Below are 57671 nucleotides of genomic sequence, written 5' to 3'. Positions count from 1 at the left end.
CTCAATAGTGAACTCAACTTTTTGGCCTTCATCAAGAGTACGGAAGTTGTCGCTCTGGATTGCAGAGAAATGGACGAATACGTCTTTGCTGCCATCTGTAGGAGAGATAAAACCGAAACCTTTATCAGAGTTAAACCATTTTACTAAACCAGTCATTTTGTTAGACATAGATATTACCTTCTAAATTTATTTTTTTTAAGCCACAATATGTGGCGAACAGTATCTGTTCAAGAGCGGGACTTACTTAGGCACTAGGAGGAGGCTCATGAAGAAGAGTAATCAGAAGATAACACTGCGTAACTGAGGCTGCTTTACTAAAACTGCTTTCATAAGGTCTGTCTTGCAAACCGATGACGCTATTAACTCATGCCATCGAAATTTACGCAACTATTATTTTAGCCATCTGGCGTTCTAGTACATGGATATCATTCAATTTTCTCTGTGAAATACGCAGCTCAGTGAATGGATGTGTTGGGTGTTTTTTTCTTTATAATCATGCGAGTATGCTAATTTACTTTAAGGTTTATCCTTATTCTAAATAAGGGCATAAAATAACAAAAAAAATTTATAAAATAGGCAAATTATTTCATAACGCGCTTTCTTTTCAGTAGGAATACGGTATTGAATTGATTATGGTGCTATCATCGAGACTTAATTTTTGCTCCGAAGTAAGCAGGTTGTTTGGGTCGATTCATCAAAATTTAACCGTCATATTTTTTCAATCTGTGGCGGCATGAGCTAAAATTATGTAATCGAGATCACAAGAAAACATAAAAGTTGATGAGAAAACGAATGCATAATCCCTGCTCTGTCGTATTATTTGGTTAGGTGAATCAATTCAGCAATAAGCTTCGAGGGTGATTTGAGCTTAGAAAGTGTATTGAAATCGGTTTTCTCATAGATTTGCAATTTATGTTCATTAATCAGAGGTCATCATGGTCAAGCAGATTAAAAGAATTGGGGTTTTAACGAGTGGTGGAGATGCACCCGGTATGAACGCTGCGATCCGCGGCGTAGTGCGTGCAGCTCTAGCTGAAGGCTTAGAAGTCATGGGTATTTTTGACGGATATCTAGGTCTGTATGAAAACCGCATGAAGCAATTAGACCGATATAGCGTATCGGATATGATTAACCGTGGCGGCACATTCTTAGGTTCTGCACGTTTTCCTCAATTCCGTGATGAGAAAGTCCGTGCTGTCGCGGTCGAAAATCTGAAGAAAAACCATATTGATGCTTTAGTCGTGATCGGCGGTGACGGTTCCTATTTAGGTGCTAAGTGCCTGACTGAATTAGGCTTCCCATGTATCGGTCTACCAGGCACAATCGATAACGATGTGGCGGGTACCGACTACACGATTGGTTACTTTACGGCATTAGAAACCGTCGTTGAGGCCATTGATCGCCTGCGCGATACCTCCACTTCCCATAAGCGAATTTCCATTGTTGAAGTCATGGGGCGCTATTGCGGTGACTTAACTCTGTCTGCGGCAATTGCGGGCGGCTGTGAATTTATTGTTCTGCCAGAACAAGAAACACCGTTTAATCGTGAAGAACTACTGGCTGAAATTAAGCGCGGTATCGAAAAAGGCAAGCGCCATGCGATTGTAGCGATTACTGAGCATGTTTGCGATGTGGATGAATTGGCTAAGTATATTGAAGCAGAAACTCACCATGAAACCCGTGCCACAGTTTTAGGACATATTCAACGTGGCGGTTCGCCAGTGGCTTATGACCGTATTTTGGCTTCTCGTATGGGTGCTTATTCTATCCAACTGCTGCTGGAAGGTTATGGTGGACGTTGTGTTGGTATCCAAAATGAAAAATTAGTGCACCACGATATCGTTGATGCGGTCATGAACATGAAACGTGTCTTTAAGAAAGATTGGTTGGAAACAGCGAAAAAACTGTACTAATTGACTCTCTGTTATTGCAAATCTCACTGGTATGGTAGGCTGCGCGCCTATCATATCAGCGATGATTCTCTTTCGTATTATTCAGTATATTCCTCTTCTGTATAAGTTTTGCCTTTTCGGTATTTCCCGTCATGAATGCTATCTGTCAGCCTGATCCGGTGATCAATCAACGGAGAAATAGGCGATGATAAGTTTTTGGCAAGTATCAAAATACCAACTTATGGGGCTCTCTTTATTACTACTCACCGCAGGGGCAGGGGCGAAAGATATCCAAATTTTGAATGTCTCCTATGACCCGACGCGAGAATTTTATCGGCAATATAATCAAGAGTTCAGCAATTACTGGAAAGCCAAAACTGGGGATACGGTGACAGTTCGCCAGTCCCATGGAGGCTCAGGTAAGCAGGCGACTTCGGTGATCAATGGGTTAGAAGCTGACGTTGTGACGCTAGCGCTGGCTTATGATGTTGATGCTATTGCCCAAAGCGGCAAAATCAATTCGGGATGGCTCACTAAACTGCCGGACAACTCCGCGCCTTACACGTCGACGATTGTTTTTTTAGTACGTAAAGATAACCCCAAAAATATTCGTGATTGGGATGATTTAATTCGCAAAGATGTTTCGGTAGTTACGCCAAATCCAAAAACATCGGGAGGAGCACGTTGGAATTATTTAGCCGCTTGGGGTTATGGGTTAGATAAAAACCAGCAAGATCCAGAAAAGGCGAAGCAATTTGTTAAGCAGCTTTATCAGAATGTGGAAGTGCTTGATTCGGGAGCGCGGGGAGCGACAAACAGTTTTGTCGAGCGGGGTATCGGTGATGTGCTGATCGCGTGGGAAAATGAAGCATTATTAGCGATTAATGAGCTAGGAGAGAATGGTCAGTTTGAAATTATTACGCCGAGTATTTCAATTCTAGCAGAGCCCACAGTGGCAGTCGTTGATAAAACTGTCGATAAACGGGATCATCGCGAAGTCGCACAAGCGTATTTAGAATTTTTATATTCCCCTACGGGGCAAGAAATCGCGGCTAAAAATTATTATCGCCCGCGTGATCCCCAAGTCGCTAAACAATATGAGAAGCAATTCCCTCAGCTGACATTATTAACCGTGGATAAAGATTTTGGTGGATGGACAAATGCCCAAGCAACCCATTTTGCAAATGGTGGGGTCTTTGATGAAATTATCCGTCGTTAGAAAACACGATCAAAAAATCTATTTATAAAAATCCTTACCGCCCGCGAATGTGGCGGGACGGTGAGGATGATTAGTTTATGGCACTCATTGAATGGGAATATGTTTTTTTAACAGAAAATTACCAACTGTATTTTACGCCTAACTGGCCGAGATACATTGTTTGGTTGTTGCTTGCTCCCGAGGTTTTCTCCCCCCCTTTGGGATATTTCCATTTGGTTGGTTCGTAAGCGATGCCTCCCCACAGGGTGAGTTTGGGTGTGATTTTGTAATCCACTTTAGTTCCAATCCGATAACCATTGCGTAATTGTTGGATGGATTTTCCGTGCTGATTATATTCGCTATCGGTGAGTAGATAGCGGAAATAAGGGGAAATACTCCAATCTTGGTTAATTGTCACGGGCAAGCCAATACGGATTTGACGTTGCATTGTTTGGGTTTCAAATTCGTGATTCCACGATTTGTCATTGTAATAACTGAGTTTTGCTTTGATATCGTCAGTAATTTTATAACTTACACCGACTTCAGATTCGAATTCGTAAGTATTGTCGTCATAAAAATTACTGTAGTAATAAAACGCTCCCCAAAAATTAAAATCCCATTTGTCATCTAAGTGGATTGTTCCCGATGGCATAACCCAATATAAGCTGTTAGCTGAGCGGGCAGGCGTTTCGGGGGTACCATCGTTCGATTCTTTACGGTAGCTGAGATTAATATCGAGGTTGGATATTTTATCTTTGATCATCTGCCGCGTGACGCCGATTTGGGTACGGTTACGAATATAGGAGTCACGGGAGTAGGAAAAGTTTTTTCCGTGATTTCTCAGGGATTCTCGGTGTTCTAAATCAAACTGCCATTTTGATGCTGGGTTAGTGAGTGACAATTTGCCGATCATGCTGGCTTTGTCATAGACCTTATTATTGAACTTATCTTTCTGACCTTGATACTCTTCTAATTCCACATAGACATCAGTTTCAACTTGCCAGTGGTCATCTTTGACTTGAGAATAACTGATAATAGGGAATAGTATTGCAGTACTAAGAATTAAACCGTTTATAGATCTCATGTTCATCCTTTATAGAATGATTTAATAATCTAAATCACATAATTTATAAAAATAATATTCAAAGACAAATAATTAACTTTCTTCACATATAAGGACGTGCTGTAAGGCGATAAGCTGAAATAGTGATAATTTCAACTCAAGGAATCTAATGTGAATGGCGAGGCTTTGTCCACTGTTGTTTTTTGTCAAATACACTATATTTATTAGTTGGTTATGTAATTTTATCGGTGCTGGGTTATTGTTTTTATTCGTATTTTTTTATTTATTAGAACACTTTTGTAGATTGTCTGATATTTATTTTTAATTATTATTTCGGTATTTCATTAAATAAGATTTCTCCATTTATATTTTCAATTAATAGTTATTTTTATTATTTTATATAGTGTTTTATTCAGCATCTTTTTATTATTATTTAATAAATTGTTTATTTTAAAATGATAATAAAAAAGCCGTCTAGATAGACGGCTAAGATAAATAATTAAATAGAAAACTTAATTATTTTGCTTTTTTCGCTTCAGCTGCGGCTTTAACGATTACGGCAAATGCATCCGCTTTTAATGATGCGCCGCCCACTAATGCGCCATCGATATCTGGCTGAGTGAACAGTTCTGCTGCGTTGCTATCATTAACTGAGCCGCCGTATTGGATAATGACTTGTTCAGCAATGGCGGCATCTTTCTTCGCAATATGGCCACGGATAAATTTATGAACCGCTTGTGCTTGCGCTGGAGTTGCAGATTTACCTGTACCGATAGCCCAAATTGGTTCGTAAGCGATGACGGCACCTTGGAATGCTTCTGCGCCTAATGTATTCAGCACTGCGTCGATTTGACGTGCGCAAACTTCTTCTGTTTTACCCGCTTCGTTTTCTGCATCACTTTCACCGATACACAGAACTGGGATCAGACCTTGTTCTTTCAGTACAGCGAATTTCTTAGCGATAAACTCATCGCTTTCTTTGTGGTAAGTACGGCGCTCAGAGTGACCGATAATGATATATTTAGCACCAATATCTTTCAGCATTGCCGCTGAAGTTTCACCTGTAAATGCTCCAGACAGATTGACGTCAACATTTTGCGCGCCTAATGCAATACGGCTACCAGAAACCGCGTGTTTAGCTTGATTCAGGTAGATAGTAGGTGGTGCAATCGCTACATCACAGCCATCAACGCTGCTCAGTTCATGACGTAGAGCGGCGATCAGGTCATTGACCATTTGGGTGCTGCCGTTCAGTTTCCAGTTACCCATTACCAATGGATGTCGCATGTTATTTCCTCCAACCAAAAAGTTTGCATTATTAACCAATTTATTTTCACCGCACGATCAAGATGTTATATGCAGTGAGACGTTTTCTGTCGCTGTTCTTCATTATAAGAACAATGAATGAGAATAGCTTTGCTTTTCATCATGCTTCTTTTCAGAGCGTGATCATCATCCATTTAGTGCGTTTATTGCCTTAGAAATCTTATCGCTTTCGATCACTTATTGCCCTAGCTTAATCGGTTCAACAGCAAAAGTAAGCACATTATTATCACTTTTTACCAAAATATATCGTAGCGCACCTAATCTGGCTTCTTCTGCCCGCGTTGGGTTCTTATTGGCCATAAATCGATTTAATGCTGCGGTAAGTTCCGGCGCTTTATCTAATGAAACTTCCGGATCAAATTGATGAATAATGGCAATAATGTAGTGCTCAATAAGCTGGCGATTGGCTTTGGCATCTGCGTCATTATCGGTAGGTAATAATGTGATTTGCAGACTTTTGATTTTTTCACTTCCCCGTTCTAATACCGCGGAAGAGTATATTTGTTGGTTAATTCGGGATGCTGCACGAATATAAGGCAAGGTGATATCTTGGCTGGCAATCACTTTGTATTCATGTAAATACAGGTCTTTATATTTTTGATTAAATTGGCTGCGCAGCTCAGGAATGGTCAGATTGAACGTTGGGGCATCGGGCGCTAAATAATCCACACTCAAGTTGGTATCAGGAAGCGTGGGCACTTTTTGGGCGAATGCCAAAGGTGGCAAATTTAGCACTAAAGCGGTTATGATGATGGATATGGAACGGAATATTGGTTGAGCCATTTTTTCTGCCACTCATTCTTCAGTTATTAATATTGTATCAGGATTGCACATAATGACATTACAACAATGGGCTTTTTCCTTCAAAGGCCGCATCGGTCGTCGGCCGTTTTGGGCGGGTATTGCTGCGTGTTTTATTTTGATGACACTGGCGGTATTGCTGCAAAACGGGTTGTCATTGCCTGACTGGGTGGTTATGGGGCTCTTTATTTTATTACTTTACCCATTGGCTGCCATTTTTACTAAGCGCTTGCATGATAGGGGTAAACCTGGAGGTTGGTTTGCTTTAATCATTTTAGCATTTGCCCTTTATTCCATAGATGTTAGCCAATTCGAGCCAATTTGGCAGTGGGGAATTGGTCGTTTCCTTCCTTCATTTATTACTATGATTATGTTGATGGATTGCGGTGTATTTGTGGGTATGGAAGCTGAAAATCAGTATGGTGAAAAGACAGATACCGTAAACTACCTGTCTTAATCACCCATAAAATTACCAATATTGCTCGCTGGTAATATGCCCCGGTTTACGGCGTAGATGTTTGATTAGCCCGTGGGTGTTTTTTAACATATCACGGGTATCTCGTACCATTTCAGGGTTGCCGCAGAGCATAATGTGGCAATTCTCTGCATCGATAGGCAGCCCTACAAATTCCTCTAGCTGGTGATTTTCGATTAATGCAGGGACTCGACCATACAGCGAACCTTCCGCCAGCTCGCGGCTGACCACCGTCACTATTCGTAATTTTCCCGCTAAACTTTTTTCTAGTTGTTTCATTAACGGCAGATAACTCAAATCTTTTTGGTAGCGAACCGCATGCAGTAGAACGATATTATCGAAGCGTTCTAATCCCTTATTTTCTTGTAAGATAGATAAAAAAGGACCGATAGCGGTTCCGGTGGAAAGCATCCACAAATTTTTGCATTCAGGGATCTCATCCAGCACAAAGAAACCTGCGGCTTCATCGGTAATTTGCAAAGTATCTCCCACTTGCAAATTAGCGAGTTTAGGGCTGAGTTTGCCGTTCGGTACAATCACAAAATAAAATTCGAGTTGGTTATCGCTGGGGGCGTTTACATATGAGTAAGCGCGAGCGATGCGTACACCATCAACCTCAAGGGCTAATTTAGCATATTGTCCCGCTGTAAAGGGTCGGATGGGGGCATCGACGATTAAACTAAATAAGGTATCAGTCCAATATTTTGCTTCGGTAACTCGACCAGTAACCCAGTTCGCCATATATTTTGACCTCTCATTGTGGCTATCCCAAGAATAACGCATTCCATAGTGTGAATTGTTTGACGGATACATTGCTAAAATTTATAGGATTTCATACTAGATCAGTTCATTGTTTATGCTTATCGATAAAGTGTTTTAGTGAATTATTCTGCAAATGAAGAGTTTGATAACTTTAATGTACAGTTATGTTGACAGTGATGGCGAATATTACTGCCAACGTGTTGTAAATTAAAATGGTGTCCTGTCTCGAAAAAATTATAATTTTTGCTATCTTAATCACATTAGAACAACATCAATTGTTTGCTAGTTATATAATTTTGGTTTAACAGGCAATACAACAAATAAAAATCTATTATTTTCTTCTGACGCCATGATTCGTGTTATTAAACTTTAATAATGCGGAGTTATCGTGTGCTCAGATATTGTCGACTTCGAGAGCAAAATGAGAAAGCTAGAAAACTTTAATTTATTGTTGATGTTAATTGCCCTCGCTGCGGTTGGGCAAATGACACAGACTATCTACGTACCTGTTATTGCGGAGATCGCCGTCTATTTTGGCGAGCCATCCGGTTCAGTACAGCGCGTGATGGCGGCGTATTTGTTTTCTTACGGTTTTTCACAATTAGTTTATGGCCCATTGTCAGATCAAATCGGCCGTCGTCCGGTTATTTTAGCGGGATTGACCATTTTCCTGATCTCGACCATTGTCGCAATTTTTGCCCCATCACTGACCGTACTCACTATCGCGAGTGGCTTACAAGGGCTAGGAACAGGGGTCGCTGGTGTGATGGTCAGAACCATGCCCCGAGACCTGTATAAAGGGACATCATTACGTTTTGCCAACAGTTTGCTCAACATGGGTGTATTAGTCAGCCCACTGTTAGCGCCAATGTTTGGTGGTATTTTGGCCCACTTTTTTGGTTGGCATGCCTGCTATATTTTCTTGTTCCTGCTCGGTGGCTCGGTATTTTTTAGTATGTATCGTTGGTTACCCGAAACGCGCCCAGTTTCGCCAGAAAAACATAAAATGTTAGCGTCATTTCGTGAACTGTTGTCGAATGGACCGTTTGTGTCTTACTTGATTATGCTAATCGGAGCCTTGGCTGGGATTGCAGTCTTTGAATCCAGTAGCGGTGTGCTGATGGGGGGCGTATTGGGGCTGAGCAGCATTACGGTCAGTATTCTGTTTATTCTGCCTATTCCTGCGGCATTTTTTGGTGCTTGGTATGCTGGACGCGAAGGTAAAAACTTTGCTTCTCTGATGTGGCAATCGGTGATGATTTGCTTAGCCGCTGGGTTGATGATGTGGATACCAAGCTGGTTCGGTATGATGAATATTTGGACATTATTAGTCCCTGCTGCCATATTTTTCTTTGGGGCAGGAATGCTGTTCCCACTGGCAACCACGGGGGCTATGGAGCCATTTCCTTATTTGGCAGGTGCCGCTGGAGCGCTAGTCGGTGGTATGCAAAATGTCGGCTCTGGGGTTGCAACATGGGTTTCTGCATTGATGCCTCAAAATGGGCAATTTAGCCTCGGTTTATTGATGTTCTTGATGTCGGCATTGGTGGTTTTATGTTGGTTACCATTAGCTCGTCGTATGAGCCATACGGAACGTACTGTTTAATCGTCTAATTGTCAGGCGGCGTATATGCCGCCTGATTTTTAAGTTGCTAATTAAGCAACTAATGGCATCGACAGCACGGTCGACGTTATTGGAATCGGTTCTGCCTGCAAACTGTTTTTTGCCTTATCTTCTGATATTCCCGCCATTTGCGATATTAACGCGTTAAATTCGACGGGACGGTCATAGTTTAATAAATCGCTATTTTCCGCTAATGTTCCTTGGTCATTTTGATAGATCAATATCGAGCTTGCTTCAATCTCATCACTGAGATGTTGGTCGATATACACTTTAATCCCCGCAATATTTAAATTTGGCGTACTGTCGAGCGCCCCTCGAATAGTTAACATGCCGTTGTCCTCTTCAAGATACCAAGATTCTAATGGCATGGTTTCGTGGTGTTTTCCTTGACTGTCCAATATAACCAGCGTGACCCAATAGGTTAAATTTTCATGGTTTAAACGGAGTGAGCGTATATCGACAGTTTGATGAATATTTACATCAGAAAGTAGCCGAATTTCAGATTGCACATCAAGATGCGTTGAATCGGGTTGCGACTCATCCGCCAAGAGTTCTAGGTGGTTAAGGGGAATGAAGGTCGCTTGGGTATCTACCGGCTGCCCACCAAATGGCTTTTGCAAAGAAAAAAACTGCTGGTGATGTTGCCCATCGGTGACCCATTTAGCTCTGAGCACGCTATTATCTTGGCTTGCCGACCAAAAGAGCGGGCTACCTTGCCAGTAATCATCCATCTGTAATTGTTCTGGCGGTGTGTTGTCATCGCTATGAATAAACACGCGGTTAGCGAGAGATTCTGGGTTTCTATACTGGAAAATCGGGATGTCTATTTGATCTTCAGTTTTAATGATATCTAGGCGAACTAATTCCCCTTTATTGGGGATGTTTAGGTTGAGTTCATTATCACTCAAGGAGAGGCTAATGGTTTCGCTAAGTAACCCAGACTGGGTGGCATAAATAACGACTAAATGGCAATTCGCATCACGGTACGTTTTTGGAATGAGCTGACCGAGAGTCTCCGTAATGGCTAGGCGACTATAAGGATGCAGTGTTCCATCTTCTAAGGTTAGAAAGGTGCCATTGAGTTGATAAACGGGCAAATATTCACGAGGTGTTTTACGCTCATCAATGCTGGCTAAAAAGCTCTGGGCTTGGTAAGTCAAATAGTCACAGTGTGCTAAAAAGGCGTCATATTGCTCGGTATAGTGAGGGTAATCTGCGGGGTACATCGCTGGAATAATTTCACTGTGTTGATCGTCTTTTCGGTAGGTTGTGTATTGTTGGCGTTGTTGGTCATAAGCGATGCTACCACCATGACTTTCAGACGAGTAGGGGTAGCCTGCTTTCGTGGTATGCCCCAGACTTAAACCATGACCAAAAACTTCATGCCATAAAATACTCGGTTTAGTGATCCCACCACCAAAATTATGGGTAGCAAGCCCAATCACTTGCGAGACTCCGCGGCGCATTGGTAAGTGCTCAATTGAAGAATAAAAAAATTCAGAGTAAAGCTGGGTTCGTCGAGCCGCCTTCTGGCTATCAAAGTAAGCCCATCCAATTTGTGATCTTAATGGTTCCGTGACCTTATTTGGGCTGTCATAGGTCGGATGAATTAACGTTGATTTATCAACATAGCCTTTTTCATCTTTGACAACATAGGGGTATAGCATGGGTTTTAGCGAAGTTGAAGGATAGCTAAATAGGGTAAATTGGTGAGTCGGTAATTTGGCACTTGCTTCTAAGCCCCAGCTAAGTGGCGAATAGGCATAAGTACCGTGGCCCTGACGATAAAGACTGGTATTTGTGACATGGGATGTCATTGGTGTCACGTTTTTTACTGTCGGTAAAAACACGCCATTACTATCGGTATATGGCTGAGTGACTGGCGTGTTACCTGCCATGATTTGTATTTGCATATCAGGTTGTATCCACATTCCTTTGATGGGTGCGGTGTAGCTGTTGCGATGCAAATTTTGGGCGTCAATACTGGGTGTCTGAGGGATAGCATCAAGTTCTGAAGGTAATACTGATGGCCCTATCAATGTGATTTTTTCCAGCTCATTCCCCGCTTTATTTCGAATAATGGCAACCAAATCGGGGGCATTACCTGATGATGGACTCGTTATATCGACTTTTAGCAATGCCCAGCGGTTAGCGGTTAAGCTAAAGTAGGGGGCATCAGGGGCAAGTAAATGAGTTTGTGCCAGTTGAATACCGTGTACTTGCATATCATGAGGGACGGGTTGATAGCGATGTTTGGGCTGGCTATAAATCGGGTCTTGTAGCGTAAATATTCTTTTACCCGGTTTAGAGACCAATGGGGCATCTTCAGTATTCAGGTGAATTGACATGGGTGCAGAGAGAGAACCATCTTTCATCACTGCGGTAATATCGAATTGGTCGTGGCGTTTCATGGATTGATGACTGTCAGGGAGATAGTGCCATTCGCCCGTTTGGGGGTCTAAGTCCACGCGACCAAAAAGAGGGCTTTCAAGTATTTGAAAATGATGAATCTCTTCGTGAATGGGTAGCTGCCCGGAAATAGTACCAATAACCAGTTTATCAGCAGTTTTAGATGAATTCTCTACAACTAAAATGGGTAAAATTTGTTGGTTTTTCAATTGGAATTGGGAAATAGTCATGCCATCACATTGGATAATCATCCGACTATCTGCGTAGTGTAAGGTAATTGATGGCAACTCATTTTGGCTCAACTGCTGGTTAATTTTATCTTCGATTTCGTGGGTTAAATCCTCCCATGACCCCTGCTCAGTGACAGCAACATCATCGAGTTTTAGTATGATATTTTGTTGAGAGCTATGAAGGGAGATAGAGAAATAGTGGCTGTTTTGGAGTGTTTCCTGATCTAAAACGAGGCGATTTATTGCTGATGGCGGTAAAGAAATGACTTGATTGAAGCGATGGGAGAGAAACGTTTGTTTAGGTACCGGCGCTATTTTGGGTTTTTGGGGCAATGAATTATCTATAGAAATAGCAGAGTGACGAATCGCCGAGTTAGGAATAAATTCAACCGATTCTTTGTCTGCGAATCCCCACCCTAAGCGAATATCCGGCGGCTGGCCATTCGTGGTTGTGGTAATTTTAAAATCTATTTGTTTTCCTTGTGGCACATGGTGCAGAACAATCTCCCCTGATTCATCTGCTCCTCGGATTTGCTGAGTTTGCTGAGCGACTTCGAATGTGAGGTCTTCCGTAACATAGAGGGTATCGAGATAAACATGAATACGTTGGGATTTTGGCGCAGTTAGTACCCCCTCATAGACCCAAGTCGTTGAGGTCGGTTGCTTAGGAAGCCCGCTCGCATAGTGGGTTAAATTGGCGAGAGAATAGGTACTTTTTTCGATATTTTTTTCATTTTCAATCGCCGGATAAGCCGTGACTAATATACCTGATGGAGAATCAATCGTTGGCGTCTTTGGCTGAGGAAGTAAACTAGGCGGCTCTATGGGGATGGAATCAAGCTCCTCAAGCAGTTTCTGAATAGGCGGGGAGGCTGGATTTTGTTGGTTATCGAGAATAATCAGGCTGCCTCCCGTCAATTCCAGCCAATGGCGAACTAATGCAACTTGTTGGTCATTGGCATTTATGGAGAGCACGACCACACCATAATGGCGATGCCATTCCCCACTTGGCAGCAATAAATCCACGAGTTGAGCTTGGGAACGAGGTTCGCCATCATGCCATTGATGAGGGGAATGAAAACTATCAACCCACAAATTTTGCTGTGAATTAAATTCAAAACCTGAAAATTCAGGCTGGTTGAGAGCGCTCAGAAGATAACTCAGTTTCTTTTCTCCAGGTAAGCGGGGTTTATCGAGCAACCAGCTCATTATCCCAAAGGCGGTTTCTCCAGATTCTGATTTTTGAGGGTGACTTTTTAATCCCGCTATAAAAAAGTTATCGGTATACACTTTGGCAATGCGTCCGCGATTTCTATAGTAGCCAAGCTGTAGGCTACCATCCTGTATGGCTTGGGAGACGAGAGGAAATGAGCGGAGGCTCATTAAATTGTGGGGATCTTTTCTTCGGTTATCCATAACCAACTCTCCTGAAATAAATGATGAAAACAGTTATTGCAGGAAAGAATTCTAAATAAACCAGTAAACCCTTTCTAATTTATTATTAGTCTGATAATTGCAATTCTATTTATTTGCTAATTACCAGTTATGGCAGGCAATAAAAAAGCAGTGCCAGAGCACTGCTTCAAGATTAAAAAAGTGAAAATTAAGCGCGATCTTCCCACTCTTGGGCACGAGCGACGGCTTTTTTCCAACCTTCATATTTGTAGTTACGTTCTGTGGTTTCAATGCCCGGCTTGAAGACGCGTTCTATGCTAGCTTTACTCTGTAGCTCATCGAGACTTTCCCAGAACCCAACAGCAATACCGGCGAGATATGCCGCACCTAATGCCGTGCTTTCACGTACCGCAGGACGCTCTACAGACGTGCCTAGAATGTCCGATTGGAATTGCATCAGGAAGTTGTTGGCAACCGCACCACCATCCACACGTAACGCTTTTAGACGCTCGCCGGAGTCAGCTTGCATCGCATCCAAGACATCGCGAGTTTGATAAGCGATAGATTCTAATGTTGCTCGGATAATATGGTTACGGTTTGCTCCACGGGTTAGACCGAAGATGGCGCCACGCGCATACGGATCCCAATACGGTGCACCTAAACCGGTAAATGCAGGCACAACATACACACCGTTGCTGTCTTTTACTTTGGTTGCGAAGTATTCAGAGTCTTCAGATTCATCAATTAATTTCAATTCATCACGTAGCCATTGAATAGATGCGCCGCCAACAAACACAGCACCTTCAAGAGCATAATTCACTTCACCTCTTGGACCACAAGCAATAGTCGTTAGCAGACCATGGTTAGAGCGCACGGCGGTGTCGCCGGTATTCATCAGTAAGAAGCAGCCTGTTCCATAGGTATTTTTGGCCATTCCGGATTTGACGCACAGCTGGCCATACAGCGCCGCTTGTTGGTCACCAGCGATACCGGAAATTGGAATACGTGTTCCGCCTTTACCACCAATGTTGGTTTGACCATATACTTCCGAAGATGAACGCACTTCCGGTAGCATACTGCGTGGAATATTGAGAGCCTTGAGGATTTTGTCATCCCATTCCAGATTGCGAATATTAAACAGCATGGTACGGGAGGCATTGGTATAATCGGTTACATGGACACGACCTTGGGTCATTTTCCACACGATCCAAGTATCGACGGTACCGAACAGTAATTCGCCTTTTTCTGCACGTTCGCGGACACCTTCAACGTTATCGAGGATCCATTTTACCTTGGTGCCCGAAAAATAGGGGTCAACAACCAGACCGGTATTCTGGCGAATATACTCTTCCAAATCTTTATCATTTTGTTTGAGATGAGTACAAAAATCGGCAGTACGACGGCATTGCCAAACAATGGCATTATAAACGGGTTTACCTGTCGCTTTTTCCCATACGATAGTGGTTTCACGTTGGTTTGTGATCCCAATACCTGCAACTTCATCTGTGCGAATATCCGCTTTTGCCAATACTTCGATTAGTGTGGAGCTTTGGGTTGCCCAAATTTCCATTGGGTCGTGCTCTACCCAGCCTGGCTTAGGATAGATTTGGGTAAATTCCCGTTGGGAAATACTGATGATGTTGGCATCGTGATCGAGTACGACTGCTCGTGAACTGGTTGTTCCCTGATCAAGAGCGACAATATATTTTTTCGCGATATTTGTTTCTGTTGTCATAATTTAAACCTGTTCAGCAATGGGTTAGGTATTGTTATTGGATTATTTCTTTTCTTCTTCTGACTCGCAGACCATGCAAGGAAGATGACGACCAATCAATTTACGGTAACCGAGTGCCCCTAGCAGACCACCAACAATTGGCGCAGTCAATGGGACTAAGAAATAAGGAATGTCACGTCCACCGGTCATAGCAATATCACCCCATCCGGCTAGATAGGCCACCACTTTTGGACCAAAGTCACGAGCAGGGTTTAAGGCGAACCCAGTTAAAGGACCAAATGAGCCACCGATAACAGCAATCAAAATACCGATTAATAATGGGGCCAATGGGCCTTTAGGTACACCATTACCATCGTCAGTTAAACCTAAAATTAGACAGACTAAGATGGCGGCAATAATAACTTCGATAAAGAAGGCATGCAGTACACTAATTTGCGGTGCAGGATAAGTCGAGAAAACACCGGCAGTAAAGAGGCTTTCTTGAGTTCCACGAATAATGTGGTGGACTTGTTCATAATCTGTAAAGACTGGCGAGTACATTGTATAGACTAACGCCGCGGCACAGAAGCCACCCAACATTTGGGCGACGATATAAGGAACAACTTTGCGCTTGTCAAAACAAGCAAATAACCATAAAGCAAGGGTTACAGCAGGGTTCAAATGGGCACCAGAAATGCCCGCGGTTAAATAAACAGCGAGTGCAACACCAAATCCCCAGATAATACTAATTTCCCAGAGACCCAGTTGCGCGCCAGCAAGACGCACGGCAGCGACGCATCCTAAACCGAAAAACACGATGAGAGCAGTGCCTAAAAACTCCGAAATACACTGGCCCATCAGTGTGGAAGATGTCATTTTGCTCATATAGTTAATCCTGCTCAAATAAAAAAAAGAGTATTTTTTTCGAGTAAAATTTTCGTTGCGAAAATTTCTTCTGGTTAATTTAGCGTGAAAAAAGATGATCGAATATTGTCATGTTCGAAAACTGTGTGTTAAATCACCTAAAAACGAAAACAAACAACCATTAATAAGAGCGAATTCAAACATTGTGAAATTATTTACATCGCAATTTTACTAATAATGTTTGTAATCAAATGTAAGTCACTGGACACAGAGGATCATGCTACTTACAATCGAGGAAATAGATTTATAAGGGAGATCACGAACATGTCATTTGAAGTATTTGAGAAACTAGAAAACAAAGTCCAGCAGGCAATCGACACCATCGCGTTATTACAAATGGAAATCGATGAACTAAAAGAACAAAACAGTGCATTAAGCCAAGAGTTGCAAGCTAACAAATCAGGTACCGAATCACTGGTGCGTGAAAATGAACAGCTGAAGCAAGAGCAGGAAACTTGGCAGGAGCGGTTGCGGACTTTGCTAGGTAAGATGGAAGAAGTTTAATTCCTCGTCATACTTCGCATTGTAGGGGTGTTGGTTGCTCTCAGCTACTCGGGTCACATACTTGTGTATGCTTCCCGAGATATCCATCGCTTGCCGCCTACCTCGTCATAATTTGCATTGTAGGGGTGTTGGTTGCTCTCAGCTACTCGGGTCACATACTTTTGTATGCTCCCCGAGATATCCATCGCTTGCCGCCTACCTCGTCATAATTTGCATTGTAGGGGTGTTGGTTGCTCTCAGCTACTCGGGTCACATACTTTTGTATGCTCCCCGAGATATCCATCGCTTGCCGCCTACCTCGTCATAATTTGCATTGTAGGGGTGTTGGTTGCTCTCAGCTACTCGGGTCACATACTTTTGTATGCTCCCCGAGATATCCTCGCTGACCGCCTACCTACAATACGAATTATTTAGATGAATGTTTTCTAAAGAAGTGGAAAAACAGCAAGCGGAAAACAGGAAAGAAAAAGGCAGATAGTGATATCTGCCTTTTTTGTGGAATTTAGTGGGGATTATTCGTCGATGGTTTCGTCGAAGTCATCATTGGCCGCTTGAGTGAGAGGCTCTTCAGACAGGATCATGCCAGTGTTATCGGCATACAGATAATCACCAGAGAAGAACGTCACACTACCAAAATTGACGCGGATATCACTTTCGCCGATACCTTCATCAGGACAACCTGCTGGTGTTGCAGCAACAGCTTGAATACCAAGGTCTAATTCCATTAAGGCATCCACTTGACGGACTGCACCATAAACCACGATGCCCTCCCAGCCATTACTGACAGCGACTTGTGCTAGCTCAGCATCAATCAATGCTTTACGCACGGAACCGCCACCGTCAACAAGCAATATACGCCCACGGCCGTCTTCTTCCAGCAAATCATACAGAATGCCGTTATCTTCAAAGCATTTAACTGTAATGATTTGACCGCCAAATGAAGTACGTCCACCAAAGTTGGAGAATAAAGGTTCTACCACGTTAACGCTTTCTTGGTAGATGTCGCAGAGCTCGGAAGTATCATATTTCATAGGATTTAGGTCTTTTTCTGCTGAAAGAGGGAGTTAGTATATCCCTTTTCGTCACAGCTTGGCAAAATTCCCGCCAAAAAATAGGCGGGAAAAGTCAAAAAAGCAGCAAGTAATTGTGATTATTTGCTCAAAACGACGCCAATTGAGAACAACACATTGGTAACTAAAGCCGCTTTGACCATGTTTTCAAGCATTGGGCGCATGCCTTCGGGGGTAGGGTCTGAAAGCACTTTACGAACGTGATTCATCAGCATCGGTACGGCAAGTAAAAATAGCCAGCCGCTCCAACCTTGTAGGTACATAAGATTGAAAAACGCTAGACACAGGATAGCGGCAACGATAAGAATTGTGTGATAGATGCGTGCACCCTCTGGCCCTAAACGAACCGCCAAGGTATTTTTACCTGCTTTAACATCGTTTTCGATATCACGCATATTATTAATATTCAAAACGGCAACAGACAGTAATCCACACGCGGTCGCTGGCAGAATAGTAATCGGGTTAAAGCTATTCGCTTGTAAATAAAAAGTCCCAATAACACTTAACCAGCCAAAGAAAATTAAGACCGATATATCACCCAGTCCTAAATAACCGTAAGGTTTTTTACCGACGGTATAGGTAATCGCAGCAACAATGGCAACCAGCCCTAAAGCCAGAAATCCAATGGCATCTTCCGGTTTTTCACAGGCGACAACAATCAATAAGATCCCAGAAAGGCACGCGGCGAAGATATTCAGCTTTAAGGCTTTTTTCATATCTTCTTTGGTGATAATGCCTTTTTGCATCCCCCGCAATGGTCCGATACGTTCAGCAGTGTCTGAGCCTTTGACTGCATCTCCGTAATCATTCGCGAGGTTAGATAGAATCTGTAGTAGACCTGCTGTAATAATTGATAGCAGGGCAACTGGCCATTTAAAGTTGCCAGTGAGGTAAGTTAATGCGGAGCCAGTGACGATCGCAATAACCCCTAAAGGCAAGGTTTTTGGTCGTAAACTTTCTAGCCAAGCTTGTTTGCGACTGATTGAAGATGAGTTCATGTAATTTATTCACCGTACTCGTTATATTCCAAAGGGTAACGCTGATGAGATTCTAGCGGCACTTTGAATTAGTGGGAGTAAATGTTCTTAATTTAGTTGGGTTCAATACGGCAAAAGTGCAGCATAATTGCTGCACTTTATCTGACGTCTATTAAGGATACATGAAAACCTGATAATTAATAAGATTATAAAATAAATCTACTCAGATCTTCGTCTGCAACCAATTCGTCTAAATGCTGGCTAACATATTCAGCATTGATTTGAATGCTCTGTCCTTCACGTTCGCTGGCATCGAAAGAGATATCTTCCATCAAGCGTTCTAATACTGTGTGTAAACGACGAGCACCGATATTTTCGGTGGATTCGTTCACCTGCCATGCAGATTCCGCAATCTTACGGATACCATCAGCGGTGAAGTCAATATTCACGCCTTCAGTTGCCATCAGAGCTTTGTACTGCTCAGTCAGCGAAGAGTTCGGCTCGGTCAGAATGCGTTCGAAATCTTCGGTAGTGAGCGGTTGCAGCTCAACACGAATTGGTAAACGACCTTGTAATTCTGGGATCAGATCTGATGGGCTAGAGACTTGGAATGCCCCAGAAGCGATAAACAGAATATGGTCAGTTTTCACCATACCGTGTTTGGTAGAGATGGTGCAGCCTTCAATTAATGGCAGCAGATCGCGCTGAACACCTTCACGGGAGACATCCGGACCTGAACTTTGACCGCCGCGTTTACAGATTTTATCGAACTCATCAATAAACACGATGCCATTTTGTTCAACAGCTTCAATCGCTTGTTCTTTCAACTCTTCAGGGTTAACCAATTTAGCGGCTTCTTCTTCCACCAGCAGTTTGAAAGCTTCTTTGATTTTCATCTTACGAGGCTTTTGCTTTTGTCCTGCTAAGTTTTGGAACATGGATTGCAGCTGGTTGGTCATCTCTTCCATACCAGGAGGCGCCATGATTTCAACACCCATTGGTGCAGCAGAAACTTCAATCTCGATTTCTTTATCGTCTAATTGGCCTTCACGTAATTTTTTACGGAATGCTTGGCGTGCAGGAGATGGCTCATCAACTGGTTCAGCTTGTCCCCAGTTATTTTTTGCTGGTGGAATCAAGACATCCAGAATGCGCTCTTCCGCCATTTCTTCGGCACGATAACGGTTTTTCTCGATAGATTGTAAACGAACCATTTTGACCGCAGAATCAGTCAGATCGCGGATGATGGAGTCAACTTCTTTACCTACATAGCCCACTTCGGTAAATTTGGTCGCTTCAACTTTGATAAATGGCGCATTGGCCAATTTTGCAAGGCGGCGAGCAATTTCAGTTTTACCCACACCTGTTGGACCAATCATGAGAATATTTTTTGGGGTCACTTCATGACGCAACGTTTCATTTAACTGCATACGGCGCCAGCGGTTACGCAGGGCGATAGCTACAGAACGTTTTGCTTTATGTTGACCAATAATATGGTTGTCGAGTTCGCTGACAATTTCGCGTGGAGTCATTTCGGACATACTAACAATCCTTATGATTTTGAAGAAATTTCTTCAAAGTTAACATTGTGGTTAGTGTAGATACAGATATCCCCAGCGATTTCGAGCGCCTTCTCAGCGATCTCTTTTGCGCTTAAATCTGTATTTTCGAGTAAGGCACGAGCTGCGGACTGCGCATATGGGCCACCTGAACCAATCGCAATCAGGTCATTTTCTGGTTGAACGACGTCACCGTTACCTGTGATGATCAGTGAAGTATGCTCATCTGCTACTGCCAGTAACGCTTCGAGTTTGCGTAACATACGGTCGGTGCGCCAATCTTTGGCGAGCTCAACGGCAGCTTTAGTTAAATGTCCTTGATGGAGTTCGAGTTTGCGTTCGAATAGTTCAAAGAGTGTGAATGCGTCAGCGGTGCCACCGGCAAATCCTGCAATGACTTTGTCGTTATATAAGCGACGAACTTTGCGGACATTGCCTTTCATGACGGTATTACCCATCGTCGCCTGTCCATCACCACCGATTACAACTTGGCCATTACGGCGAACACTTACGATTGTTGTCATGAGTTAGCCCCTGGTTTTTATTACAAAAATAATGCGGTTGTTTCATATTTTAATAGGCAAATTTCAAGTGATAGCGGTTTATTCACTATCACTTGAAATCACAGAATCATAAAAACAACTGCTCATCAGTACGTTAAAACAGTAGATGGGGGAGGTGGGGGGATTTTTCAACCCCCAGAAGCACGAAGAATACAACCTGAAACGCCGACACCCGCAGCACGGTCACGCATGCCTTCTGCTGTGGACTTGGAGTATGGGCCTAACACGATACGATGCCATCCTCCGCCTGAGGTAATTCGGCTTTCAATACCGGAAAATGCCAGCGTTGCACGTACAGACTCCGCTTGTTCTGCTGTTTTGAACGAACCACATTGCACCAACATATTTTGCATATTATTGACAGGGGCAGGTTTTGGCTCAGGTTTAGGTTCTGGCTTCGCCACTGGCTGTACCGGCGCAGTAGGACGGACTTCCGGCTTGGGTTCAGTCACTGAAGGTTTACGCTGAACCGGTGCATCAATCGGCCTAGCTGGCTGAGCCGGTTCATTAATAATAACTTGGGAACGCGGCACTGGCTTACCATTAAAAGGAATTTCCTGTAGGTTGGTGACCGGCTGACGTCGATCAGAATCCAGTTGTTCCAGTAATTGGCGCTGTTCTGCGGTTAAATCCGTTTGACGAATATTGCCACTGCTACCACCAGTATTTGGTTGTGCAGGTGACGTATAATCTTGCCATGGCTCTTCTAGCTCACGCTTATAGCGCCAAGGATCTTCAGGTTTCGGTGGTAGTGTATTACCTGGTTTAGTGGCATGTGGAGCACTATTAGTTTGTGATGTTTCTTTTTTATTGTGAGTAATAAAAAATAAACCACCAACAAATAGCACCACAATAGCGACGGCGACTACCAAGGTAGTCATAGGTAGCCCTTGTGCTTTCTTGCTTTTGCCTTTGCTTTTCTTTCGAGCGGATGAGCGCCCTCGAGCTACATAATCTTTTTGTGCCACGCTATTAATTCACTAGTTATCAGTTGTTAATCATTATTTTGGTTATATGTTACTTAACCTTAGCGATTTTGCCTAGCATTTAGGCGCTTTTGTACTCTCTCTAATGATTAAATCAGAATCTAGGAGACGGGAACCGGGGGTGACACTATTTCCTTGTAGCTGTTCTAGAAGCAATAACATCGCATGACGACCAATTTCTGTGCGAGGATGATTAATGGTGGTCAATGCCGGTAAGGTATATTTTGCTTGCTCAAGGTTATCAAAACCAACAAATGACAAGTCATCTGGAATTTTTAGACCCATTTTTTTTGCCTGCCACATTGCTCCAAACGCCATAATATCGGTATGGCAGAAAACAGCAGTGGGTGGCTCTGGTAGAGAAAGTAAGGTTTTTAAGGCTTCAGCACCACTTTCATGTGTAAAATCCCCTCTCACAATATAGCTCTCTCTCAGCCCTTCGCCAGTGCGTAACATCGCTTTTTTATAACCTTCTAAACGATATTCACTATGAGGCATACCTTCAGGGCCTGCAATACAGGCAATTCGCTTATGGCCTTGTCTGAGTAAATAGTGTGTAGCATTAAATGCGGCGGTCAGATTATCGATATGAACAGTAGGAAGTTTAAGTTCAGGGGCAAATTCATTCGCCATTACGATAGGCGGTAAATTTTTTTGTTCTTCTGTTGAAATATCAAACGGCAAATTAGAACCCAGTAAAACCATGCCATCAATCTGTTTGGTAATAATGAGATTGATAAAGGCATTTTCTTGCTTTCGCTGGTGTTTGCAATCACCAATCAGGACGAAATAGCCTTCATGGGCGGCAACCTCTTCAAGACCGCAGATCACATCACTGAAGAAGGGATCGCTGATATCTGGAACGATCGCTAAAATCGTTTTGGATTCATTGCGTTTATAACTTCTAGCCAGATTATGCGGGTAATAACCGACGTCGAGTACCGCTTGTTCGACTTTTTGACGTGTTTGTAAGGAGACTTTCTCTGGATTCATTAATGTCCGAGAGACCGTGGCGGTCGAGACACCTGCTGCATTGGCAACATCTTTCATGGTCGCCGTATTATTGTGTTTTTTATTTTCCACAACGCCTTCCTTTGTCTATTTAATCGATTGCTTTTTTTGAATGGCGCGAACACGTCATTTTGCTAATTAGAAGGTATTCTAATGAATTTCACAATAATATCTGTTACCTAGTTTGCATAAAAAATGTGACTTGCATCATTTTTTAGAGCTGACTCGCAAATTTCGAAAATAGTTAGTATGAGAAATACTTAATCCAAATTCTTAATGGGTAAATTGTTGGCAAAATATGAGGGTTTAACTAACAGACTCAGTCAGTTATCTTACCAACAAAGAGGTAGCTAGGATGGTGATCAACCATCCGTTGGATCGACATCAATGTTCCATTTGACTTTGCGGCTTTCAGGCTGCTTGAGTAATTCTGGCAATAATTGCGCCATAAATTGCTGCAAATAAGCTCGGGAAGGATGCTGCAATAATAGCTGCCAACGAAAACGTCCACCTCGTTTAGCTTGAATCGACGGGGCTGGGCCTAATATCCACAGCCGGGAGTCACTTTGTGGATGCTGACTGATGTATTGGCGAACATTGTGTAAAAAATTGCGTGCATCCTGATTATTATGGTCTTCAGAACGGATCAATATATGGCTAGTAAAGGGGGGCAACATGGCGACGCGCCGCTCTTCTAGTGCTTCTTGAGTAAAGGCGTTATAGCCATTCTCCAGTAATGTTAGTAATAGCGGATGCTCAGGATGGTGGGTTTGTAAAAAAACCTCTCCCTGTTTGCCAGCTCGGCCTGCACGCCCTGAAACTTGGACATATAACTGAGCAAAGCGCTCTGCGGCTCTAAAATCACTAGAGAACAGTGCACCATCCACATCCAATAATGCCACGAGGGTAACATCGGGGAAATGGTGCCCTTTAGCCAGCATTTGAGTGCCGATCAAAATTCGTGCACCACCTTCATGAACCGCATTTAAATGCTGCTCAAGTTCCCCTTTACGGCTGGTTGTGTCTCGGTCAATTCGCGTGACTGGGACATCGGGAAATAGCTCAGAAATTCCTTCTTCTAATTGTTCCGTTCCCATTCCCACAGGAACCAGATTGGTGGATCCACAGTGTGGACATTGGTGTGGGACTGGCCGCTGACTATCACAATGGTGGCAGCGTAATTGATGGAAGTTTTGGTGCAAAGTGTAGTAGTGGTCGCAGCGCTGACACTCTGCAATCCATCCACATTCGTGGCAGATGAGAGCTGGGGAATAACCTCGGCGGTTTAAAAACAAAATGACCTGATTATTTTGCGCTAAGTGATTCTTAATATGCTGAATCAGTAAATGGGATAAACCAAACTTGAGTGGCTGGCCTTTTAAATCAATTAAGTGTTGATCCGCAGGGCGGGCATTTCCTGCACGGATAGTCAGATTTAATTGACGATATTTATTTTGCTGAACATTACTTAGCGTTTCTAAAGATGGGGTGGCTGTTCCCATAATGATGGGGATATTTTCTTTTTTAGCTCGAAATACCGCTAAATCTCGAGCATGGTAGCGCCAGCCATCTTGCTGTTTATAGGAACTGTCATGCTCTTCATCGATGATGATGATCCCAAGGTGAGCAAACGGGGTGAACAACGCTGAACGAGTTCCAATGATAATTCCATTCGAGCCTTGTTTAGCTCTTAGCCAAACTGCCAGACGCTCGCTATCGTTGAGTGCCGAATGCAGCACATCCACAGGAACATTAAAACGTTCGCGGAATCGATTGATGGTTTGGGGAGTTAGCCCGATTTCAGGGACTAAAACCAGCGCTTGTTTACCTTTAGCGAGAATATTTTCTAGCACACTCAGATACACTTCGGTTTTACCTGAGCCGGTGATCCCTGCAAGTAGCCAAGGAGAGAAATTATCATCCTCGGCACGGATGGCACCCACGGCAGTGGCTTGCTCACTATTGAGGCGCAAGCGTTCACCACAGACGGTAAAGTGGGATTGCCATTGTTCCATAACCGGCTGCACAGGATGTAATTCCGCATACTGTTTTTTCTTTAGGGACTGTAATGCACTTTCATTGATTTCTAATTCTGCGACTTGGTGGCGATAAATAGGTCGACGACGCAGTAAGGCCAAGGCTTGCTGCTGTTTTGGGGATCGTTTTAACTCATTGAGATCGACTTCTTGCCCGGCGATCGTCGCTTGCCATTGCCAGATCGGTGTAAATTCGGCGGGCTTACCTTGACGGAGCAATGTTGGCATTGCATGAAATAACACTTCGCCAATCGGGTAGTGGTAATATTGAGATGACCAAAGTAGTAGTTGCCACAGGTCATCTGGAAATAAGGTTTGGGCGTCCAGAATCAACTCAATTGTTTTCAATTGGTCTTCAGGGAATTCACTTTTATCGCTGTGATTGACAACGACACCAAGGGCTTGGCGTTTACCAAAGGGCACCATAACGCGGCTACCAACGACGGGTAGCGGCATATTATCTGCAAGGCGATAATCAAATGTGCGATTCAAAGGAACAGGTAAAGCCACCTGAACGACGATCATAGCTGGATTTCCGTCTGTTTTTTGTGCGATATTGCGAAGGTATTTTACTAGAATATCACAAAAATCACGCTAATTTCATTGCGTGGTAAACAGATTTTCTGTATGATCCGCCGCCTTTGGTATCATTAATTTTGCGAAAATATTTGTTTTTGTGAAAACCTAATCCTTGCCAATATACTAAATTTAATCAACACGACGTGTGGTGTCCGGCGTTAGGGCTGGAATGGCGACACGGCCTTATTAGAGGTTCTCCCATGAAAAAAGGTATTCACCCTAAATACGAAGAAATTACTGCGACTTGTTCTTGCGGTAACGTAATGAAAATTAACTCAACAGCTGGTCATTCTCTGAACCTGGACGTTTGTGGTAACTGCCACCCGTTCTATACTGGTAAACAACGTGACGTTGCTACTGGTGGTCGTGTTGATCGCTTTAATCAGCGTTTCAGCATTCCAGGTGCTAAAAAATAATCAAGCCTGTCTCGTTGAAGTTAATTTAACGTATTCAGTAAAAACCTGTTCAATTGAACAGGTTTTTTATTGTCTAAAATCTACCATTTCCAGCATCTAAAAGCGGTAAGCAATCCCAAACATAAAGTCATGAGCGGCGAGTTTTATTGTGGATGTGTCTGTTCCATCTTTATCAAATGCATTGGGCATTGATATCTTATACTTACCCGCTTCGGTGAACCGATAGCCCAGATCGAAGGATAAATTATCATTGAATGCATATCGGCTTCCAAGTCCCAAGCTCCATGCTAATTTATTGATTCTTTGGGATTTTGACTGATTAGAACTTTGCTTTAAACCTAAAATTTCAAATTCTGACCGTTGTGTATTTTCATAGCGAGTGCTTGCCAATCCAAGCCCAAATGAAATATAGGGAGCAAACGCAGTTTGGTTTTTCATATCATAGTAGCCATTTAACATCACGGTCGTCAGTGTTGCTTCATTTTTCATATCAGATGAACTACTCGATAAGCTTGAAAGAGCATTGAGGCTATGAGTATTGCTGACTTTTCCCCTCATTCCAACTTCTAATTCAGCCCGAATAGGCATTGAAAACTGATCATAAAAGTTATAACCCACGGCAAGATAATTACCAAAGGCAGGGTGACTTTTGTCATTAAATTTTAGCATTTTAAAATCGGGTTTCTTATCATTACTATACTCAAATTTAGAGTCATACATATTAAGCACAGATACACCAATTTTACTTGATAGATAAACACCGTTATTACTGGATGCTATTGCTAAATTAGCAAACAACAAGCATGTGGAGATTAAAATTATTTTTTTCATTGTTAAGCACCAGTTAATTATTTCAATGTGAAATATAACTGGAGTATAAATGAAATTGGACGTTTTAGAGGCTATTGGAGATCTTCAGATAACCACACTGAATTTTGATATAAAAAGATTAATTATTGAAACTAAATGTTGAAATTAACTGAGTGTTAAAAATTTTAATTTAACTTAATATGAATGTTTAATTTTAATATCTAATGATGGGGGGCGGATTGCACCTCAATCATCATTAAAGAATGTATTAAGGTGCAAGGCAATAAAAGTAAAATATTAGAAGCGATAAACTAATCCGAACATAATATCGTGGCTTTGAACTTTTACTTTAGAGACATTTTCTTGATTATCTTCGTAGTAGCTGGCTTTAGATTTTCCTGCATCTAAAAAGCGGTAGCTCATATCTAACGAAAGATGATTATTCACTTGGTACTGCGAACCGAGACCAACACTCCAGGCAAAATTATTGGTGGTTTTAGATTTAGTGAATTTCTCATGAGTGAATTGATTCATACTCACAATATGATCATTGTAGTCATAACGCATTTTGTGATTAATGCTTGCCATCCCTAATCCAACAGAAATATACGGAGTAAATTTGGTGTCATTTTTGAAGTCATAATAGGTATTGACCATGACCGTGTTTAAGGTGATATCTGCTTTCACATCATCTGAACTGCTGAAAACACCAGGGTCATTAACTGAGTCAAGGTTGTGACTTGTTGAGGCTTTTTCCCGCATACCAAACTCTAACTCGGTACGAATAGGCAAAGTGGTTGTTTTTGAAAAATCGTAACCTACTGCAATATTGCCGCCAAACACGGAATCATTGGTTTTGCCGAGATTTTCCTGCTCGAACTCATGATCCGTCGTTTCCCATTTTTGATCTGAAAGTTGCACAATTGAAGCACCAATCTTACCAGAGACATAAAGACCGTTTGTTGATGCCATTGCCATGCTAGAAACCAAACTTAGTAAAGAGACTGCAAAAATTTTCTTCATTTATTAATTCCATTTAGTCGATGTTCGGATTACGCATTATTAGTATAGATAACAATGAATAATGCTTATGTAGGATCGAGTTAAAACTTGATATACGGCATGCTTTCTTATTTTTTTAATTTAATTCAGCATTTACGAGTATAAAAAGCATTAAAACCGATGATAAATTGCACTCTAGCGGGCCAATTAATCACCGATGGATTAATAAAAGAAGAATGGCGCATTTATCAGCTCAATGCGCCTAAACAACAACTAGAGAAAACTAGCGTTTTTGGCAGGGCGCGGGAGCATATTTATTATCGGCAGGAAATGGATTTGCTTCACAGTCAGGTAGCTCTTCTTTTACTTCAAAAATAGCAAATCCAATTACGCCAATATTTCGTTCATCCCCTTGAATATTTTGATTAACATAAGACTCTTCAGGTGCCGCAAAACGGAATGCAGCCACTTGGTTATCATTTTTACGGAAACCGTCAATGGTAAGCTGGCCATTAGGGCGTACCAAATAACCTGAATTCTGATGCGATCCTGCTTGCCCATTTAGGACATCCAGCCCATCAATGGTGGTGACAACTTCGAAAGTTCGGTGGTTATCGGTATTGGTGATTACCAATTGATAACGTTGACCTTCTTTAGCGGGAAGAATGTATTGCCCTTGATTATTACGATAAAAATCCATCGGGCGTCCTGACTCATTGGTCACTGTAATCATCAATGGTTGTAATGGAAGTTTTGTGAATGTACTGGTATTGCGAGGGACTTGCTCACCCCGATAGTAAATCGTGGCGGTATCATAGGCGGTTGAAGAAAGTCGAGAAGCATTAACCGTGATAACTGAAGAATCTACATCCTCTCCCCACTTTGTTCCCAATTTTTTTGCTGAGTCTTCAGGGGCTGATGCACTCGTTGCATATTGCTGGGGAGCCCCGCATCCAGCGGTAATTAATAATGCGCTACCGAGTAGGCAGGCAATAAGCGGGCGATATGTATTCATTATCAGACCTCTGATTGTTGTTATTGTCGTGTGTAATAGCGGTCGAGTGTAGATAAATATGAAGAATAAAACCTGAGGGGAATTCTGAAAGCAGGATAAATCAGAGGAATCCTTTGGAAGGACGCATTCGGCTCGTGTTAGCGAGCCGAATAAAACAATGAGATAGGACGAATAAGAAAATTAATATTCCCAAGTTTCTGGGTCGATCCCCAGTTCGCGCATAATCTCTTTAGCCGCTTCAGGGATCTCATCATTGCGCTCTTTACGCAAATCTTCGTCATTCGGCAAAGGTTGACCAGTAAATGCATGTAAAAAGGCTTCACACAGTAATTCACTGTTAGTCGCATGACGCAAGTTATTGATTTGACGACGAGTACGTTCATCAGTCAAAATTTTCAGCACCTTTAAAGGAATTGATACTGTAATTTTTTTGACTTGCTCACTCTTTTTGCCATGTTCAGCATACGGACTGACATATTCACCGTTCCATTCAGCCATGAGATACCTTGGATATGTTCATTAATAATAAAAAAATAATATGCCGATAACCTTCCTGAAAAATATTCATCCAGTGAAAGTTCTGCATACAAGTTAGAATAAATGTCACTTAGATTATTATAATTTCTCTTGAGAAATTAACCAGCTAAGTGTGTTTATATGCCTGCTTATGCTACCAGCCATCAATTGGCACATAGTTATTATGGCTGATTATTCCATTAGTTGATATAAACGTAAAGAGGTTTAGACGTCCGGACATGTTGACGTCTAAATTTCATTTGCGTATGATTTGAGCTATCCCATACTTGGAGAGACGCCCATGACATACAAGGCATCAACAATCGCAATACATAATGGATTAAATGAAGACCAGCAATTTGGCTGTGTTGTTCCCCCTATCTATTTATCCAGCACTTATAATTTCACCGATTTTAATGAGCCAAGAGCCCATGATTATTCTCGTCGAGGTAATCCGGGGCGCGATATTGTACAGCGCACATTGGCACAGTTAGAAGGTGGAAGCGGTGCGGTGATGACAAACAGTGGTATGTCAGCTCTCCATTTACTGTGTACCGTTTTATTGCAACCCGGCGACTTACTCATTGCTCCCCATGATTGTTATGGCGGCAGCTACCGTTTATTTCATAGCTTAAGCCTGAAAGGGGCTTATCAAGTTGAGTTTATCAATCAAAGCGATGAATCAGCCTTGCAAGCCGCACTAGCAAAGAAACCTAAGTTAGTCTTGATTGAAACGCCGAGTAATCCGCTACTGAGAATTTATGATATCCAACATATTGCCAGTCTCGCCCATCAGGCGGGGGCATTCGTGGTGGTCGATAACACATTTTTGAGTCCGATATTGCAGCAACCATTAGCCTTAGGCGCTGATTTTGTTGTACATTCATGTACAAAATATCTTAATGGTCATTCAGATATTATTGCAGGCGCCGTGATTGCTAAAGAAGAAAAATGGGCACTAGAATTAGCATGGTGGGCAAATAATATCGGTGTTACGGGGGGCGCTTTCGATAGCTATTTGCTGCTAAGAGGCATGAGAACATTGTCTCCACGTATTGCACAGCAGCAACGTAACGCCGATGAGATCGTAAAATATCTTAAAACTCAGCCTCTCGTTCAGAAAATATATTATCCTGCTTTGAGTGATCATCCAGGGCACGAAATTGCGGTCAAGCAACAAGCTGGCTTTGGTGCGATGTTAAGTTTTGAATTTGCAGGTGATGAGCAACAGTTGCGTCATTTTCTTCAGGCACTCACCCTGTTTACATTAGCGGAATCTCTTGGTGGTGTTGAAACCTTGATTTCCCATACGGCGACCATGACTCATGCGGGAATGTCTCCTGAAGCACGAACTGCCGCAGGAATTACCGATAATTTATTGCGGATTTCAGTGGGTATTGAAGATATTCAAGATCTAATTGCAGATTTGACTAACGCATTTAAGGTTGCGTCACAACGTTAGCGGAGTTTTTGATGAGTGCATTGACAGCATTTGAGGTGACGCCTTGTCACCGGCAGTTACATAAGTTCGGGGGAAGTAGTTTAGCTGATGTGAAATGTTATCAGCGTGTCGCCAATATTATGGCGAACTATAGTCAACCCGGCGATTTAATGGTTGTCTCCGCGGCAGGAAGTACGACGAATCAATTGATTAGTTGGTTAAAACTAAGCCAAAGTGACCGTATCTCTGCTCATCAGGTACAGCAGGCTCTCCGTCGATATCAACAGGATTTGATTAGTGGCCTGTTACCTGAAGATCAAGCTGAAGCGCTGAATGCATTATTTGTTGCCGATTTAGAGCGTCTGAGTGGCTTATTGGATAAGCCCGTTAATGATGTGACATATGCAGAAGTGGTTGGGCATGGGGAAATTTGGTCTGCACGTTTAATGTCTGCGGTACTTGAGCAATTTGACATGGCAAGTGCATGGCTAGACGCGAGAACTTTTTTGCGTGCAGAAAGAGCCGCTCAACCTCAAGTTGATGAATCTCAATCTCGCCAATTATTACAGCAATTACTAGTCCAGTATCCAGATCGTCGTATTGTGGTCACAGGATTTATTTCCCGTAACCATAAAGGTGAAACTGTCTTGTTAGGGCGTAATGGTAGCGATTATTCTGCGACCCAAGTTGGTGCGCTGGCAGATGTCGGTAAAGTGACAATTTGGAGTGATGTGGCAGGGGTATACAGCGCTGACCCACGTAAGGTCAAAGATGCGTGTTTATTGCCACTGTTAAGACTGGATGAAGCCAGTGAACTGGCTCGCCTTGCCGCACCAGTACTGCATACCCGCACTTTGCAGCCAGTTTCTGTGAGCAATATTGATCTGCAATTACGTTGCAGTTACCAACCCGAGCAAGGTTCCACCAAAATTGAGCGTGTATTAGCGTCAGGGGCAGGTGCTAAAATTGTCACGAGCCATGATGATGTGTGCTTGATTGAGTTAAGAATTGCTGCAGGGCGTGATTTTAATCAAATCTGCAAAGATATCGATTTATTACTCAAACGGGTTCAATTGCGCCCGCTAGCGCGTGGTGTTCATCATGATCGCGCTATTTTACAGCTGTGTTACACCTCTGAAGTGGTTGAAAGCGCTTTAAATGTCTTGGAAGAAGCCGCTCTGCCCGGGTCACTCTCTTTACGTGAAGGTTTTTCCTTAGTGGCATTAGTGGGGGCGGGTGTATGTAAAAAACCACTGCATAGCCACCGATTCTATGAAGAACTCAAAGGGCAACCCGTTGAGTTTATCTGGCATTCAGAAGATGGAATCAGTTTGGTGGCGGTGCTGCGCACTAACCAAACTGAGCATATTATTCAAGGAATGCATCAAAGTTTGTTCCGAGCAGAAAAACGCATTGGTTTAGTGTTATTTGGAAAAGGGAATATTGGCGCTCGTTGGTTAGAGTTATTCTCTGTGGAACAAAATAATATCTCCGCACGTAGTGATTTTGATTTTGTCTTGGCTGGAGTGGTAGATAGCCGACGCAGTTTATTGAATTATCAAGGTATCGATCCAAGCCGCGCATTAGCCTTTTTTGATGACGAAGCCATTGAACACCAAGATGATAATTTATTCCTGTGGATGCGTGCGCACCCTTACGATGACTTAATTGTTCTTGATGTGACGGCCAGCGGTGAGCTAGCTAACAGCTATGTGGATTTTGCTAGCTATGGTTTCCATGTTATTAGCGCCAATAAAATTGCGGGAGCCGCACCGACTCAGCAATATCGTGAAATTCGTGATGCATTTGCGAAAACAGGGCGTCACTGGTTATACAATGCCACTGTTGGCGCAGGTTTACCGATCAACTACGCAGTGCGTGATCTGAAACAAAGCGGAGACGCAATTTTAGCGATCAGCGGGATCTTCTCTGGCACGTTATCTTGGCTATTTTTGCAATTCGATGGGTCAGTTCCGTTTAGTGAGTTAGTGGAGCAAGCATGGCAACAAGGTCTTACTGAGCCAGATCCACGTATCGACCTTTCTGGGCAAGATGTGATGCGTAAATTGATTATTCTGGCACGTGAAGCGGGTTATGACATTGAGCCGGATGAAGTGCGTGTTGAGTCTTTAGTCCCTGTTCAGGCTGAGACAGGTTCCTTAGATGAATTTTTCGAAAACAGTGCGGTGATTAATGACCAAATGCAGCAGCGTTTGGAAGCGGCACAAGAGATGGGGTTAGTTCTGCGTTATGTCGCGCGCTTCGACGCGGTGAAAGGTAAGGCAAAAGTTGGCGTAGAAGCCGTGAAACCGGAGCATCCTTTGGCATCATTACTACCGGGGGATAACGTATTTGCGATCGAAAGCCGCTGGTATCGCGATAACCCACTGGTGATCAGAGGACCGGGAGCAGGGCGTGATGTAACCGCGGGAGCAATTCAATCAGATTTAAACCGCCTTTCTCAACTTCTCTAGTCTCTAGCTAGCACATTGGTCGATGATCAATATGACCAATGTGCTACATTTTTTTGATTTTATCCTCTCAATTTAATTCTTAAGCAAGATTCATGACTTTAATGAGCTGAATCGACGATAGATTGCGCTGAAACAATACTTAAATAAGAAAAATTAATAAAAATAAGGCTGTAATTAAATTTCATAAAAATCACCCAAAGCACTTTTTTTCTGATATGAATATAGGGAACAGGGTGAATTTAGCGGTCTGCATCACAAAACATTATTACAGCCGACTGAAATTTTCTTACAGGAAATCCAGAGCAGTTTGTTAACCGTTCATGAGAAACGGGGTGGCATCCTGCCAACAGCACAAGATCAGGAGTCCCATGAATCAGCAATATTCCGCAATGCGCAGTAATGTCAGTATGTTGGGTAAACTACTCGGCGATACTATCAAGGAAGCTCTCGGGGAAGATATTCTCGATAAAGTCGAATCCATTCGTAAGCTATCCAAATCCTCTCGTGCTGGTAATGAAGTTCAGCGCCAAAAATTATTGGTGTCCTTACAAAATCTCACGAACGATGAGCTACTACCGGTTGCTCGGGCATTCAACCAGTTTTTGAATCTGACCAACGTGGCTGAGCAGTACCATAGTATTTCTCCCCACGGAGAAGCGGCAAGTAACCCAGTTGCACTGCAAAAATTATTTGGACGTTTAAAAGAGCACGATTTTAGTCACGGAGATATTCAAAAAGCCGTTGAAGAATTATCGATTGAGCTGGTGTTGACGGCACACCCAACTGAAATCGCGCGTCGTACCTTGATCCATAAATTGGTCGAGGTGAATACCTGTTTATCCCAACTTGACCATGATGATTTAGCCGATTACGAGCGTAATAATATTATGCGCCGCCTGCGTCAGCTCGTCGCACAATCTTGGCATACCGATGAAATCCGTAAAATTCGCCCAACGCCAATTGATGAAGCAAAGTGGGGTTTTGCAGTTGTCGAAAACTCCCTATGGGAAGGTGTTCCTGCATTTTTACGTGAGTTCAATGAACAACTTGAAGAGTCGATTGGCGCGGAATTACCTGTCGAAGCTAATCCGATTCGTTTTACTTCATGGATGGGGGGAGACCGAGATGGTAACCCAAATGTGACCGCAGAAGTCACCCGCCATGTATTGCTATTAAGCCGTTGGAAAGCGGCGGATTTATTCCTCAAAGATATTCAAGTATTGGTTTCCGAGCTTTCCATGACGGAAGCAACCCCAGAATTACGCGCCCTAGCGGGTGGTGATGATGTTGACGAACCTTATCGTCAAATCGCAAAAAATTTACGTAGCCAGTTATTCTCAACGCTCGAGTATTTAGAGGGTCGAGTCAAAGGGGAGCAAGTTTTACCACCCGCTGACCTATTGACGGATAATGCCCAATTATGGGATCCGCTGTACGCTTGCTATCAATCACTGATTGCCTGCAATATGAAAATTATTGCCAATGGTTCACTGCTTGATACCCTGCGCCGTATTCGTAGTTTTGGTCTGCAATTGGTGCGTATTGATGTCCGCCAAGAGAGCACTCGACATACGGAAGCATTGTCGGAGCTAACAGAATATTTAGGGCTAGGAAATTATGGCGAATGGTCGGAAGAGGAAAAACAACGTTTCTTACTGACCGAATTACAATCTCGCCGTCCGTTGATCCCGCAAGATTGGCAACCTTCAGCGGAAACTCAGGAAGTATTTGAAACCTGCCGAGTTATTGCCAAAGCGAAGAAAGACTCCATCGCAGCCTATGTCATTTCAATGGCAAAAGTCCCATCGGATGTTTTAGCGGTTAAATTACTACTCAAAGCATCTGGGGCTTGCATTAAATTGCCAGTGGCGCCTCTGTTTGAAACGCTGGAAGATTTAAATAATGCAGAAAGCGTGATGACCAAACTGCTTAGCATTGAATGGTATCGCAATCTAATCGGTGACCATCAAATGGTGATGATCGGTTATTCTGACTCTGCAAAAGATGCGGGGGTCATGGCGGCATCTTGGGCGCAATATCATGCGCAAGACTCTTTAATTAAACTGTGTAAAAAAGAGGGTGTGAAGTTGACCCTATTCCACGGTCGTGGAGGCACCATTGGTCGTGGCGGTGCACCGGCACATTCTGCTCTACTTTCTCAACCACCGGGTAGTCTGAAAGGCGGTCTACGAGTTACCGAACAAGGGGAAATGATCCGCTTTAAGTTTGGTTTACCGCAAGTGACTATCAGTAGCTTAGCAATGTATGCGAGTGCGATCCTCGAAGCTAACTTACTGCCTCCCGCAGAGCCGAAAGAAGAATGGAAAGCGGTGATGAACACGCTGTCCGAAGTCTCTTGTGAAATGTACCGCGATTATGTCCGTGAGCAGCCTGACTTTGTTCCTTATTTTCGTGCTGCTACACCGGAATTAGAGTTGGGTAAACTGCCATTAGGTTCTCGCCCAGCTAAACGTCGACCAACGGGTGGCGTGGAAACGTTACGCGCAATCCCATGGATTTTTGCATGGACACAAAACCGCTTAATGTTACCGGCGTGGTTAGGTGCAGGCGCTGCGCTGAAACATGTCATTGAGAAAGAAGGTAAGCAAGCCGTTCTTGATGAAATGTGGCAGGAATGGACGTTCTTTAAAACCCGTATAGCGATGCTGGAAATGGTGTACGCGAAAGCGGATTTATGGCTGGCGGAATACTATGATCATCGCCTGGTTGAAAAACGTTTATGGCCATTAGGACAGAAGCTGCGTGACCAATTATCGGAAGATATTAAAAGTGTGCTGGCAGTATCGAAGGATGAAGCGTTGATGGCCGACTTGCCATGGGTCGCGGAATCTATCGCATTACGTAACGTTTATACGGATCCATTGAACGTGCTGCAAGCCGAATTGCTTCATCGCTCTCGCCAGCAAGAGCATCCAGACCCTCGCGTTGAGCAAGCGTTGATGGTGACGATTGCTGGTGTTGCAGCTGGGATGCGTAATACGGGTTAGAGGTTTATTGTTAGAAGTGAAGAGGCTGCCGATTGGCAGCCTCTTATGTTTATGGGTTATTTCGTTTTGCTTTTTTTCTGATCTTTATGTACCAACTCATACGCTGAACGGGCACGAGGGTGAATAAAGAAATGGTTCACTGGCGCATTATGGGCTTTGATATGCACCATGGATACGTTAGTGGATTTACCGGCTTTATTATGGAATGCGTAAATAATAAATGGCAGTAAGAAAATGATGACGAAGCTAACACCTAACAACGTGACGTAAGTGGTTGCATCTGCGCCACCAGGCAGTGAACTTGGCGGGAAGAATGAGACAAAGAAGGCAAGAATTGACACGATGAGCCCCACTGTCGCAACGACAAGTTTGACACCTTTTCCGCCCGGAATATTGAAGGAACGTTGTTGGTCAGTTTGTTTGCAGACTAAATGCATGTAGCCAAGGAAGAGCATGAAGTAGCTGCATAAGTAGATAACCACAGTTAATGCCAACGCAATTAGGAATGACATATTACCGCCACCACCTGTATTGGTGAGAACAATAATAGCCACGGTAGTGATCAGTAACTGAGAAATAACCAACGTGACTGGCACGCCATTTTTATTCACTTTGGCAAAACTTTTCGGCAGTATCCCTTTTTGTGCGGCTACATACATACCGCGCGAAGGGCCTACGATCCAAGAGGCGATTTCTGCTAATACCCCAAGTAACAGTAATGCGACAATAATCCGCACAGCCCACTCAAAGGTTGAATTAAAGTGAGTCACTAAAACTTTAAAGGTTTGTACCACACCAGCAGAAAGGTTGATTTCACTGTTTGGAATAACAGCTGCAACAGATAACCCACCAATCGAACTTAAACAGATGGCGGCAATCATCAATAAAAACATTGCGGCAGGGTAATCTCTACCAGGGTTTTTCATCTCATTAACGTGGGTCGCAGAAGCTTCAACACCCATGTAGCTTAAGATAAAGGCAACGAAAACAACCAATGTTCCAATTTGGGTAAAGTCAGGGAAAAAGGTTTTAGTGCTCATTTCGATTGCTAAAGGTGCGCCGCTCATCAGGTAGCTGATTGCGAGACCGACTAAGATCAATGCAGGTAACAGAATCCCTGCAAAGAAACCTACTTTAGCAATAGTTGCCGTGTATTTTGTACCGCCAAATTGTGTGAATGCCAGAACCCATAAGATCACTAAAGCCCCGATAGTTTTCGTGACTGGATCGGTGTTAAGTTCAGGCCAATCAAGAATATAGGATAGCGCACCGAGCACGAAATACAGCATCGGAATAAAGCCTATCGCGATTTGTAGATAACCAAAAGAAATTGCTGCAAATCCCCAACGCTCTCCCAAGGTGTTGGAAACCCAAGCAAAAACACCTCCTTCTTCCCAACCTTTTACCGTTGCCATTTCAGCGGCACATAAGGCGACAGGGATAAACCACAGTAGACCACCCAATAACAGAAAGAAGACTAAGCTGAAACCCGAAGTGGCGAATGTCGGATATTCATACACCGCCATAACCATGGATGCGGTGATTGCAAAAAAACCTAATAAGGTGAGTTGTTTTGCTGCTGGAGCAGCGGTTGACGTCGCCATACATATTCTCCTGACATATGTTTCATAGAATCAGTCGGCGTAGAAAGAAATACGCCGACTGGATGAACGGCTTAATAATTAGCTGTGATTGAAACCACCGCTTTCTTCTTCAGATAGCGGTTTGCTGACAGGATGTTTATCGAAATAATCTAAGGTACGTTTAAAGTCTTCAATTAATAAAGATGCCAGATCTAAACTGACGCCGTGACGTACAAGAATACGCTGGATAACCAGGTCTTCACGGTTCGCCGGCATTGAGTAAGCAGGGACTTGCCATCCACGGCTACGCAGTTTATCGGCAATATCGTATAAGGAATAATTGCTGTTTTTCACATCATCTTTCAGTTTCCATGCGAGGGCTGGAATACCGCTAGCACTGTCACCATCGAAAATCATTTCGAATGGTCCCAGTTTTTCGATTTCACGAGCAAGGTATTGTGCAGTGGCGTAGCAGGCATTGTGAATTTTTGCATAGCCTTCACGGCCTAAACGTAGGAAATTGTAGTACTGAGCGATGATCTGTCCACCCGGGCGAGAGAAGTTTAATGCGAAGGTTGGCATGTTACCGCCGAGATAGTTAACATTAAAAATCAACTCTTCAGGTAAGTCTTTCGCTTCACGCCAAATAACCCAACCTGCACCTAATGGTGCTAAACCAAATTTATGTCCGGAGGCATTGATTGATTTGACGCGTGGCAAACGGAAGTCCCATTCAAGTGTCGGTGCGCAGAAAGGCGCTAGGAAGCCACCACTCGCTCCATCCACATGGATAGGAATATCTAAGCCCGTTTCTTTTTGCAGTTTATCCAGTGCATCATGAACCGCTTTAACTGGTTCATATTGGCAAGTAAAAGTGACGCCCAAAGTCGGCACAACGCCGATGGTGTTTTCATCTACGCGTTTTAAAACTTCTTCTGGTGTCATGATCAGGCGGTCGCCTTCGAGAGGAATTTCTCTAAGCTCAACGTCAAAATAACGTGCAAATTTGTGCCAGCAGATTTGTACGGGGCCACAGATTAAGTTTGGTTTATCGGTAGGTTTACCTTTTGCTGCTTGTTTTTTACGCCATTGCCATTTTAATGCAAGACCCCCAAGCATTGCTGCTTCAGAGGAACCAATGGTGGAGCAGCCCAACGTATTTTGTGCGTCTGGGGAGTTCCATAAATCGGCAAGCATATGGACACAGCGGTTTTCAATTTCTGCAGTTTGTGGATACTCATCTTTATCGATCATATTTTTATCGATAGATAAGTCCATTAAGCTGCGAATTTCATCATCAACCCAAGTTTGGCAAAACGTCGCTAAGTTTTGTCTGGAGTTACCATCTAGCATTAACTCATCACGTACCGCACTAAATACGTTGCGTGGATCGCTTTCTTTAGTTGGAAACTTCGTTTTTGGTAATGATTGAGATAAATCTAATGATGCATAGACATCATCTAATTCACTATATTTTGAAGATACTGATTTATTATTCATACAACGAATCTCCTCAATAATTGAGTTTTGATTACTAGAAGGATTTAAGATTCTTGTATTTGATATAAGCACAAAAATAAATCTAAATAAAGCTCGTTAAAGGATTAATCTTATTTAATTTGCAGTTGTTTCCATTATTCGTTTTGATGGTAAATATGATTTAAATTTGAAGTTAATCAGGTATAACAAATTATCAACATTGTTAATATAAATTTTCAATAAGTGATTTAATGTGAAAATTCATTACATATCAAGTGGATGAATAAATATTTATATGAAATGAATGGGATTTGCATAATTGCCACTCAATATCTATGGGTATATGGAATAAGAATGAAATAGCGTTTTACTATAATATTTATCATATTATATAGAGTGCTCAATAATGGATGCTCTTATTGAGATGTATTTTACTTTGAATTTTAACTTAATATTTCGGTTATTTTTAAAAATATATTCTTGATTTATTTTAAAAATAACAAATATTTAGTCTAATATTGATGATATTGAATTTTGAAAATGAAGCTAATTAATCGGGCTAATTAGTGGCAAGACACAATTAACCCGATATTTGAGAAGGGTATAAATCGTTAATTAAGGTCTCACACCCAATGTGTGGCAGATTGCATAGGTCAGTTCAGAACGATTTAACGTATAGAAATGAAAATCTTTAACGCCTTCACGACTTAAAATTTTCACCATGTCCATCGCAATTGAAGCGCCGACTAAATTACGACTTTCAGGATCATTATCCAACCCTTCATACATTTTGCTCATCCATGTTGGAATACGGACATTGGTCAACTTAGCAAATCGCTCTAGCTGGCGGAAGTTCGATACGGGTAAAATTCCCGGGACAATCTCGACATCGATGCCTGTTGAAACACAGCGGTCACGAAAACGTAAATAACTTTCCACATCAAAGAAAAATTGGGTAATGGCACGGTTAGCTCCAGCCTCAATCTTTTTCTTCAAGTTTATCAGGTCAGCCTGAGCACTTTTCGCTTCTGGGTGGACTTCGGGATAAGCTGCAACTGAGATATCAAAATCGGCTTCATTTTTTAACAGCTCCACCAGATTGGTTGCATACATTTCGGGTTTATTGCTGTTATCGGGTAAATCACCGCGTAGGGCGACAATATGTCGGATACCATTATTCCAGTAATCCCTTGCGATAGATTTTAATTCTTCTGGGTTAGCATCAATACAGGTTAAATGTGGTGCAGCCACTAAGCCTGTTTTGTCTTTGATATCTTTAATTATACTATGGGTTCTATCTCGCTCACCTGAGTTGGCTCCATAGGTTACGGAAACAAATTTGGGTTTTAGATTTTTCAGTCTATCGATAGATTTCCATAACGTTTGTTCCATTTCCGCTGAGCGAGGTGGGAAAAATTCAAATGAGACATTAATTTGACCATCTAATTCAGCCAAATTTTGATTTAGCGCCTCGCGCTGATTTGCGTGAAAGAAACTCATACCCTGTGACCTCGCCATTAGCAGACTGATTATTTAGTTGTTTTAATTAATTGTTCAATGTTCTCTATCCATTTAAACTTCTATACGTTTAGACGTCTAAATAGAGATTACTTGATATTCAATGAGAGTCAACTCTTAAATCAAATTTGGCACTGATGTTTTTTCAGTCGCAACAGGAAAAAAATTCATGATGGGGAAATGCGCGGAGTAGAGTTACTCCGCGTGAGGTGAAAATTATTCAGTAAAACAGAAGTGTTCGACCATTTGGCTGATTAACTGACGTGTCGGTTCAATGAAATTCATATCAATAAACTCATCAGGCTGATGGGCTTGCTCAATGGAGCCGGGACCTAACACTAAGGTTGGGCACAGTTCTTGGATAAACGGTGCTTCAGTACAGTAGTTGACCGTTGCCGCTTTTTGACCCAGTAATTGTTCAATGACTGCCACCATTTTATGGTCAGTCGGGCATTCGTATCCTGGAATCGGAGGGTGCATTTCTTCAATGGCTAAACGCCCTGGCCATTTGGCGCGAACGGGTTCTAAAGCTTCATTTAGCAATTCATCGAGATCTTGCAGTGTCAATCCAGGAAGAGGGCGGATATCCATATGTAATTCACAGCAGCCACAAATACGGTTTGCTGCATCTCCGCCATTAATATGACCAAAATTCATGGTTGGATATGGAATGACAAATGCTGGATTGTTATAGCGTTCTTTTAATGTATTTCTCAATGTCATTAAGTGGGAAATAGATTCATGCATTAACTCGATGGCATTCACCCCACGAGCAGGATCACTAGAATGCCCTGATTGGCCTGTAATACGAATTGCATTAGAAAGATGACCTTTATGCGCCCGTATTGGTTGCAATGACGTTGGCTCCCCGATGATGGCAAAATCAGGGCGCAATGCCGTATTCGCTGCAAAGTAGCGCGCACCCGCCATTGAAGTTTCTTCATCCGCGGTTGCTAATATATGTAGCGGGCGTTTGAGCGTAGTGAGGTCGACATCCCTTAATGCATCGATAATAAAGGCAAAAAAGCCTTTCATATCTGCGGTACCGAGGCCATACAGCTTGCCATCGTGTTCGGTGAGTTTGAATGGATCTCTACTCCAGCGGCCATCATCGAAAGGTACGGTATCGGTATGACCACACAGCATCAATCCTCCGTTACCCTCACCAATGCTGGCTAACAAGTTATATTTGTCTCGGGTATCGGGAACGGGTTGGATATTCACCGAGAAGCCTAAAGTTTCTAGCCATCCACCTAATAGCTCAACAAGCGCTTTATTGCTCTGATCCAAATGAGAATCGGTCGCACTAATCGATGGAGTTGCTATTAATTGACGATAAATCTCAATAAATGCAGGTAATTTAATATTCACTGTTGACAGCCTTTATCCATAATAGTATCAATATTCATGCACTTTATTTGAATAAAAATACACATTAAACTGTTTGGGTCACGAGTACAAGGTAGAATACACATGTTGAACACACTCATTATCGGGGCCAGTGGCTATACTGGAGCGGAATTAGCAGCATATTTACAGCGTCATTCTGAAATTCATCTTTCCGGTCTGATGGTATCCGCACAAAGTGCTGATGCGGGTAAATGCTTCTCTGATTTACATCCTCAGTATAAAGGTATTATTGACCTTCCTGTACAGCCATTAACGGATGTGGCTGTAGCGGCACAAGGCATTGATATTGTTTTTCTCGCGACTGCCCACGAAGTTAGCCATGATATTGCACCTCAATTTCTAGAAGCCGGTTGTGTGGTGTTTGACCTTTCAGGAGCTTATCGGGTTCAAGATGCTGCGTTCTACCCACAATACTACGGTTTTGAACATACAAATACCCAGTGGTTAATGCAAGCAGTTTACGGTTTAGCAGAATGGCAAGCCGATAAAATCCGTCAGGCGCAGCTGATTGCTGTGCCTGGATGCTACCCAACAGTTTCTCAGTTATCGCTAAAGCCATTGATTGAAGCTGATCTGCTGGATGAAAACATGTGGCCGGTGATCAACGCTACCAGCGGTGTCTCAGGAGCAGGACGCAAAGCCTCAATGACTAACAGTTTTTGCGAAGTAAGCTTACAGCCATACGGTATTTTTACTCATCGCCATCAACCGGAAATCGCTACACATTTAGGAAGAGAGGTGATTTTCACGCCTCATTTAGGCAACTTTGCACGGGGCATACTGGCAACAATCACTTGTAAGGTGAAAGCCGGCGTTACAGCGGAGCAAATTAGCCAAACATTTAAAGATGCGTATCAAAATAAACCATTAGTCCGTTTATATGACAACGGGGTTCCTGCACTAAAATCCGTTGTGGGAACGCCATTTTGTGACATTGGTTTTGTATTGAAAGGTGAGCACCTGATTTTAGTGGGGACAGAAGATAACCTATTAAAAGGTGCAGCAGCGCAAGCCGTTCAGTGCATGAATATTCGGTTTGGTTTCGACGAAACGCAGTCATTACTTTAATGCTTTTATGGCAATTTATTAAGGATAAATCTCCATGCAACCTTTAGTGATTAAATTGGGCGGCGTGCTACTTGATAGCGAAGAAGCTCTCGAAAGATTATTTACGGCTATCCAAACCTACCGTCAGGCTCATCAGCGTGAACTGGTGATTGTGCATGGTGGGGGATGCTTGGTTGATGAATTAATGCAAAAACTGCAATTGCCGGTTGTGAAGAAACAAGGCCTGCGTGTAACTCCTGCGGACCAAATCGATATTATTACAGGGGCGTTAGCGGGAACAGCGAATAAAACATTGTTAGCCTGGGCGATTAAGCACCAACAACCGGCTGTGGGTTTATCCCTTGGTGACGGTCACAGTGCGGTTGTTACCCAAATTAATGATGAGTTGGGTCATGTAGGAAGCGCAAAACCTGGTGACGCTAAGTTATTGAAATTACTTTTATCTGGTGGTTATTTACCGATTATTAGCTCCATTGGAATTACCGATGAGGGGCAACTTATGAATGTGAATGCTGACCAAGCGGCAACCGCTATCGCACAAGCCTTAGATGCAGACTTAGTCTTGCTTTCTGATGTTAGTGGCATTCTGGATGGTAAAGGTCAAAAAATTGATGAAATGACCACGGATAAAGCTCAAAAGCTGATTGACCAAGGCATTATTACCGATGGCATGATTGTTAAGGTTAATGCGGCCTTAGATGCGGCTACCACATTAAAACGCCCTGTAGATATCGCTAGCTGGCGCCATGCGGAACAGTTACCCGCCTTATTTAATGGTACCGCCATTGGTACACGAATTATTGCGTCGTAAGTACCTAACTTATTTGCGAGCAAAAAATAAATAACACATTTAATTAAACAGAATTGGGATAGGTAAGTTATGAAAAACGGCATCAAGAAAATTGTTTTAGCATACTCTGGCGGCTTAGATACTTCGGCGATCATTCCATGGTTGAAAGAAAACTACGAAGGTTGTGAAGTTGTCGCTTTCGTCGCGGATGTGGGTCAGGATAGAGAAGACCTCGTTGGCGTTGAGAAAAAAGCGCTGCAATCGGGGGCATCTGAGTGCTACGTGGTTGACCTGCGTGAAGAGTTCATCAAAGAGTACATTTACCCCGTTCTGAAAACAGGTGCACTGTATGAAGGTAGCTACCTGCTAGGGACTTCAATGGCGCGTCCTATTATCGCTAAAGCGCAAGTTGAAATTGCCCTGAAAGTCGGTGCGGATGCTGTTGCTCATGGCGCAACAGGTAAAGGTAACGACCAAGTTCGTTTCGAAAGCACTTATACTGCGTTGGCTCCACAACTGAAAGTGATTGCGCCATGGCGTGAATGGGATTTACGTTCCCGTGAAGCGCTGTTGGATTACTTAAAAGTACGTAATATCCCAACGACCGCTAGCTTAGAAAAAATCTATAGTCGTGATGAGAACGCATGGCATATCTCTACTGAAGGTGGTGTATTAGAAAGCACGTGGAATGCAGCTAACCAAGATTGCTGGGTATGGACTGTCGATCCGAAAGATGCACCGGATGAAGCTGAATTAGTGACCGTAGGTGTGAAACACGGTGAAGTCGTTTCAGTGAATGGTAAAGAGCTATCTCCATTGGGCTGTTTAGAAACGTTGAATACGTTAGGTGCGAAACACGGTGTGGGTCGTATTGATATCGTGGAAAACCGCTTAGTGGGAATGAAGTCTCGTGGTTGCTATGAAACTCCGGGGGGCACCATCATGATGGCAGCACTGCGTGGCATCGAGCAACTGGTATTAGATCGTGATAGCTACAAATGGCGTGAACAGTTAGGTCTGGAAATGTCCTATGTCGTCTATGACGGTCGCTGGTTTGCACCACTGCGTCACTCTCTGCAAGCAGCGGCTGAATCATTAGCGCAGGATGTGACCGGTGAGGTCGTTCTTAAGTTGTACAAAGGCCAAGTGATGGCTATTCAGAAAAAAGCGGATAAGAGCCTGTACTCTGAAGAGTTTGCAACCTTTGGTGAAGATGAAGTTTACGATCAAAGCCATGCTGGTGGCTTCATTCGTCTATATTCACTCTCTTCACGTATCCGTGCGCTGAAAGAGCAGAATAAAGCCAAATAATCGTTAATATGCATTACCCCGGCGGCATTAATGTGTCGTCGGGTGAAACACTTATTTTATCAATCAGGTAGGGATTCGTTATGGCACTTTGGGGTGGACGTTTTAGTCAACAGGCAGATCAACGGTTTAAACTATTCAATGATTCACTGCGTTTCGATTATCGCTTAGCGCAGCAAGATATTGTGGGATCTGTAGCATGGTCAAAAGCATTAGTTACGGTCGGCATTCTGTCTGATAGCGAACAAAAATCTCTTGAACAAGCACTGAATGAATTATTAGCAGAAGTCCAAGCAGACCCTGAAGTTATTTTGCAAAGTGACGCAGAAGATATCCACAGTTGGGTTGAAAGTAAGCTGATTGATAAAGTGGGTGATTTAGGCAAAAAACTGCATACAGGTCGTAGCCGTAATGACCAAGTCGCCACGGATTTAAAACTTTGGTGTAAAGACCAAGTGGCGTTGCTACTGGAAGCGGTGACGGAGTTACAAAAAGCGTTGGTGATCACCGCAGAAAATAATCAAGATGCAGTGATGCCGGGCTATACCCATCTACAGCGTGCGCAGCCAGTAACGTTTGCCCATTGGTGTTTAGCTTACAGTGAAATGTTGGCGCGTGATGAAAGCCGTTTACAAGATACATTGAAGCGTTTGGATGTCAGTCCATTAGGTTGTGGTGCATTAGCAGGAACGGCTTATGACATCGATCGTGAGCAACTTGCATCATGGTTAGGTTTCTCATCGGCAACCCGCAACAGTTTGGATACAGTATCTGATAGGGACCATGTATTGGAATTATTATCGGATGCAAGTATCGGTATGGTGCATCTATCTCGTTTTGCTGAAGACCTCATTTTCTTCAATAGTGGTGAAGCTGGGTTTGTTGAGCTCTCTGATAAAGTGACTTCAGGTTCATCATTAATGCCTCAAAAGAAAAATCCTGATGCCCTTGAGCTGATCCGCGGTAAATGTGGGCGTGTACAAGGTGCATTAACGGGCATGATGATGACACTCAAAGGTTTACCATTGGCATATAACAAAGATATGCAGGAAGATAAAGAAGGGTTATTTGATGCGTTAGATACTTGGTTGGACTGCATGCATATGGCGGTGTTGGTTCTGGATGGTATTCAAATCCGTCGTGCACGTTGTGAAGACGCAGCAAAACAAGGTTATGCAAATGCCACTGAGCTGGCGGACTATTTAGTCGCCAAAGGGGTTCCATTCCGTGAAGCACACCATATTGTGGGTGAAGCCGTGGTTACAGCTATTGCACAAGGAAAAGCACTGGAAGAGATGGCATTGAGTGATTTGCAGAAATTCAGTTCAGTTATCCAATTGGATGTATATGAAATTTTATCGCTACAATCATGTCTTGATAAGCGTTTAGCAAAAGGCGGGGTTTCTCAAATGCAAGTGGTGAAAGCCATTGAGGATGCGAAAGCTCGCTTAGAAATGTAGTTAAAAATGGGGGGTAGCATAACTACCCCAATTTCCATCACACTTTTTTCTAGATATTATTAACATATCAATTTATTCATTCTGGATGATTTACTTTATGAATAACAATGTTATTCATAAACACCTTCCATTTGTATTAATCAGGCATAGCTAGGGTTATGACTCAATGTTGATGCGTTATTAATATTCTATTTCCAAAAGATATCCATGATATGGCTATGCGTGTTGAACCGCTAACACCGCTAAGCCATTTTCTTTAGTATCCCAATTGAACTGATAAATACCACGATGATTATCCAATGCTTTCCATTCTGCTGATTTTTCTTGCTTTGTAAAATCAATGGATGATGATTTCATTTTATATTCTTCAACATTAAAACATCGTAGATTGACATTGGTTTCATTTACGTCATATGTACATGGAGGAAAAACGATCGCAGCTTTGAATGTCACAGTTGCTTGATTATTCGCTGTTGCATTTGCATTATTTATTAATAAGGTAGTTGCCATTAATGCGAACGGTAATAAGATAAGCGTCGATTTTTTTAACATTTTTATTCTCCGAATTTGGTTATTTAGGCAATACGAAGCCATTGCAGATAGATAAAATATCGGCTGACTACCTATTTTCTTTATAATTCTTTATGGTGATAAATATTAACTTTTAAGCGTGTTGTACAGAGAACATAGCAAAGCCTTTATCTTGGTTAGTCCACTTCAATTGATATATTCCACGGTTATCACTTAACTCTTTCCAATCAAGGGATTTACTCTGTTTTTTAAAGTCGATAGCGGTTGACTCCATCTTATTTTTTGTTTGATTGAAGCAGTTTAAGTTCATATTGTTGTCTTGCACATTATAAGAGCACGGTGGAATAACAATCGCAGCTTTAAAGGTAACTGTTGTTTGATTGCCTTTGGCTAGTGCTTGAGATGTGAATAGAACACTAGATATTAATAAGGTAGATAATAAGGTTGAAATAGTTTTATTTAACATGGTAGTAATTCCTATTTTGATTTTTTAGAGAATAAGCATCCATTACTGATATTTAAATATATCAGTTGAGGGTGTATTCATGATTTAGTTAAATTTAGAACAATAATATAAAACTATACGTGTTGAACGGTAAACATAGCTAAACCTTTGTCTTTATTAGTCCAATTCAATTGGTATGTACCACGATTATTATCTAATGTTTTCCATTCAGTGGATTTTGCATGGTTTTTAAAATCAATTGATGTTGTTTTCATTTTATTACTATCATTATTAAAACATTGTAAATCGACATTTCCCTCTTTAATATTATAAGAGCATGGAGGCACAACAATAGCTGCTTTAAAGCTAACAGTTGTTTGATTGTTTTTTGCATGTGCTGGAGTTGATAATAAAGATACAGTCATTAATCCTAAAGATAATGCTGAGATAATAGTTTTCTTAAACATGGTGTATTCTCCAGACCTAGTTATTTAATAAGGTAAAGTTTGATATGTGTTGTTTCAATGAAGCTATTATATGTGCAAAAACTCGCAAAAGGTGTAAATCACATTCTGTTAAGTGTGTGTAAATATAATAGTTATAGCCAATTTAAATATGTCTCAATCAATTTAACAATCAAAATAACTTTAGCTTATTAAGCTAAAAAATTCGTTTAGTTTAAATTTAAATTCTTTTTATTTTATTGTTTTTAGTTTTTATATCTTTTTTTGGTTGCAATCACCCATTACACGTAAAATAAAGTTGAGTGAGTTGATAGTGTTTCGCTAGGATTTTTAATTTATTTTTATATAAAATTTTACAAACATTAGTGAGTGATGAAAGAAAATATAACAAAATGTTTCATTCATAGTGAATACTTAATATAGGATTTATGTTTATATAAATAAAACTGCGTATATTGAGACGTACATATACTACTATATGGGTATTCATCGAATATTATATATCTATTGATATTACAAATTATGCTTTCTTACTTACAAAATGAAACATGTTCATCATAAATGGATGTTTTATCTCTTATGCTCTTTAGATCGTTTATTTAGTATTATCATAATGAAATTACATAACTATCATCATCTAGATCCATATCTCGGATATAACCAGAGTTATAAATTCCATATTAATGTTGTTATTACAAATTTTTATAGGTGTTTTATGTTTTTACCATCGTTATGGTAGATGGTTTTGAATTAAAGCTACTAAGTGCAAATATTCCGTTTTTTCTGATAAACAATATGTTTTTCATATTCGATATCATATGTATTGAAGATTCCTTAGTAAGCCAAGCGGCACAAGAACATAAAATTGTAAGTGAAATTAATATTTTTATGTTTATTACATTTTTGCGTCATATTCGAGCGGGCTAATTATTCGCCTGAAGCATTAATAATTCAACTTTGAATATATTAAAAAGTATTACATAAAAAACATGCAGTTAGTTTCTTTGGTTATCTTTTCAATGGTAACTATGAAGCTTATTTTGATTTTAAATGATTATTTCTACCGATAGCTACTTTAAAAGTTATTGTACAGAAAAAATTAACATTTTGTACTAGTTCATAGGTACTTATTGAATATCACAATCTATAATTAAAATTTCTTAGTCCCATTTTTACTTGTTTGTTATTTTTTTATTGGGCATGTACGAAAATTAAGTTTAATTTGATATTTTCATAGGCAATTGATATTTTCGAGAAGTCGCCTGCAACATATTTGGTTTCTTTGTATTACATTCTGTTTCATATTTAATGAGAAGATTCCTAAAAAATCAAACAAATTTTTTCGATTAATTATATCAATAGATGAAACATTATAATTTCATTATAATGATTGGTATTACCTATGTAGGTAAGGCTAACGAAAGGAAAAAGACAGATGAATATTCGTGATCTGGAGTATCTAGTTGCACTCGCAGAGCATAAGCATTTTCGACGCGCTGCGGATTCTTGCCACGTAAGTCAACCTACATTAAGTGGACAGATTCGTAAGCTAGAAGAAGAATTAGGAGTGATGCTTTTAGAGCGAACAAGCCGAAAAGTTCTATTTACTCAGCAAGGTTTATTGCTGGTAGAGCAGGCCCGAACAATTCTAAGAGAAATAAAATTATTGCAAGAAATGGCTGCGTTGCAGGGTGAAAGTATGTCGGGGCCATTGCATATTGGACTTATTCCAACGGTTGCACCTTATTTATTACCGCATATTATTCCTGAACTGCATCGTGTCCATCCAAAACTCGAAATTTATTTACATGAAGCTCAAACCCAGCAGTTACTTGCTCAATTAGATAGCGGGAAATTAGACTGTGCGATTTTAGCTGATGTAAAAGAAACGGAACCATTCATTGCCGTTCCATTATTTGAAGAGCCGATGAAGCTTGCAATCTATGAGAATCATCCATGGCATGATCGTGATACGGTTGAAATGAGCGAGCTTGCGGGTGAGAAGTTATTGATGTTAGAAGATGGGCATTGTCTACGTGACCAAGCAATGGGATTTTGTTTCCAAGCCGGGGCGAAGGAAGATACCCACTTTAGAGCAACCAGCTTAGAAACCCTAAGAAATATGGTCGCTGCGGGTAGCGGGATTACATTATTACCTGATTTGGCGGTACCACATGAAGCTTGTCGTGATGGGGTATGTTACTTGAACTGTATTGAGCCAGAACCAAAACGTAGGATTGTTTTAGTTTATCGCCCAGGTTCCCCACTTCGCGGTCGCTATGAGCAGCTAGCTGAAACTATTTATAATTCAATGGATAATTATTATAAAAACAAAAAGTAAGCATTTAGTAAATAGAGAGTAATTAAAGAAGAAAAATCGAAGAGTGATTGCTGGAGCCCATTGAGTGCACCAGACAATCACTTGAGAAATTAAAATAGTCGATTGAGACCATTTAATGCGGCAACGCGGAAGGCTTCTGCCATAGTTGGGTAATTAAATGTGGTATTGATAAAGTACTCGATGGTATTACCTTCACCTTTCTGTTCCATGATAGCTTGACCGATATGAATAATTTCAGCCGCCCTCTCACCAAAACAGTGAATACCTAGAATTTGAAGCGTTTCTCTGTGGAAGAGGATCTTCAAACTACCCACATTCATTCCTGCAATCTGTGCACGTGCTAAATGTTTAAATTGAGCACGACCCACTTCATACGGTATTTTCATCGCTGTCAATTCTTGTTCTGTTTTACCGACAGAGCTGATTTCAGGGATGGTATAAATACCGGTCGGAATATTTTCAACTAAATGGGCATTACCTAAACCAGAAGTGATTGCTCGAGCTGCAATACGTCCTTGGTCATAAGCTGCAGAGGCTAGACTTGGGTAACCAATAACATCACCGACTGCGTAAATATGCTCATTACTGGTACGATACGCATGGTCAACTTTTACTAAGCCCCGACCATCAGCATCAATACCTACATTTGCTAATCCAATATTATCGGTATTACCAGTACGTCCGTTGGCAAATAGCAGGCAATCCGCTTTAACTTTTTTACCTGATTTCAGATGAACAATGACTCCATCATCTAAGCCTTCAATCTTTTCATATTCTTCATTATGGCGAATAACTACGCCGCTATTCCAAAAATGGTAAGACAGTGCATCTGACATTTCCTGATCAAGGAATGCCAATAAATGATCTCGGGTATTGATTAAATCAACTTTGACGCCTAATCCTCGAAATATAGATGCGTATTCGCAACCGATCACACCAGCACCGTAGATAATGACATGGCGAGGTTCATGTGACAGGTTAAGAATTGTATCACTGTTATAAATTCGGGAATGGGTAAAGTCGACATCTGAAGGGCAATAAGGGCGGGAGCCTGTGGCGATAATAATTTTATCAGCACTCAGCACATCACAACTTCCATCAGCATAGCGAACACTAACATGCTGATCATCAACAAACGTTGCTTCACCAGAAAACATCTGGCAACCATTGCGTTCATAGAAGCCTTCACGCATGCGTGTTTGCTGACTAATAACGGTTTCGGCATGTTTGAGAATTTCAGAAAATGAGGAGCGTAAACTGCGGGAATTATCACTATAAAGTGGGTTTTGGTTGAATTCGATAATTCTACTGACAGCATGACGAAGGGCTTTAGAGGGAATGGTTCCCCAGTGGGTACAGCCACCGCCGACACTGTTATAACGTTCTATAACAGCAACGTTTTTTCCTTGTTTGACCAGCCCCATAGCGGCACCTTCACCACCAGGACCTGAACCAATGACAATTGCATCAAAATGGGTATGTTGCATGAGGTAAGACCTGTTTTAATTCTAGGGACGTTGTGATAGTAACATTCGTTTGCCATCTTGTCTCAATTCGAAATCCTAAAGACAAATAAGTAAAGAAAGCAGATGAAAATCAAAGCGAGCAAAGTATATAAAAAGTTTATAGAAAAAAAGTCGATAAAAGACACAGCGTAGAAAAAATGAGTTGGGTGAAATTCTGAAAATAGTTAAATTGCAGATAGAGTCATTTTTTCATTGAACTAGATTAATAAATTTCAGGTATGCTTAAGGTATGGGCGCGTTGGAAAGTTATATTTTGATATATTAACGACGTTTAATTGCATAGAAATTAGGAATATCGTGAGCAACACTATTGGCGTTAGAGCAAAACAAAAAGAAAAAACTCGTCGTTCGCTGGTCGAAGCGGCATTTAGCCAATTAAGTGCAGAGCGTAGTTTTACTAGTCTCAGCTTACGTGAAGTAGCTCGTGAGGCAGGTATCGCACCAACTTCGTTTTATCGTCATTTCAAAGATGTAGATGAACTCGGGCTGACCATGGTTGATGAAAGTGGTCTGATGCTACGCCAATTAATGCGACAAGCGCGGCAGCGTATCGCAAAAGGCGGGAGTGTGATCCGTACATCAGTCTCCACTTTTATGGAGTTTATTGGTAATAACCCTAATGCGTTTAGGTTATTATTGCGTGAGCGCTCAGGAACCTCTGCTGAGTTTCGTGCTGCAGTGGCGCGGGAAATCCAGCATTTTATTGCAGAATTAGCAGATTATCTTGAACTAGAAAATCGTATGCCCCGTTATTTTACGGAAATGCAAGCCGAGGCGATGGTGACTATTGTATTTAGTGCGGGTGCTGAAGCACTGGATATTGATGAAGACAAACGTCGTCATCTCGAAGAGCGGTTGGTATTACAGCTACGAATGATAGCTAAAGGCGCTTATTACTGGTATCGCCGTGAACAAGAAAAACAGAATGAAACAGACCCTGATTTAAACAAATAGTAAAGGAGACACAATGACGGACCACAAAAATTATGAAAGAAGCACATTACTATTGTCTCTAGTAGTTGGCTTATCGACTCATGGAACGTTCTCTGCGCTGTTCAACTCCTCAGTTGAATTTTCTATTTTCCCTATTATTGCTTTAATTTTAGCTGTTTATTGTTTACACCAGCGTTATTTACATCATGCAATGCCGATGGGGTTGCCAAAATTTGTCGCGGGTAGCCTTTTTTTAGGTATGTTTGGTTACGCGGCAATTTTACGAGTCCAACATCCTGAAGTGGGTTCTAATTTTATTCCTGCTACTGTTATCGTTATTATTGCACTGTGGATGTATACCAGTTGGAAGGCTCGTAAAAGAGAGCAACAGCAAATTGAATTAGAAGAAGAAACTGACCACTAATTATTCCGTGGGTTAGAAATAAAAAACACCGTATTCTCAGCTAGAATCCGGTGTTTTTTTATGGACGTGACTTAACGTCGAGTGAGTAATACACCACTTTCCATATGATGGGTGTATGGGAATTGATCAAACAGTGCCAACTTTTCAACTTTATGGGTTTTAGTTAGCTCGGCCAAATTGTCACATAGGGTTTCTGGGTTACAGGAAATATATAAAATATGGTCATATTCCTGAACTAACTGTACTGTTTTATCATCTAAACCACTACGAGGTGGATCCACAAAAATAGTATTACATTGGTAATCTGCCAAATTAATACCGTCTAACCGTCTAAATTCTCGAACACCCTTCATCGCTTGAGTAAAATCTTCAGCTGACATTCGGATGATCTGCACATTATCAATTTTATTTGCTTCAATATTGTACTGGGCGGCCTGCACAGATGGTTTGGCAATTTCAGTGGCTAAAACTTTATTAAAATTTTGAGCTAGTGCTAAAGAGAAATTTCCATTTCCACAATAGAGCTCTAGAAGATCACCAGTAGAGTTTTGAGTCGCGTTAATTGCCCACTCTAACATTTTTATATTCACCTGCGCATTAGGCTGCGTGAAGCTATTCTCTACTTGGCGGTAAATCATCTCTTTGCCATTTACAGGCAGAATTTCATCCACATAATCATGGTCTAGCATGATTTTTGTTTTTGATGCACGCCCAATAACCTGAACGTCAAAACCTTTTGCGATTAAATCAGCTTTTAATTGCTTAGCTTCAGTAATCCACTCATCCCCTAATTTTTTATGATAAAGCAGGGAAATAATCAGTTTATTACTTAGAGTCGATAAATAGTCGATCTGAAATAATTTATGACGCAATAATTCACTTTTTTTCAGTAAAGGTAAAAGTTCGACCATCATGTCGTTGATAAGCTGGCTAGCGACAGGAAAAGACTCAATTCGGATACGTTCTTTTGTCTCTTTATCAAACATAATATGGAAGAGATCATCACCATCATGCCAAATTCTAAACTCTGCACGCATGCGGTAGTGGGATTTGCTAGATGAAAAAACTTCAGGTTCAGGCGCAGCATAAGGGGCCATCAAACTCTTTAGACGGTTAATTTTTTCTGCAAGTTGCAGCTCGTAATCTTCGGTGTGCAAGGTGTTTTGCATTATATGGCCCCATAAAACAGTCAATATTTACATCAGGGGCGAAATTGTAGGGCAAGTGGCGAAGATGTCCAGTTTTCATTATCGATTCATAGACACTGACAACTATTCAACTTAGGATGATTGGCTGTGGTTTTAGGGAATTTGGTGAGAGTCCAGAACTGACGCGCAACGGTAATTAAGGTATCCCCGTCATTCTTCAAGCTACATGGGTGTTGGCATCGCTCAGCTACCCTAGTCACATACTTCAGTATGCTCCTAGGGATATCTTCGCTTGCTGCCTACATGTCACTTGAATTATTTAGGGGATATAACAGGTTAAATTGTCATTTTATATATCGTTTTTACTTCATATATAGAAACTCAACTTGCCACTTTATAAGTCCGATACCTACCACGCTCCTTATCGCTTTGTTGAATATTAGCGCGAACCTTATATTCAACGTCGCGGAATCTTAATTTTATTGATTTTCCGAGTATAAAAAAATGAATAATAATAAGTCGCTACCGCTTTCGGTGGTAACTCTGACAGTGTTGTGTGGTATTTCCTCTTTGGCAAGTGCGAATTCAAACTCTTCTGATGAAATGGTGGTATCTGCCAATCGTTTCGAACAACCCCTTTCTTCTATATTAGCACCTGTTACCGTTGTGACTCGTGAAGATATTGATCATTGGCAATCAAATTCAGTGATTGATGTATTAAGGCGGTTACCGGGCGTGGACGTTGCTCAGAGTGGTGGAATGGGGCAATTAAGTTCCCTCTTTATTAGAGGAACTGAATCTCGTCATGTTTTGGTCTTGATTGATGGTGTTCGTTTAAATCAAGCGGGAATTTCCGGTTCTTCTGATATGAGCCAAATTCCGATCTCGTTGGTTCAGCGCATTGAATATATTCGTGGCGCGCGATCTGCGGTCTACGGTTCGGATGCTATTGGTGGTGTTATCAATATTATTACTCGTCGTGATAACGATGGGACAACATTGAATGCGGGTATCGGTTCTTATGGATATCAAAACTATAACGGTTCAACACAGCAAAAAATTGGTGAGAATACAACGGTAACAGGGGCGGCAGCTTATACACATACAACGGGGTTTGATGTGGAGGCGAGGGGATTTAGTGGTGATAGGGTACAGCCAGATAAAGATGGATTTTTGAGTAAGTCATTATGGTTGGGTGTTGAGCATCAGTTTTCATCTGACATCATTGCTTATGCGAGAGCCTATGGGTATGACAATAGAACCGATTATGACGCTTATTATGATAAATATGCGGATTCTCAAGTTGATACTCGTAAGTTATATAGCCGTACCTATGAAACTGGCTTGAAATATCATAATGATAAATATTCAACGATGTTGATGGGCAGCTACGGTACAACAAAAGATTATAACTATGACCCAAAATATGGGCAGTATGCAAAATTTTCGAATTTAGATGAATCGAAGCAATACAATCTCCAATGGGGTAATAGCTACCGGCTAGAAAAAGGTAATATTAGCGCTGGCATTGATTATCAACATCAGAGCATTGAGCCAAGTGGCTATACAATGATAAGTGAAAAACAAACGTTAAATAATACCGGAGTTTATTTAACAGGTCAGTATGCACTTATCGATTCAGTTGTGGCTGAAGCTGCGGTTCGCTCAGATCATCATTCAGAATTTAATTGGCATACAACGTGGCAATCAGGATTAAGCTGGGAATTTTATGAAGGCTATAAACTTGTTGGTTCTTATGCGACGGCATATAAAGCTCCTAATTTGAGCCAATTATATGCATATTCATCATCTGATTGGGGAACAACAAAAGGTAATCCAAATTTAAAACCGGAAGAAAGTAAACAATGGGAAATTGGGATTGAAGGTAAAACTGGCCCATTATTTTGGCAATTAAACACATATCATAATGATATTAATAATTTGATTGACTATAAATATGGTAATCCAATTAGTACTTATGAAAATATTGGTAAAGCAGAAATTAAAGGTCTTGAATGGGTTGGCGAGGTTAATACAGGAATATTCCATCACCAAATAACTTATCAATATACCGACCCAAGAGATAAAGAAAAAGATGAGGTTTTACTGAGAAGAGCGAAACAACAAGTAAAATATCAACTTGATTGGACTGTGTATAATTTAGATATGGGGCTCACTTATCAATATATAGGTACTCGTTACGATAAAATGGGGAATGGGCTACGCACTAAAGTAGGTGGCGTTAGCCTTTGGGATATCACTGCTGCATATCCAATCACTTCACATCTCACAATTCGTGGTAAAATAGCTAATATGTTCGATAAAGACTATGAGAGCGCGTATGGTTATCGCACCGCTGGAAGAGAATATTTCCTCACAGGAAGCTACAACTTCTAAGAACGACCTATCTGTTCGCCCGACCATTCTGGTGTTTGACTCCGGAGTGGGCGGGTTATCTGTCTACCGTGAAGTTAAAAAAATGCTCCCAAATGCACACTATATATATGCATTTGATAATGAAGCCTTCCCTTATGGTGAAAAAACGGAAGAGTTTATTATTGAGCGGGTTTATCAAATTGTTAATGCCGTTGCTAAAAAACATCCGCTAACAATCGCCGTCATTGCGTGTAATACAGCAAGCACGGTGAGCCTACCTAACCTCCGCGCGCACTTTACATTTCCGATTGTTGGGGTTGTTCCGGCGATTAAGCCCGCAACCAAACTAACTCGTAATGGTATCGTGGGATTATTAGCGACAAAAGGCACTGTTAATCGAGAATACACTAAAGAGCTGATTGAGCGTTTTGCAACAGACTGCAAAGTCATTTTATTAGGCTCAGCAGAGTTAGTGCAGTTAGCCGAAAGAAAATTACATGGTGAAACGTTGCCATTAGATGAAGTTGCTCAAGCGATAAGACCGTGGATCAAAATGAAAGAAGCACCTGATACTGTGATCCTTGGATGTACCCATTTCCCTCTTATAGTAGAAGAGCTCGAAAAAGTACTTCCAAACGGCACTCGATTTATTGATTCAGGAGCTGCCATTGCGAGAAGAACGGTTTGGCTGATCAATAATCAGGCTGAAATCGCTAATTCCAATGAAGAAGACTTTGCATATTGCATGCTAATGAATGACGCTTTACAGGAATTACGCCCAGTTTTGGAGTCTGAGGGCTTTAAATCGCTGAAAAAACTAGCTATTTAAGTCGAATTTGATGGATGTGTGACCAATCAGAAAAAAACTTTAAAAAAAGGGTTGCCAGATTTTTCTGACTCCCTATAATGCGCATCCACTGACCGGGAACAAGCCAACGCAAAGCGCGATGGACACTGAACCGGCAGCGAGAGAATCTGAAAAGATTAAGCAAAAAAATGCTTGACTCTCACTGAGGAAAGCGTAATATACGCCACCTCGCGACAACGACCTAAGTTGATAAAAACTGAGTCGATTTCCAAAAGAAAT

The 57671-nt window shown here is 41.8% G+C and carries 46 protein-coding genes (1 of these 46 only partly in view); 18 read left to right on the top strand and 28 right to left on the bottom strand.

All coding sequences use genetic code 11. The features are described 5' to 3' along the window. Window positions 1-168, bottom strand: partial view of a transcription antiterminator/RNA stability regulator CspE gene (gene cspE, locus PROVRUST_RS17725; RefSeq protein WP_006816290.1) — the 5' portion only. The gene continues 45 nt to the left of window position 1, outside the view; 168 of the gene's 213 nt are visible here — the first part of the coding sequence; the start codon lies at window positions 166-168; the stop codon falls past the left edge of the window. A gap of 767 nt (window positions 169-935) precedes the next feature. Between cspE and pfkA the strand changes: the two genes are divergently transcribed. Together pfkA and PROVRUST_RS17715 are read left to right on the top strand one after the other, a co-directional pair. Next, window positions 936-1913: a 6-phosphofructokinase gene (gene pfkA, locus PROVRUST_RS17720; protein WP_006816288.1), complete on the top strand. Its 978-nt coding sequence runs from the start codon at window positions 936-938 to the stop codon at window positions 1911-1913. A gap of 220 nt (window positions 1914-2133) precedes the next feature. Continuing rightward, window positions 2134-3111 (top strand): sulfate ABC transporter substrate-binding protein, encoded by a 978-nt coding sequence (locus PROVRUST_RS17715; protein WP_377093628.1) that lies wholly within the window; start codon window positions 2134-2136, stop codon window positions 3109-3111. 118 nt (window positions 3112-3229) lie between these two features. Here PROVRUST_RS17715 and PROVRUST_RS17710 read toward each other — a convergent pair whose 3' ends face one another. The 3 genes from PROVRUST_RS17710 to PROVRUST_RS17700 all read right to left on the bottom strand — a co-directional run bounded on the left by PROVRUST_RS17710 (window position 3230) and on the right by PROVRUST_RS17700 (window position 6262). Continuing rightward, complete coding sequence (locus tag PROVRUST_RS17710; RefSeq protein ID WP_006816285.1) at window positions 3230-4180, bottom strand: OmpG family monomeric porin; 951 nt, start codon at window positions 4178-4180, stop codon at window positions 3230-3232. Window positions 4181-4669: 489 nt separating this feature from the next. Continuing rightward, window positions 4670-5440: a triose-phosphate isomerase gene (gene tpiA, locus PROVRUST_RS17705; RefSeq protein WP_039855926.1), complete on the bottom strand. Its 771-nt coding sequence runs from the start codon at window positions 5438-5440 to the stop codon at window positions 4670-4672. 216 nt (window positions 5441-5656) lie between these two features. After that, window positions 5657-6262: a DUF1454 family protein gene (locus tag PROVRUST_RS17700; RefSeq protein ID WP_039855924.1), complete on the bottom strand. Its 606-nt coding sequence runs from the start codon at window positions 6260-6262 to the stop codon at window positions 5657-5659. A gap of 52 nt (window positions 6263-6314) precedes the next feature. On the opposite strand from PROVRUST_RS17700, the gene PROVRUST_RS17695 reads away from it, so the two are divergent. Next, window positions 6315-6737, top strand: a complete 423-nt coding sequence (locus PROVRUST_RS17695) for a DUF805 domain-containing protein (protein WP_006816280.1) — start codon at window positions 6315-6317, stop codon at window positions 6735-6737. A gap of 12 nt (window positions 6738-6749) precedes the next feature. Here PROVRUST_RS17695 and fpr read toward each other — a convergent pair whose 3' ends face one another. After that, window positions 6750-7496 (bottom strand): ferredoxin--NADP(+) reductase, encoded by a 747-nt coding sequence (fpr, locus tag PROVRUST_RS17690; protein WP_006816279.1) that lies wholly within the window; start codon window positions 7494-7496, stop codon window positions 6750-6752. Window positions 7497-7938: 442 nt separating this feature from the next. Between fpr and emrD the strand changes: the two genes are divergently transcribed. Further along, window positions 7939-9123 carry a multidrug efflux MFS transporter EmrD gene (gene emrD, locus PROVRUST_RS17685; RefSeq protein ID WP_006816278.1) on the top strand — a complete coding sequence of 395 codons (1185 nt, stop codon included), beginning with the start codon at window positions 7939-7941 and terminating at the stop codon, window positions 9121-9123. Window positions 9124-9173: 50 nt separating this feature from the next. On the opposite strand, the gene PROVRUST_RS17680 is transcribed toward emrD, so the two are convergent. From PROVRUST_RS17680 to PROVRUST_RS17670, 3 genes are all read right to left on the bottom strand, one after another. Continuing rightward, window positions 9174-13196 (bottom strand): hypothetical protein, encoded by a 4023-nt coding sequence (locus PROVRUST_RS17680; RefSeq protein ID WP_006816277.1) that lies wholly within the window; start codon window positions 13194-13196, stop codon window positions 9174-9176. Window positions 13197-13383: 187 nt separating this feature from the next. After that, a complete protein-coding gene (gene glpK / locus PROVRUST_RS17675; protein ID WP_006816276.1) occupies window positions 13384-14910 on the bottom strand; it encodes a glycerol kinase GlpK in 1527 nt (508 codons plus the stop codon). 42 nt (window positions 14911-14952) lie between these two features. After that, window positions 14953-15774, bottom strand: a complete 822-nt coding sequence (locus tag PROVRUST_RS17670; protein WP_006816275.1) for an MIP/aquaporin family protein — start codon at window positions 15772-15774, stop codon at window positions 14953-14955. A 303-nt stretch (window positions 15775-16077) separates the two neighbouring features. Here PROVRUST_RS17670 and zapB point away from each other — a divergent pair, with 303 nt between their 5' ends. Then, a complete protein-coding gene (zapB, locus tag PROVRUST_RS17665) occupies window positions 16078-16317 on the top strand; it encodes a cell division protein ZapB (protein ID WP_039855921.1) in 240 nt (79 codons plus the stop codon). A 512-nt stretch (window positions 16318-16829) separates the two neighbouring features. On the opposite strand, the gene rraA is transcribed toward zapB, so the two are convergent. The 7 genes from rraA to priA all read right to left on the bottom strand — a co-directional run bounded on the left by rraA (window position 16830) and on the right by priA (window position 25044). Then, window positions 16830-17348: a ribonuclease E activity regulator RraA gene (gene rraA, locus PROVRUST_RS17660; protein ID WP_006816271.1), complete on the bottom strand. Its 519-nt coding sequence runs from the start codon at window positions 17346-17348 to the stop codon at window positions 16830-16832. 119 nt (window positions 17349-17467) lie between these two features. Then, window positions 17468-18385, bottom strand: a complete 918-nt coding sequence (locus PROVRUST_RS17655) for a 1,4-dihydroxy-2-naphthoate polyprenyltransferase (RefSeq protein ID WP_006816270.1) — start codon at window positions 18383-18385, stop codon at window positions 17468-17470. Between the two features lie 185 nt (window positions 18386-18570). Beyond that, a complete protein-coding gene (gene hslU, locus PROVRUST_RS17650; RefSeq protein WP_006816269.1) occupies window positions 18571-19905 on the bottom strand; it encodes an HslU--HslV peptidase ATPase subunit in 1335 nt (444 codons plus the stop codon). 11 nt (window positions 19906-19916) lie between these two features. Continuing rightward, window positions 19917-20447: an ATP-dependent protease subunit HslV gene (gene hslV / locus PROVRUST_RS17645; protein ID WP_006816268.1), complete on the bottom strand. Its 531-nt coding sequence runs from the start codon at window positions 20445-20447 to the stop codon at window positions 19917-19919. A gap of 167 nt (window positions 20448-20614) precedes the next feature. Then, window positions 20615-21454 carry a cell division protein FtsN gene (gene ftsN / locus PROVRUST_RS17640; RefSeq protein WP_006816267.1) on the bottom strand — a complete coding sequence of 280 codons (840 nt, stop codon included), beginning with the start codon at window positions 21452-21454 and terminating at the stop codon, window positions 20615-20617. A 72-nt stretch (window positions 21455-21526) separates the two neighbouring features. After that, window positions 21527-22555 carry a DNA-binding transcriptional regulator CytR gene (gene cytR / locus PROVRUST_RS17635; protein WP_006816265.1) on the bottom strand — a complete coding sequence of 343 codons (1029 nt, stop codon included), beginning with the start codon at window positions 22553-22555 and terminating at the stop codon, window positions 21527-21529. Between the two features lie 290 nt (window positions 22556-22845). After that, window positions 22846-25044 carry a primosomal protein N' gene (gene priA, locus PROVRUST_RS17630; protein WP_006816264.1) on the bottom strand — a complete coding sequence of 733 codons (2199 nt, stop codon included), beginning with the start codon at window positions 25042-25044 and terminating at the stop codon, window positions 22846-22848. Between the two features lie 254 nt (window positions 25045-25298). Here priA and rpmE point away from each other — a divergent pair, with 254 nt between their 5' ends. Further along, window positions 25299-25514 (top strand): 50S ribosomal protein L31, encoded by a 216-nt coding sequence (rpmE, locus tag PROVRUST_RS17625; protein ID WP_006816263.1) that lies wholly within the window; start codon window positions 25299-25301, stop codon window positions 25512-25514. 96 nt (window positions 25515-25610) lie between these two features. Here rpmE and PROVRUST_RS17620 read toward each other — a convergent pair whose 3' ends face one another. The 4 genes from PROVRUST_RS17620 to metJ form a co-directional block, all read right to left on the bottom strand. Next, window positions 25611-26345 carry an outer membrane protein gene (locus tag PROVRUST_RS17620; protein WP_006816262.1) on the bottom strand — a complete coding sequence of 245 codons (735 nt, stop codon included), beginning with the start codon at window positions 26343-26345 and terminating at the stop codon, window positions 25611-25613. Between the two features lie 276 nt (window positions 26346-26621). Then, window positions 26622-27347 carry an outer membrane protein gene (locus tag PROVRUST_RS17615; protein WP_006816261.1) on the bottom strand — a complete coding sequence of 242 codons (726 nt, stop codon included), beginning with the start codon at window positions 27345-27347 and terminating at the stop codon, window positions 26622-26624. A 262-nt stretch (window positions 27348-27609) separates the two neighbouring features. Continuing rightward, window positions 27610-28341, bottom strand: coding sequence for a hypothetical protein (locus tag PROVRUST_RS17610; protein WP_006816260.1), 732 nt, complete (start codon window positions 28339-28341; stop codon window positions 27610-27612). A 180-nt stretch (window positions 28342-28521) separates the two neighbouring features. Further along, window positions 28522-28839, bottom strand: a complete 318-nt coding sequence (gene metJ, locus PROVRUST_RS17605) for a met regulon transcriptional regulator MetJ (protein WP_004265315.1) — start codon at window positions 28837-28839, stop codon at window positions 28522-28524. Window positions 28840-29158: 319 nt separating this feature from the next. Here metJ and metB point away from each other — a divergent pair, with 319 nt between their 5' ends. The 3 genes from metB (at window position 29159) to ppc (ending at window position 35780) form a co-directional block, all read left to right on the top strand. Continuing rightward, window positions 29159-30319 carry a cystathionine gamma-synthase gene (gene metB / locus PROVRUST_RS17600; protein WP_006816259.1) on the top strand — a complete coding sequence of 387 codons (1161 nt, stop codon included), beginning with the start codon at window positions 29159-29161 and terminating at the stop codon, window positions 30317-30319. 11 nt (window positions 30320-30330) lie between these two features. Then, window positions 30331-32772, top strand: coding sequence for a bifunctional aspartate kinase/homoserine dehydrogenase II (locus PROVRUST_RS17595; protein ID WP_006816258.1), 2442 nt, complete (start codon window positions 30331-30333; stop codon window positions 32770-32772). Between the two features lie 368 nt (window positions 32773-33140). Beyond that, window positions 33141-35780, top strand: coding sequence for a phosphoenolpyruvate carboxylase (ppc, locus tag PROVRUST_RS17590; RefSeq protein WP_006816257.1), 2640 nt, complete (start codon window positions 33141-33143; stop codon window positions 35778-35780). Between the two features lie 56 nt (window positions 35781-35836). Here the strand turns inward: ppc and gadC are convergent, their stop codons facing one another. The 4 genes from gadC to argE form a co-directional block, all read right to left on the bottom strand. After that, window positions 35837-37384: a glutamate/gamma-aminobutyrate antiporter gene (gene gadC / locus PROVRUST_RS17585; RefSeq protein ID WP_006816256.1), complete on the bottom strand. Its 1548-nt coding sequence runs from the start codon at window positions 37382-37384 to the stop codon at window positions 35837-35839. Window positions 37385-37462: 78 nt separating this feature from the next. After that, window positions 37463-38863 carry a glutamate decarboxylase gene (gene gad / locus PROVRUST_RS17580; RefSeq protein ID WP_006816255.1) on the bottom strand — a complete coding sequence of 467 codons (1401 nt, stop codon included), beginning with the start codon at window positions 38861-38863 and terminating at the stop codon, window positions 37463-37465. 594 nt (window positions 38864-39457) lie between these two features. Then, window positions 39458-40342 (bottom strand): methylenetetrahydrofolate reductase, encoded by an 885-nt coding sequence (gene metF, locus PROVRUST_RS17575; protein ID WP_039855918.1) that lies wholly within the window; start codon window positions 40340-40342, stop codon window positions 39458-39460. Window positions 40343-40576: 234 nt separating this feature from the next. Continuing rightward, window positions 40577-41731 carry an acetylornithine deacetylase gene (gene argE / locus PROVRUST_RS17570; RefSeq protein WP_006816253.1) on the bottom strand — a complete coding sequence of 385 codons (1155 nt, stop codon included), beginning with the start codon at window positions 41729-41731 and terminating at the stop codon, window positions 40577-40579. Window positions 41732-41833: 102 nt separating this feature from the next. On the opposite strand from argE, the gene argC reads away from it, so the two are divergent. The 4 genes from argC (at window position 41834) to argH (ending at window position 46396) form a co-directional block, all read left to right on the top strand. Further along, window positions 41834-42838, top strand: coding sequence for an N-acetyl-gamma-glutamyl-phosphate reductase (gene argC / locus PROVRUST_RS17565; RefSeq protein WP_006816252.1), 1005 nt, complete (start codon window positions 41834-41836; stop codon window positions 42836-42838). Window positions 42839-42872: 34 nt separating this feature from the next. Further along, window positions 42873-43649, top strand: a complete 777-nt coding sequence (gene argB / locus PROVRUST_RS17560; protein ID WP_006816251.1) for an acetylglutamate kinase — start codon at window positions 42873-42875, stop codon at window positions 43647-43649. Window positions 43650-43718: 69 nt separating this feature from the next. Further along, a complete protein-coding gene (locus PROVRUST_RS17555; protein ID WP_006816250.1) occupies window positions 43719-44939 on the top strand; it encodes an argininosuccinate synthase in 1221 nt (406 codons plus the stop codon). Between the two features lie 80 nt (window positions 44940-45019). Continuing rightward, window positions 45020-46396: an argininosuccinate lyase gene (argH, locus tag PROVRUST_RS17550; RefSeq protein ID WP_006816249.1), complete on the top strand. Its 1377-nt coding sequence runs from the start codon at window positions 45020-45022 to the stop codon at window positions 46394-46396. 216 nt (window positions 46397-46612) lie between these two features. Here argH and PROVRUST_RS17545 read toward each other — a convergent pair whose 3' ends face one another. The 3 genes from PROVRUST_RS17545 to PROVRUST_RS17535 form a co-directional block, all read right to left on the bottom strand. Continuing rightward, window positions 46613-46948, bottom strand: a complete 336-nt coding sequence (locus PROVRUST_RS17545) for a hypothetical protein (protein ID WP_006816248.1) — start codon at window positions 46946-46948, stop codon at window positions 46613-46615. Between the two features lie 112 nt (window positions 46949-47060). After that, window positions 47061-47393 carry a fimbrial protein gene (locus PROVRUST_RS17540; protein ID WP_006816247.1) on the bottom strand — a complete coding sequence of 111 codons (333 nt, stop codon included), beginning with the start codon at window positions 47391-47393 and terminating at the stop codon, window positions 47061-47063. Window positions 47394-47506: 113 nt separating this feature from the next. Beyond that, entirely contained in the window at window positions 47507-47839 is a 333-nt protein-coding gene (locus PROVRUST_RS17535) for a hypothetical protein (protein WP_006816246.1), read from the bottom strand. A 1432-nt stretch (window positions 47840-49271) separates the two neighbouring features. Between PROVRUST_RS17535 and oxyR the strand changes: the two genes are divergently transcribed. Then, window positions 49272-50177 carry a DNA-binding transcriptional regulator OxyR gene (gene oxyR / locus PROVRUST_RS17525; RefSeq protein ID WP_006816243.1) on the top strand — a complete coding sequence of 302 codons (906 nt, stop codon included), beginning with the start codon at window positions 49272-49274 and terminating at the stop codon, window positions 50175-50177. Between the two features lie 89 nt (window positions 50178-50266). On the opposite strand, the gene sthA is transcribed toward oxyR, so the two are convergent. After that, window positions 50267-51664 (bottom strand): Si-specific NAD(P)(+) transhydrogenase, encoded by a 1398-nt coding sequence (gene sthA, locus PROVRUST_RS17520; RefSeq protein WP_006816242.1) that lies wholly within the window; start codon window positions 51662-51664, stop codon window positions 50267-50269. 336 nt (window positions 51665-52000) lie between these two features. Here sthA and fabR point away from each other — a divergent pair, with 336 nt between their 5' ends. After that, the gene (gene fabR, locus PROVRUST_RS17515) at window positions 52001-52657 is read left to right on the top strand and encodes an HTH-type transcriptional repressor FabR (RefSeq protein WP_006816241.1); all 657 of its coding nucleotides are present in this window, start codon (window positions 52001-52003) and stop codon (window positions 52655-52657) included. Window positions 52658-52670: 13 nt separating this feature from the next. Next, window positions 52671-53060 carry a YijD family membrane protein gene (locus PROVRUST_RS17510; RefSeq protein WP_039855911.1) on the top strand — a complete coding sequence of 130 codons (390 nt, stop codon included), beginning with the start codon at window positions 52671-52673 and terminating at the stop codon, window positions 53058-53060. Window positions 53061-53131: 71 nt separating this feature from the next. Here the strand turns inward: PROVRUST_RS17510 and trmA are convergent, their stop codons facing one another. Continuing rightward, window positions 53132-54229, bottom strand: a complete 1098-nt coding sequence (gene trmA / locus PROVRUST_RS17505) for a tRNA (uridine(54)-C5)-methyltransferase TrmA (protein ID WP_006816239.1) — start codon at window positions 54227-54229, stop codon at window positions 53132-53134. A 483-nt stretch (window positions 54230-54712) separates the two neighbouring features. On the opposite strand from trmA, the gene btuB reads away from it, so the two are divergent. Next, complete coding sequence (gene btuB / locus PROVRUST_RS17500; protein ID WP_039855910.1) at window positions 54713-56605, top strand: TonB-dependent vitamin B12 receptor BtuB; 1893 nt, start codon at window positions 54713-54715, stop codon at window positions 56603-56605. Next, on the top strand, window positions 56550-57413 hold the full coding sequence (gene murI / locus PROVRUST_RS17495; RefSeq protein ID WP_006816237.1) for a glutamate racemase: 864 nt from the start codon (window positions 56550-56552) through the stop codon (window positions 57411-57413). Before btuB ends, murI begins: the two co-directional genes overlap by 56 nt. Window positions 57414-57671: the final 258 nt, after the last annotated feature.

This window comes from Providencia rustigianii DSM 4541, from assembly GCF_000156395.1.
Taxonomy (GTDB): Bacteria; Pseudomonadota; Gammaproteobacteria; order Enterobacterales; family Enterobacteriaceae; genus Providencia; species Providencia rustigianii.
Note: the sequence above shows the minus strand (reverse complement) of the source record. Positions and strands in the feature narration are given on the sequence as shown.

Excerpts from the sequence above, each read along its gene's own strand:
- pfkA (WP_006816288.1), top strand. The coding sequence starts at position 936 with ATGGTCAAGCAGATTAAAAGAATTGGGGTTTTAACGAGTGGTGGAGAT.
- PROVRUST_RS17715 (WP_377093628.1), top strand. The coding sequence starts at position 2,134 with ATGGGGCTCTCTTTATTACTACTCACCGCAGGGGCAGGGGCGAAAGAT.
- PROVRUST_RS17710 (WP_006816285.1), bottom strand. The coding sequence starts at position 4,180 with ATGAACATGAGATCTATAAACGGTTTAATTCTTAGTACTGCAATACTA.
- tpiA (WP_039855926.1), bottom strand. The coding sequence starts at position 5,440 with ATGCGACATCCATTGGTAATGGGTAACTGGAAACTGAACGGCAGCACC.
- PROVRUST_RS17700 (WP_039855924.1), bottom strand. The coding sequence starts at position 6,262 with ATGGCTCAACCAATATTCCGTTCCATATCCATCATCATAACCGCTTTA.
- PROVRUST_RS17695 (WP_006816280.1), top strand. The coding sequence starts at position 6,315 with ATGACATTACAACAATGGGCTTTTTCCTTCAAAGGCCGCATCGGTCGT.
- fpr (WP_006816279.1), bottom strand. The coding sequence starts at position 7,496 with ATGGCGAACTGGGTTACTGGTCGAGTTACCGAAGCAAAATATTGGACT.
- emrD (WP_006816278.1), top strand. The coding sequence starts at position 7,939 with ATGAGAAAGCTAGAAAACTTTAATTTATTGTTGATGTTAATTGCCCTC.
- PROVRUST_RS17680 (WP_006816277.1), bottom strand. The coding sequence starts at position 13,196 with ATGGATAACCGAAGAAAAGATCCCCACAATTTAATGAGCCTCCGCTCA.
- glpK (WP_006816276.1), bottom strand. The coding sequence starts at position 14,910 with ATGACAACAGAAACAAATATCGCGAAAAAATATATTGTCGCTCTTGAT.
- PROVRUST_RS17670 (WP_006816275.1), bottom strand. The coding sequence starts at position 15,774 with ATGAGCAAAATGACATCTTCCACACTGATGGGCCAGTGTATTTCGGAG.
- zapB (WP_039855921.1), top strand. The coding sequence starts at position 16,078 with ATGTCATTTGAAGTATTTGAGAAACTAGAAAACAAAGTCCAGCAGGCA.
- rraA (WP_006816271.1), bottom strand. The coding sequence starts at position 17,348 with ATGAAATATGATACTTCCGAGCTCTGCGACATCTACCAAGAAAGCGTT.
- PROVRUST_RS17655 (WP_006816270.1), bottom strand. The coding sequence starts at position 18,385 with ATGAACTCATCTTCAATCAGTCGCAAACAAGCTTGGCTAGAAAGTTTA.
- hslU (WP_006816269.1), bottom strand. The coding sequence starts at position 19,905 with ATGTCCGAAATGACTCCACGCGAAATTGTCAGCGAACTCGACAACCAT.
- hslV (WP_006816268.1), bottom strand. The coding sequence starts at position 20,447 with ATGACAACAATCGTAAGTGTTCGCCGTAATGGCCAAGTTGTAATCGGT.
- priA (WP_006816264.1), bottom strand. The coding sequence starts at position 25,044 with ATGATCGTCGTTCAGGTGGCTTTACCTGTTCCTTTGAATCGCACATTT.
- rpmE (WP_006816263.1), top strand. The coding sequence starts at position 25,299 with ATGAAAAAAGGTATTCACCCTAAATACGAAGAAATTACTGCGACTTGT.
- PROVRUST_RS17620 (WP_006816262.1), bottom strand. The coding sequence starts at position 26,345 with ATGAAAAAAATAATTTTAATCTCCACATGCTTGTTGTTTGCTAATTTA.
- PROVRUST_RS17615 (WP_006816261.1), bottom strand. The coding sequence starts at position 27,347 with ATGAAGAAAATTTTTGCAGTCTCTTTACTAAGTTTGGTTTCTAGCATG.
- PROVRUST_RS17610 (WP_006816260.1), bottom strand. The coding sequence starts at position 28,341 with ATGAATACATATCGCCCGCTTATTGCCTGCCTACTCGGTAGCGCATTA.
- metJ (WP_004265315.1), bottom strand. The coding sequence starts at position 28,839 with ATGGCTGAATGGAACGGTGAATATGTCAGTCCGTATGCTGAACATGGC.
- metB (WP_006816259.1), top strand. The coding sequence starts at position 29,159 with ATGACATACAAGGCATCAACAATCGCAATACATAATGGATTAAATGAA.
- PROVRUST_RS17595 (WP_006816258.1), top strand. The coding sequence starts at position 30,331 with ATGAGTGCATTGACAGCATTTGAGGTGACGCCTTGTCACCGGCAGTTA.
- ppc (WP_006816257.1), top strand. The coding sequence starts at position 33,141 with ATGAATCAGCAATATTCCGCAATGCGCAGTAATGTCAGTATGTTGGGT.
- gadC (WP_006816256.1), bottom strand. The coding sequence starts at position 37,384 with ATGGCGACGTCAACCGCTGCTCCAGCAGCAAAACAACTCACCTTATTA.
- gad (WP_006816255.1), bottom strand. The coding sequence starts at position 38,863 with ATGAATAATAAATCAGTATCTTCAAAATATAGTGAATTAGATGATGTC.
- metF (WP_039855918.1), bottom strand. The coding sequence starts at position 40,342 with ATGAGTTTCTTTCACGCAAATCAGCGCGAGGCGCTAAATCAAAATTTG.
- argC (WP_006816252.1), top strand. The coding sequence starts at position 41,834 with ATGTTGAACACACTCATTATCGGGGCCAGTGGCTATACTGGAGCGGAA.
- argB (WP_006816251.1), top strand. The coding sequence starts at position 42,873 with ATGCAACCTTTAGTGATTAAATTGGGCGGCGTGCTACTTGATAGCGAA.
- PROVRUST_RS17555 (WP_006816250.1), top strand. The coding sequence starts at position 43,719 with ATGAAAAACGGCATCAAGAAAATTGTTTTAGCATACTCTGGCGGCTTA.
- argH (WP_006816249.1), top strand. The coding sequence starts at position 45,020 with ATGGCACTTTGGGGTGGACGTTTTAGTCAACAGGCAGATCAACGGTTT.
- PROVRUST_RS17545 (WP_006816248.1), bottom strand. The coding sequence starts at position 46,948 with ATGTTAAAAAAATCGACGCTTATCTTATTACCGTTCGCATTAATGGCA.
- PROVRUST_RS17540 (WP_006816247.1), bottom strand. The coding sequence starts at position 47,393 with ATGTTAAATAAAACTATTTCAACCTTATTATCTACCTTATTAATATCT.
- PROVRUST_RS17535 (WP_006816246.1), bottom strand. The coding sequence starts at position 47,839 with ATGTTTAAGAAAACTATTATCTCAGCATTATCTTTAGGATTAATGACT.
- oxyR (WP_006816243.1), top strand. The coding sequence starts at position 49,272 with ATGAATATTCGTGATCTGGAGTATCTAGTTGCACTCGCAGAGCATAAG.
- sthA (WP_006816242.1), bottom strand. The coding sequence starts at position 51,664 with ATGCAACATACCCATTTTGATGCAATTGTCATTGGTTCAGGTCCTGGT.
- PROVRUST_RS17510 (WP_039855911.1), top strand. The coding sequence starts at position 52,671 with ATGACGGACCACAAAAATTATGAAAGAAGCACATTACTATTGTCTCTA.
- trmA (WP_006816239.1), bottom strand. The coding sequence starts at position 54,229 with ATGCAAAACACCTTGCACACCGAAGATTACGAGCTGCAACTTGCAGAA.
- btuB (WP_039855910.1), top strand. The coding sequence starts at position 54,713 with ATGAATAATAATAAGTCGCTACCGCTTTCGGTGGTAACTCTGACAGTG.
- murI (WP_006816237.1), top strand. The coding sequence starts at position 56,550 with ATGGTTATCGCACCGCTGGAAGAGAATATTTCCTCACAGGAAGCTACA.